This window comes from Desulfosporosinus metallidurans, assembly GCF_001936615.1.
GTDB lineage: Bacteria > Bacillota > Desulfitobacteriia > Desulfitobacteriales > Desulfitobacteriaceae > Desulfosporosinus > Desulfosporosinus metallidurans.
Genome location: NZ_MLBF01000017.1, coordinates 1 through 57,671, shown reverse-complemented (window position 1 = coordinate 57,671; position 57,671 = coordinate 1). Strand labels below are relative to the sequence as shown.

Genomic DNA, 57,671 nt, shown 5'->3' with positions numbered 1-57,671 from the left:
ATATTCCGATTCTTGCTCAAGGATTCCTGGAGAAACTGGCCCAAAAGAACCATCGAAACGTCCCTACTCTGAATCAGGAAGCGATCCAACTGTTGCTCTCTCATCATTACCAACAGGGAAATGTCTCGGAATTAATTCAAGTCATCGAAAGAGCCTTTTATATTGCAGAACAGGATGTCATTGGGTTAGAACAGATCTTTTTTGGTCCCACGTCGGAACAGAACGGACATACGATTAACCTTTTAGCGTGGCCAAAGTTAAAAAGTTTACTGAAAAATGGAACGTTTATTGGGTGGCTAAGGCGGGTAATTGCAATTCTGTTTATCACGTTGGTCTTATTATTGCTTTTTACTCCTGAGATTGCAGTTTCCACAAAGATCTTCGCTTTAGTTTGGGGTTTATGGTGGCCGGCACTCGCCCTTATTTCCCCTTTCTTAGGTAGATTGTGGTGCACGGTCTGCCCGTTTTCTACAATCATGGATTTTGTGCAAAAAAGGGTGCATAAGAACCGTGGGATTCCAGAGTCTATCATAAAATATGATTACCTGCTTGTCAGTTTTTTGTTTCTCATAATTTTCTGGATTGAAGTGATTACGGACATGCGTTTCCATCCTAGCTACACGGCTATCTTGTTAATATCAATCCAAGTTAGTGCGATTTTTATCGCGGTTCTCTATCCACGCCATACTTGGTGTCGGCACTTTTGTCCGTTGGGAGGATTTATCGGGACTGCTTCTGTAGGCTCAATGTTAGAGGTCCGAGCGGATGCCTCTGTTTGCCTGAATAAGTGCACTACGTTTGAATGCTACGTTGGCACAGGAAATGTTCCAGGCTGTCCAATGTCCCAACATCTTCCGTTCTTAGATAATAATTTAGATTGTAAACTGTGCTTCAACTGTGTGCGAAATTGTCCGAATGGTTCCGTGCAGGTTAATTTAAGGCTTGTGGGCCGTGAGGTTTGGCATTTAGTTCGAGTTAACCAGGGATTCGTCGTATTTATCGGGGTAATGTTGGGTATTTTAGTCCCTCTTAACTACTTTGCACCGCAACAAAAAATATGGACCTCCACTTCCTGGAAAGTGTGGTTTAGTCTGTACTATTGGGGAGCAGGTTTAACAGGTGGTATGTTCGCTTGGATGATCGCCAAACCCTTTAAAACAAAAGCAGCTTCCCTACGTGTCAAGCTGGTTTTTGCATTTACTCCTTTAGTCCTAGCTGGGCATATTATGTATCAAGTGGCTTTTATCCCAGGCATTCGTTCTCTTTTATTCGGGGTAGGCTATGAAACTCAGTCAGGCCTACTATCCTTTTATATTCCTGCCACAGTTCTAGCTCATGGAATTGCCACCACTTTTGGTTTAGTGTTAACAGGGATAACCATTGCTCTCGTTTTGTTGCACACTAAAGAAAAGCGAACAGCTCGCTTGAAATCTTAAAAAGACTATGCCAAGGCTAAAATCAATTTAAACGCATCGCTACAGTTCATATCTGAAGCTGGTTACGATAAATCCCTTCGTAAAAGGATGTCTTCCCAAGCTTATCAGCAGAGGAGAGGACGGGGAAATAGACGATGAGCATCTTACCTTATAAAGCCAATGGCGATGGATTTTACGTTTATGCACCGAAATAGAAAGGGAATGTAAAGGTGCAAATAGGATATATTGGTCGGTATATTCGTCGACCCGCAATAGAGTTGAGTCGGATTGAGGAGTATGACGGTCAATATGTAACGTTTCGGTATCATGACAAAACGGACGGACAAGAAAAGCGTGCTTGTAATCTCTTAACTTCTTCTTCAGAAAGACCGGTTGCATGGGCTACCTTTGAAATTTCAAATTCCATGTCCAAGAGGTTCTTCGCGACTTCAGTCTTTCCCTTAGTCTTAGCCTTTCCCTCAGCCTCCCCTTTGGCCCTTCCAATTCGTTCAGCTTCCCTAGCTTTCTGATCCCCTAAAAGGATTGCTTCTCTCAATCTGAGATCAGCCTCACTGACTGCCGCTAGTTCGTCAAATACAACTTTTCGTCTTGCCAGATATTCGTCTCGTACTTTTGGGTCGTCGCTTGATTTCTCCCACTCAACCATCGCCTTGTTTAAAACGGGATCTTGCATTGCAATCTCATCCAATGTCTCTAGAATTTCTTGATTCGCTGAACCAAACCGGTGCCTTTTTGTATTCCAGAAAGGATAAGATAGTTGAACCCTTTATGGGTATAGGCATTATTACTCATAATTCAAGCAAAAAGCCTTCTTCGGCAAGGACCTTGCAAGCTTTGTCCAACACTTCAGCTGACGAAGCTTCTATGGTGTGAATGTGAAGGCCATCGGTTAGAGAAGAGAGTAAATTGGCGTCTTTCTGCGTCATTTGTGAGATAAATTTTTTTATATCCAAGCGACTTTTTAACTTAAGTGGGCGAAAAATTTTTCCATAGACAGAATGCTCGACCCCGACATCAAGAACCTGAACCCCAAGGTCGACGAGGAGATTTAATTCCCGTTCCGTATCTTCGGCAGAGTGTCGGCTAAAAATGACCCGTTGCACCCCTTGAAGAGGGGAATCCTTAAAATAGATATAACCTTGAGGGGTTGCAATTACGGGTTCTACTTTGGCGCGAAGCAGCGCCATATCCTGAACAATGACTTGACGACTAACCCCGGTAAGTTCTGCGAGCTGAGCGGCCTTAAGAGGCTCTTTGCTCTTTTTTAACATTTCTAGTAAACATTCTCGACGTTCTGTTCCGGATTGACCTTTTTTTCTTGGCATTTGAATCACCTACTTTAATACGATTCTACGGTCTGTACGGAAAACTGTCAATATAAGTGTCTTGACAAATGTATTGTCATAATGGTAAAACTGACTTATATAAAATAGAGAGCTGGGCTGAGAAAATGCAAACTATTAAGACGGATTTTTTAATTATTGGCTGTGGGATTGCGGGCCTGTCGACAGCTTTGGGGGCATCCCCTTACGGAGAAGTTATTGTCATATCGAAAGATAGGCCAGATCTTTGTAATTCAACCTTAGCTCAAGGGGGGATTGCTGCAGCGGTAGGGAAAAATGATTCTCCTGAAGAGCATACCCGAGATACCTTAATAGCAGGGGTTGGGATTTGCGAGGAAAAGACGGTCGAAATCTTAACTGAGGAGGCGCCCAAGGTTATTGACCGTTTAATTGAGCTCGGAACAAGTTTTGACCGAACGAAATCGGGTGAACTTGCTTTAGGGAGAGAAGGTGCACATAGCCTGGCCCGAGTGATTCACCGGGGGGATGACACTGGAGCGGCGATCTGGGAAACTCTTTTTCGAAAGGTTCAGGAACAAAAGGTGCATTTTCAGACAGAAACCCGAGCTGAAGTGCTTCTGGTTGAGGAGGGTCACTGTTACGGAGTGCTTGTGAGAAACTTCGAGGGAGTTCAACGGATTCTTGCCCGAAGTGTTGTCCTCGCCACTGGAGGAATAGGTGAGATCTATGGGAGAACGACAAATTCTCTGCTCAGTACCGGAGAAGGCTTGGCTCTAGCCTGGAAGGCTGGGGCAGTCTTAAGCGATCTTGAATTCGTTCAATTTCATCCTACCGCTTTGGCTACAGAGGAGAATCCTCTTTTTCTTATTTCCGAAGCGGTTCGGGGTGAGGGCGCAGTACTCGTAACCGAAGAACGAGAGCGCTTTATGCCAAGCTATCATCCACGGGCTGATTTAGCTCCCAGGGATGTTGTCACACGAGCCATTGTCTCTGAACAGAAAAAAGGTCACCAGATCTATCTTGATGCTTCATCGCTGGGTCATCATTTTGAACTGCGTTTTCCGAACATCTACGCTAAAATCCAATCCTTGGGTCTTGACCCGAGGAAGGATTTACTTCCGATCACTCCAGCCGCCCATTTCTCAATGGGGGGAATTCGGACAGACAGCTTTGGACGGACGAATATTCAGGGCTTATATGCTTGTGGTGAGTGTGCCAACACAGGTGTGCATGGTGCGAATCGGTTAGCGAGTAATTCCCTATTAGAAGGGTTAGTTTTTGGCAAGCGAGTGGCTCAGACGCTGGTGGAATCCTTAAAAGAAAAGTCCTTGAGAACCTTTGATTTTCCTGATCAAGGCATAGCTCAAGACGCAATGACTCTGGATATTCCTGAGGTGACAAAGCCTTTGGACATAAATGATCCACGAGTTGACACGCTACAAAAGCTGATGTGGTCTTCTGTTGGGATTATCCGAGATGAACCTGGGCTGGAAAAGGCTTATCGAGAACTCTGTCAACTCGAAAAAGAAGTTAGCCCGAGTGAAGGCGAACTTCAGAATATGATCCTGGTCGCTAAAATGATTACATCTTCTGCACTTAACCGTATGGAGAGTAGGGGTAGTCATTATCGCTTGGATTACCCGGAGGTTGATCCGGCCTGGCAACTAAAACATTTGAGCTTAAGGAGGCATTCCGCATGAATCCCATATATTATGAGAGTCTCGTTAGAGAAGCTCTCAATGAGGATCTAGGGTTTCAGGACCTGACAACAGAGGCGATTATTTCAGAAACGCATTGTTCGGTGGCAGAGATTACAGCGAAAGCGGCAGGAATTATAGCGGGAATGGATATCGCAAAATGTGCGTTTAAGTTACTTGATGAGAAGGTGAGCTTCCAAACGAAAATTGCGGACGGCGCGAAGGTTTCTCCCGGGCAAGTGGTGGCGGTGATTGAGGGGAGAACCCGTACGTTGTTGGGGGGAGAAAGAGTTGCACTCAATTTCATGCAACGCCTTTCGGGTATCGCGACAGGGACGAATAAGGCCGTGGAGAGCGTTAAAGATTTTCCGTGTCACCTGGTTGATACGCGTAAAACGACCCCGGGATTAAGAGGAATGGAAAAATATGCTGTGCGCATGGGAGGCGGGTATAATCATCGCTTTGGACTTTTTGATGCGATCCTGATTAAAGATAATCATATTACAGCGGCTGGAGGGATTACTGAGGCAGTGAGTTTAGTTCGAGCAAAGGTCGGTCACATGGTTAAAGTTGAAGTGGAAACGGAAACCTTAGCTCAAGTCGAGGAGGCGCTTCGCACTTCAGTGGATATTATTATGTTAGATAACATGTCAGCGGATCAAATGAAAGAAGCGGTTCAACTCATCAATAAAGAAGTTCTTACTGAAGCTTCGGGTGGGATCAACTTAGATAACTTGGTTCGGGTAGCGGAGACAGGAGTGGATCTGATTTCGCTGGGTTGGTTGACTCATTCGGCGCAAGCTTTGGATCTGAGTTTAAATATTATTGAGTAATTGAGTAGGCATAATCATTAAAGTTGAACGTTCTAGTCAATTGGTCAAAGGATAGTGAGGAGAGAAAATGTTTAATAGTCAACAACCCATACCGGATGAATATATTTTGATGAGTGAAAAGGATAGAGATGAACGGATCCGCGCCATCAAAAGCAATCTAGGCTCAAGGTTGGTCATTCTAGGACACCACTACCAGCGTGACGAGGTTATCCGGTATGCTGATTACCGAGGGGATTCTCTTAAATTGGCGCAACTCGCGGCACAGGAGAAAGAGGCTGAATATATCGTGTTCTGTGGTGTTCACTTCATGGCCGAAACTGCGGATATGCTGACGTCATCCGAGCAAAAGGTTATCTTGCCAGATCTTGAAGCGGGCTGCCCGATGGCGGATATGGCGGAAATCGATGACGTGGAGGAGTGTTGGAACCTGCTCACGGCTCAATATTCCCAAGAAATTATTCCGGTGACGTATGTTAATTCTAGTGCTGAGGTCAAAGCGTTTTGTGGGCGAAATGGAGGAATGACCTGCACTTCTTCGAATGCCCCTAAGATCTTTGGAAAATTATTAGGTGAGAAAAAAAGCATTCTTTTTCTTCCGGATGAACATCTGGGACGTAATACCGGTCTGAAATGGGGGCTCCATGATCAGGATATCTTGCTCTGGACCCGTGAAAATCCAGAAGAGGTTGAACTTCCCGAGAAAGCTCCGAAACTGATTCTCTGGAATGGTTACTGTACTGTGCACCAAAAGTTCAAGACCCACCACGTGGATGAGGTTCGAAGAAAATATCCGGGTGTTACGGTTATCGTCCATCCGGAATGTAGCCACGCCGTAGTTGAGAGGGCAGATCTTAGTGGGTCTACAGACTATATCATTCGACAGATCTCGGCAGCTCCGGCAGGCAGTGTCTGGGCAGTCGGGACGGAGATCAATTTGGTGCACCGATTAGCTCAAGAAAATCCAGACAAAACGGTTGTCAGTCTCAATGAAAACGTATGCTTGTGCATTATGATGAGCCGAATTAGCCAACCCCATCTTCTAGCGGCCCTTGAAAACCTCAATCAAGGAAAGGTGGTTAATCAGATTTGCGTCGATCGTAAGATAACCGCTGATGCAATTTCTGCCTTAAACCGGATGTTAGAACTTAGTAAATAGTGTAATATGAACTGTTTTATTCGTGAAACCCTATAGTATTGTATACAGTGTTTTTTCCTAAAACGACTAGACAATTCATCATGATGTGAGTTGAATCAGAACCTCTCCATGAGATAAACTATAAGAAAACATGTGAGAGGATTGACAAATGAAAATGAGGGGAATATATTAATAGGGGGTATATACCCTTCCGGGGTATATGGGATAAACTGAATCAGCTAAACGACGCTTACGTTAAGAATGGGTACGAAATGATCAGCCGTACTTTTCAAGGGAAAATATGTTAAAACCCAATAATAAAGAAAGGGGATGAAATCATTGCGTCCAATCAGCAAAACATCTTCGATTTGCTGCACGAGCTTAGCCTTAAAGGTAGCTCAATGCTGCTCAAAATCATCTCAAATCGTCGCGGGCTGCCACGACTGATTTTAATTGTCGGCTGAACGAGTTCACTAAGTGGGCTAAAGATGAGAATTTTATAAATTAAAATACTGTAAAGAGAGAGGGTGTCGATTAATTTATGGAAAATCTATCGAAGATGAAAATTGAAGAATTAGAACGTAGGTTGGGAGTTTTAGAGGAAGAGTTAGATGAATTAGAAGAGGAGAAAAACTTTGTTCTCAAGCAAACAGGGCTTCACATCAGCGGCGGTAAGGTTAAACAATATGAAGCACAAACCCAATACTTGAATCAATCCATCTCCGAACTTCGTGAGGAACTTATGCAACGAAGTTCCCAATTGAAGGACAATAATTGGTAAATCAATTTGATGAGAGGTGTATTATGGAACCTAAGAACCTGAACTCCAAGGTCGACGAGGAGATTTAATTCCCGTTCCGTATCTTCGGCAGTGTGTCGGTTAAAAATGACCCGTTTCACCCGTTGAAGAGGAGAATCCTTAAAATAGATATAACCTTGAGGAGTTGCAATTACGGGTTCTTCTTTAGCGCTTAAACGTTTGGAGAGCAGGGGAAGTCATTATCGTCTGGATTACCCGGAGGTTGATCCGGCCTGGCAACCGAAACATTTGAGCGTAAGGAGGTATTCCGCATGAATCCCTTATATTATGAGAGTATCGTTAGAGAGGCTCTCAGTGAGGATCTAGGGTTTCAGGACCTGACAACAGAGGCAATTATTTCAGAAACGCATTGTTCGGCGGCTGAGATTACAGTTAAAGCAGAAGGAATTCTAGCGGGAATGGGATATTGCACAAATAGAAAATACTAGGGGACGAAGAACCAATTTTTCTGGTTATTAGCGAGGGTTGGGAAAATACGTCTAGAATATAGACACCGGTGTAGGAAGTATGAACTTCCTACACCGGTGTCTATATCGTTTGTTATTAACTTAGTCATCTATAACCGAAAGGAGGTAATTTGCTGCATGCCAAGAAGAGATGGAATGGGTTCAATGGGGTGTGTATCAATGAACGGAAGAGGCTTAGGATTTTGCACTGGAGCAAATGCTGTTGGCTTAGGGATAGGCCAAGGGATAGGCCAAGGGTCAGAAGAGGTCCTGGAAGAAATTTTGTAACAGATCCAACAGTATCAAAAACACAAAAAGAATTGCTGCAAGAGAAAAAAGAGCTGCTTGAAAGCAAGCTTGATATCATAAGCAAGCAATTAGAGAGATTATAAGAGGCTGCAAAAGTGGCAGATGGACGCTCCTGTTACTTTTGTCGCAAATAGAGGAGAACGGATTATGCCAAGACCAAGAAAATGGAGAAAAGTGTGTTGCTTGCCGGAAAGCAACCGATTTGGGCCACTTAACGTTCCGATTAATCAAGAGCATTTTGTTACTATGACGGTTGATGAGTATGAAACGATGCGACTAATCGACTTAGAAGGGTTTACGCAGGAAGAGTGTGCCAACCAAATGAATATCGCACGCACAACCGTTCAGCGTATTTATAATGATGCGAGAAAAAAACTTGCTGAGTCTTTAGTAAATGGAAAAGTGCTAAGGATTGAGGGCGGAGATTACAAGCTTTGTGACGGCCACGAAAAATCATGCGGTTGTGGCGGTTGCCACAAACATAGATGCGGCAGAGGTTTTATGGAAGATGATAACGGAGGTGAGTGATTATATATTCTGAGAAGGTGATGGAACACTTTATGAGTCCCCAGAATGCATACAGTATGCCGGATGCCAATGCTCAGGGAATCTATGGAGATCCTTCATGCGGAGATGCACTAATCATATTTTTAAAGGTACAGGATAATGTTATTCAAGAGATCAGTTATCTTGTGTTTGGTTGTTGTGCATCGATTGCGACATCCAGTATGACGTCTGTATTAGCTAAGGGAAAAAGCTTAGACGATGCCTTAAATATTACCGAAGAGGATGTTATCAGGGCTCTTGATGGTCTCCCTGAAACTAAAGCACATTGCTCTAAGCTTGGAGTGAGTGCGTTGCGTAATGCAATCAATAAGAAAGGCATAGAAGTAATAACAGGTGCAAAAGGACATGCAAAGGCTGCAGTAGAGCAATATTTGCAAGGCACACTTAAAACCACTGGCTCTGTTTGCCATGAGCATCAGCACCATGATGAATGCGGACATTAAAATAATATAAACACGTTATATTGAGGGAATAAAACTTAGTTATTTCCAAATTGAGATTAACATAAAACCCTTTTGTAGTAGACTGAGAATTATCTACTCCAGAAGGGTTTTTATTTAAGAGTCAAGATATAATTCGGCAAGTCGGTTAATCAAAAGTAACTCCTTCCGCTGGCCTAGCAATTTTAAAGAATGCACAGAACCTTGAAAACGCTAAAGCCTTTGTAGATTGGGCCTTGTCTGAAAAAGGTCAGAAGATCGTCTTCGAAGCGGATCAACGGATTATGGTGAGACCGGGTGCTCCTCATCCCAGGCGTCGAAATCCTGACCCATGAAGGCGACATAATTGTCTTTGGAGTCGACAATCTGCCGACAGAAAAGGTACACGCCGCTGAAATTGCTCGTCAATATACAGGCTAAGGATTAACATGAGCGTGAGGAGTTCCGAAGTACTGTATCCAGCCTCTTTTTGAAAGCCCACTTGGCGGCAAAGTGTTTTAAGCTTGAACGTCTTCATAACTTCACATATAATGTTGTTAATCGAATAACCATGATTTTGAAGCACGCTTTCAATTTCTTTGACATGATTCCGCATGATAACACCTCATTTTTGGTTGATTTGGATTAGCATCTTATTATACCAAAAACCCTGTGTTCATGCGGATTTTCATTGTTTTTCTGTCTCTTTCTAGGCTGAAATTTAGGCTGTTTTATGGGTGAAACTTCAAATAGATTTATAGTAATTATCATTAAATAATAAGAAGGATATTAACATATTGCGTGGAATAAATAGGAATAATAAATTATGAAGGGGGGACGAACTTGGACTTTAATATTTTGGTGGGTGGCGCCGCTGGTCAAGGGGTTGACACAGTCGCAAAAGTACTGGAGTTAATCATGAAAAAACAAGGTGTCGAGGTTTTCTCCCATAAAGATTATATGTCCCGTGTCCGAGGCGGGCACAACTTTCATCAGATACGTTTTGCGGATCGGCCGATTTATTCTCATCGCGAGACTCTCGATCTTATCTTAGCGCTTGATTCCACAACTGTGGAGGTGCATTCTTCCCGGTTGACTGCCAAGGTTGTGCTGGTCAGTGACGAGAGTTACCGTGCGGAGATCAGTGAGGGAATCGCTTTATGGCTTCCGTTGAAAGAAAAGGCCGTCGAGGCTGGGACGAAATTGACGGAAGGGACAGTGGCTGCGGGCGCTATTCTGCGTTTGTTTGATTTTGACCTTGAAAAAGTCTGGCCGGTGTTGCATAGTCTTTTTAAAATGGAAATTTTTGAGGTTAACCGACGGGCGTTAGAAATGGGTTATTCACTGGTTGAACCGCAATTCAAGCTTGAATTCCCCGAACGTCAACCGAGAATTATGGTAACCGGTAATCAAGCGATTGGCCTGGGGGCGTTGGCGGCAGGGGTTAGCTTTTATTCTGGATACCCTATGACTCCGTCTACTGGAATCATGACCTACTTAGCCAGCAAAATGGAAGAAGCAGGGATTGTAGTTGAACAGGCAGAAGACGAAATCGCGGCGATCAACATGGCTATTGGGGCTTCTTATGCTGGGGCTAGAGCCATGACTGCAACGTCCGGCGGTGGGTTTTGCCTGATGGTTGAAGGGCTTGGTCTAGCGGCAATGACGGAGACACCGCTTGTTATAGCTGAAATTCAGCGCCCGGGTCCCGTGACCGGATTTCCCACTCGTACGGAGCAGGCCGATCTGAGTTTCGTCCTAACGGCTTCCCAGGGGGAATTTCCTCGCATGGTCATCGCCTTGCGTGATCCAGAAGATGCTTTTTATCAAACAGTCCGAGCCTTTAATCTTGCAGACAAATTTCAGATCCCAGTGATTCTTCTTGGTGATCAATACCTTGGAGATTATTATCAGACGATACCGCCCTTTGATTTTTCCGGTTTGACGATTGAGCGCGCTTTAGCTGGAGAAGAGGTATGGAAGCAACAGGAACACTATCAACGCTACAAATTGACAGAAGATGGAATTTCACCACGGTTGCTACCCGGACGGTGCGGAACTCAGGTTGTTCTGGTGGATAGTGATGAGCATACTGAGGACGGTCATATTACGGAAGCAGCGGATGTGCGTATAGCCATGACGAAAAAACGGATGCAGCGCTTAGAGAAGATGAGGAAAGAGGTTCAGGAACCTTGGGTTTTCGGACAGACGGATCCTGAGATCTTGCTTTTAGCTTGGGGCTCAAGCGCTGGACCAGTTCGGGAAGCGATCGAACTTCTGGAAGAAGACTACTCCATTGGGGCTTTAATCTTCGGAGATATCTATCCGTTGCCAACAAAGCTTCTGATGGATTTGAAACCGAACGTAACGATGCTGATTAATGTGGAACAAAACGCCACTGGACAACTGGCAGCTCTGATCCGTCAGGAAGCCTTGATCGCCTGTACGCACAGCATCTTGCGTTATGATGGAAGACCAATGAGCGGGCAGTATATCTCGGACAGGCTGAAGGAGGTTATATCGAGTGACCAACGAACAACAGAGCAACGAACTATTTGAGTCTGATGACGAAATCACTTGGTGTCCGGGATGTGGAAATTTTGCTATTCTGACGGCGATCAAGACAGCCCTGTTAGAATTAAAGAAGCGACCGGAAGAAATCCTGATAGTATCAGGAATTGGACAGGCCGCAAAACTTCCTCATTATATACGGACCAACGTTTTTAACGGCTTGCACGGGCGTGCTTTGCCGCCAGCAGTGGCGGCGAAAATCGTCAATCCTGAACTAACTGTGATCGTTCATTCCGGTGATGGAGATACGTATGGAGAGGGCGGAAATCATTTCATTCACAATATCCGGCGTAATGTGGATATAGCTCATTTTGTCCATGACAATCAGATCTATGCTTTGACTAAGGGGCAGGCTTCACCGACGACAGCCCTTGGACAGGTGACTGGAATCCAGACGAATGGTAATATAGACCAACCGCTTAACCCGCTCATGTTGGCTTTGGCTGCTGGAGCGAGTTTTGTGGCTCGGGGTTTCACCGGACGTCAGGAACACCTCATTAACCTCATGAAAGAAGCGATTAACCATCCGGGCTATGCCTTGATTGATATTCTCCAGCCCTGCGTCAGTTTTAATAAAGTGAATACCCATCGGTGGTACGCGGATCGGGTTTATGAATTACCAGAGGAGTATGACACGGGTAATCTGAGCCGAGCGCTGGAAAAAGCCATGGAATGGGGAGACAAAATACCCGTCGGTATTTTCTACCGCGTGGAAAGACCAACCTTCAGTGATCGCCTCGTTTGGTTGGCTGATCGACCTTCGCTCGTTGACCGGGTCTGGAAACCGCAAGATGCTGAGAGGTATATGAAAGAACTTGAATAGACTTCTGTTTGCTCTAGGGGATCAATGATGATTCCCTAGAGACATTAAAATCACCATTTTCCCCATAAAGGTTGATATTCGTGGTTTGAAACAAAGTAAAAAGGTTGTGATTTTAATAGACAAGAAGTGCTTTCTTGATCAGGATGAAATATACCTTTTTAATCGTGGAGAACTGTACCGTAGTTACTTCAAATTTGGTGCACATATCATAGAACGCGATGGGATTCAGGGGACGCATTTTGCAGTTTGGGCGCCTAACGCGCTCCATGTTTGTCTTGTCGGAGAGTTTAATAATTGGTGTTCCACAAATAGCTCGATGGTTGAAATTGGGAGTAGCGGAGTGTGGACACTCTTTGTACCGGAGGTTCTCCAAGGGCAATTATACAAATATGAAATACAGACGAAGGACGGACGGGTGTTTCTGAAATCCGATCCCTATGCTTTTTTCTCAGAGTTAAGACCTGCTACAGCATCGATCATTTTTTCGCTCGAGGGTTTTAATTGGCAAGATCAAGTTTGGATGGAACAGAGAAAAGGGTTTAACGTACTGGAGAAGCCCCTTTTGATTTATGAAGTTCATTTAGGTTCCTGGAGAAGGAACGAGGACGGAAGCTATTATAATTGGCGAACTTTAGCCACAGAGTTGCTAGGCTATGTGCTAAAAATGGGATATACCCATCTTGAATTGATGCCCATTATGGAACATCCTTTTGATGGTTCCTGGGGCTATCAAGTGACTGGGTATTACTCATGTACGAGCAGATTCGGCGATCCAGATGATTTTATGTATTTTATGAATCAATGTCATCAAGCTGGGATCGGGGTTATTCTCGACTGGGTACCGGGTCATTTTTGTAAAGATGCTCATGGGTTAGGTCAATTTAATGGAAGGTCAGTTTTTGAAAGCGAAGAAAATCAACAATGGGGAACTTATAACTTTGATTTTGCAAAAACTGAGGTGTGGAGTTATCTCATTTCTAACGCGGTGTTTTGGTTTGACAAATTCCATGTCGATGGGCTGCGAGTGGATGGGGTAAGCAGTATGCTCTACTTGGATTTTGGTAAAACTGGACATTCATTGAGGCGTAACGTTAAGGGAGGGAGAGAGAATCTTCAAGCCGTAGCTTTTATGCAAAGATTGAATGAAGTGGTTTTGCAATGTTTTCCTGGGACATTAATGATTGCTGAGGAATCGACCGACTGGCCGCTGGTAACCTATCCACCGTATGTGGATGGACTTGGCTATAATTATAAATGGAATATGGGTTGGATGAATGATACTCTGAGGTATATGAGTCTCGATTTTCCTTTGCGTAAAGACAACCATCAATTATTGACGTTCTCTTTGACCTATGCCTTTTCCGAAAATTTCATTCTTCCTCTGTCACATGATGAGGTTGTTCATGGCAAAAAGTCCTTATTAGGTAGAATGCCGGGCGACTACTGGCAAAAATTTGCAGGACTCAGAAGTTTATACGGGTACTGGATGTGTCATCCAGGTAAAAAATTAGTGTTTATGGGCGGGGAGTTGGCCCAGTTTATCGAGTGGCGTGATGATGCGGAACTGGATTGGTTCCTATTGGAGTATGAGATGCATAAAAAGCATCAAAATTTCGTGAGTGCTTTGAATCAACTTTATCGGCAAGAAAAAGCCCTCTGGGAAAACGAACAGGATTGGTCCGGTTTTGAATGGATTGATGTCAATAATCATCAACAGAGCATTTTAGTATTTTCTCGGAAAGCACAAAGTCCTGACGATTTCCTCATCATCTTGATTAATTTCCAAGCCAATAGTTATGAAAATTTTCGTGTTGGAGTTCCAAACAAGGGAATTTATCAGGAACTCTTTAATTCTGATCAAGAGATTTATGGAGGGAAGGGTCAATTCAACCGGTCATTGCTCATCGCCGAGAAGGTTTCATGGCATAATCAACAATTTTCTCTAACACTTAACGTGGCTCCTTTAGCAATAATTATATTGAAACCAAAGACACCAAAGACACCAAAGACACCAAAGTTGAATGGTTAAGTATTGGAGGAAACAAACAGTATGTTTTCGGATAAAGACAGCTTTAAGCAGGCCTATCTGACGAAGTTGATTGAGGGGGAAGGGATAACCCCTGATGAAGCAAGCCTTTGGGATAAATTTAGTGCCTTGGTCGTATTGATGAAAGAAAAAATGAGTTTATATCGGGCCATCAACAGAAATTCTATATCGCCGGGAAAGCAAGTTTATTATTTTTCGATGGAGTTTCTGATTGGCAAGCTTCTCCATAATTATTTGGTCAATTTCCAAATAGAGGATCTCGTCAGAGAAGGTTTATCTGAGTTGGATATCAATCTTGATGATCTCTTGGAGCAAGAAGCGGATCCGGGCTTGGGTAATGGAGGTTTAGGAAGATTGGCAGCGTGTTTCCTCGACTCAATGGCCTTCTTAGGAATTGGGGGACATGGTAATGGGATTCGCTATCAGTATGGATTATTCGAACAAAAAATTGTGGCAGGAAATCAGGTTGAGGTGGCGGACAATTGGCTAAAGAATGGTTATCCTTGGGAAACGCGCAAGCCGGAAAAGGCCATTGTTGTAAAATTTAAAGGTAATGTAAGAACGGAGGTAAAAGAGGGGCGAGTAGCGTTTTATCATGAAAACTATGAAGCGGTACTGGCTGTTCCTTATGATGTCCCGATTGCGAGCTATGATAATCCTTTGTATATTAACAACTTAAGGTTATGGAGTGCTGAAACAACCTGTGGAGAACTGGATTTGGCCTGTTTCAATCGTGGGGAATTTGATCAGGCAACAAGCTATAAATCAGAGGTTGAATCGATTTCTTATATTCTTTATCCGGACGATAGTAGTCGCGCTGGAAGAGAGCTAAGGCTTAAACAGGAATATTTTTTTGTTGCCGCTGGGTTAGGGTCCATCGTGCGGAGTTACAAAAAAAGAAATAATTTAAGTTCATTGCAAGACTTCTCGCGACGGGTGGCCGTTCATATCAATGATACTCATCCCGTAATGTGTATCCCTGAGCTGATACGTATCCTGATTGATGAAGAAGGAATGGGATGGGATGAGGCTTGGAATATCACAGTCAACACCTTATCGTTTACCAATCATACCATTATGCCTGAAGCCATGGAAAAATGGCCGATTGATATGGTTAAAAGCCTTTTGCCTAGGATCTATCAGATTATAGAGGAAATCGATCGAAGATTTAAGGAAGATTTAAAGCGCAGATTTTTGGATAAGGAGGAGGTGATTAACAACACTCAAATTCTCAAAGATGGGTATGTTCGGATGGCTAATTTGGCAATTATCGGGAGCTCATCAGTAAATGGGGTTGCGCAATTACATACCGAAATCCTTAAGAAGGAGGTCTTTAAAGAGTTCTATCGGATTTTTAGTTATAAATTTAATAATAAAACAAATGGTGTTAATTACAGGAGATTTCTGTTAGCCGCGAATCCTAAATTGTCTAGCCTGATAACGGAGGCAATAGGTCCAACCTGGAAGGAAGATGCCGGAGAACTCCGGAAACTTCATGGGTTAAAGGATGATCCGAGTTTTTTAGAACAGCTCGCGAAAGTCAAGTACGAAAACAAATGCCGATTGGCCGAAAAGGTCAAGGCAAAACAGGGGATTGACCTTGACCCTATGTCAATTTTTGATGTTCAAGTGAAGAGAATTCATGCCTATAAACGACAATTGCTCAATGTGCTGAAGATCATGCACTTATACAATAAGGCTTTGAACGACCCGGAGTCATTAACGGGTTCGCAAACCTTTATTTTCGGTGGAAAAGCAGCACCAAGCTACCATTATGCAAAAACCGTAATTAAGCTTATTTATGCTCTGAGTCAGAAAATAGAGCATAATCCCAAAGTTAGCGAAAAACTAAAGGTCATATTTTTAGAGAATTTCAATGTGACGCAGGCAGAACTAATTTATCCTGCGGCAAACATTAGTGAACAGATTTCGACAGCGAGTAAAGAGGCTTCAGGGACCGGGAATATGAAATTTATGATGAATGGTGCCCTTACCTTGGGAACTTTGGATGGAGCCAATGTAGAAATTAAAGAGGCGGTGGGCGAGGAAAATAGCTTCATCTTTGGCCTTACTGCCGAACAGGTCTTGAATTACACCCGAAATGGCGGGTATAAGCCTTGGGATGAATACCACGCTAGCGCCGATATTCGAAGGTGTGTGGATCAATTAAGTAGAGGATTTTTCGATAATATGGGGGAAGAATTCAGGGTATTATACGATTCACTGATGATCTATAATGATGAATTTTTTGTCCTAAAAGATTTTCGTTCTTATCTTGAAATGCATGAAAAGCTCCAAACACTTTATTTAAATCAAGAAGAATGGAACCGAATTTCCTTGGTCAACATTGCAGAGTCTGGGATTTTCTCGAGTGATAGGACAATTAGAGAATATGCTGATAAGATATGGAAAATCAAATACCGTACCATTAATAACCTAACGTGTAGTTAAAGGTTTGTAAGGTAGGTTCAACATGAGAACAGTTATAAGGTTATACAGATTAAGAGGAAGGGGAAACAGGTATGCGCAAGCAGGAATGTGTAGCAATGCTGTTAGCAGGTGGACAAGGAAGCAGATTAGGTGGTCTAACTCGAAGGCGGGCTAAACCTGCTGTTTCCTTCTGTGGTAAGTATAGAATTATTGACTTTACCTTGAGTAACTGTACAAATTCAAACATTGATACAGTTGGTGTTCTTATCCAATATAAGCCATTACTGCTTAATTCCTATATCGGTTTGGGTTCAGCCTGGGACCTAGATAATCCTTTTGGCGGAGTGCATATTCTTCCCCCTTTTCTGGGTGAAAAAGAAGGAAGTTGGTATAACGGAACAGCGAATGCCGTTTACCAAAATTACGAATTTATTGATTTTTACGATCCTGAATATGTGATTATTCTTTCCGGGGATCATGTCTACAGAATGGATTATGCTCTAATGTTAAAGTTTCATAAAGAGAAGAATTCGGAAATAACCCTTGCAACGATTAAAGTTCCTTGGGAGGAAGCTTCACGGTTCGGAATCCTAACCGTTGATGGAGATGAACGGATCACAAAGTTTACAGAAAAGCCTACTCAACCAGATAGTAATCTTGCTTCGATGGGAGTTTATATTTTCAATTGGTCAACACTTAAGCAGGCGTTAATTGCAGATGCGAGCGACGATCAGTCTCAGCACGACTTTGGTCAAAACATCATCCCTCAGCAGCTAGAACAAGAGAAACGAGTCTATGCGTACAAGTTTCAGGGGTATTGGCGAGATGTTGGTACGATTGAAAGCTATTATAATGCCAATATGGAGTCCTTAAGAGAGGGCCACTTCCTTAATATTTTCGATCCGAAGTTTCGGATCTTTTCGAATGAAGATATCTTACCCCCGCACTTTGTTGGGTCTACAGCGAAAATAGAGAACAGTTTGGTTTGTAATGGGTGTATTATTCATGGCGAGGTGAACAATTCAATCCTAGCACCTGGGGTTTATGTGGGTAAAGGGGTACAAATTAAGGATTCAATATTATTACCGTATGCAAAAGTTCACACTGGATCGGTCATTCGAAAAACGATTGTTGGGGAAAATGCGGAAATTATGCGTCACTGTAATGTCGGCGCTGAGGGACGAAGCGCTTCAGATCAAGCAGGGATTACGGTTATTGAGGATCATCATATTATTCCTGAAGGTTCTGTGATTAAAGAGGGTGAGAATGTCTACAGGCCCCAGGTGATTTGAAAGGTGGTTAGCAATGATGTCGAACGCTATAGGGATTATTTATGCTAATAGCGCAACTGACAACTTACAAGGGCTTGCACTAAAAAGACCAATAGCTGCAGTTCCTTTTGGAGGACGATATCGAATACTCGATTTCGCGTTGTCTAGCATGGTTAACTCCGGAATAAGAACGATTGGAGTGGTTACGCCACACCATTATAGACCGCTTCTAGATCACTTGGGAGCAGGTAAAGCCTGGTTTTTGGATCGGAAAGATGGAGGGTTGTTTATTTTGCCCGGAGCCAACCATGGTTTGTCAGGGAACAATCATACGTTTTGTGTTAAGGATTTACAAACTAATCTAGAGTATTTGCAAAACGATTTTGCAGAAAATGTTATCATCTGTAGCGGTGAACAAATATTTAATGTGAATTTCAAGAATGTGCTGGAATTTCATAATGACAAGCAGGCCGACGTTACCTTGATTTATAAAGGAATCGCTAATTCGGGTGATCAGACGGATGGGATAGTTCTTGAGATGGATGAGGGACAGAAAGTGTCTAATATTCTAGACAAAAAAGCTCTCGAAAGGGGAATGCTTGTCCAATCTCATTTTGTCAATATGTTAATAATCCGACGCAAGATTTTGTTGGATATTGTTGAGAGGTATAGCACCATTGGGTGTATTAACTTAATCGATATTTTTGCTTCAAATTTGGAAGTCCTCAAAATCTATGGCAGTCCAACGTGTTCATTGATTGGGACGATTCGCACGCTTAAGGAATACTTTGATAGAAGTATGGATCTTCTGAACCTAGAAGTTCGAGGAAAATTATGGTTGGGAGCAGATCAGATCCATACAAAAATTAAGGATAACCCCCCTACTCAATACACTTCACAGGCAGAAGTCAGCAACTCATTGATTGCTAGTGGGTGCTCTATCTCAGGAGAAGTTGTAAACTCGATTATTTTCCGAGGTGTGATTGTTGAGCAAGGGTGTAAAATTAAAAACAGCATAATCCTTCCGAAATGTCATATTCATGCACAGGCTCAAACGGACTATGCAGTTCTCGATAAATCGGTAACGGTTAATGGAAAAAATGTCTTAAAAGGGAGTTTGAATAATCCTTTAGTTGTCCTCAAAAGAACAGTGATCTAGACTTTGAAAGGCGGGAGAGTATGAAACTGGTTTTTGTGACTGCAGAAGCGGATCCTTTTGTTAAAACCGGTGGTTTGGGGGAAGTAATGGGTTCATTACCTGCCTTCTTGCATAAACAAGGGGTAGATGTACGCGTTATTATGCCCAAGTACAGCACCATCCCAGAAAAGTTTCAAAGAGAGTTTATACATCTGGCCCATTTCGATGTCCAAGTTGCTTGGCGAAAACAATATTGTGGCTTGGATGAGTTGGTTTATCAAGGGGTTCATTATTATTTTATTGACAACGAGTATTATTTTTCACGCCCCCGTGTTTATGGGGAATATGATGATGCGGAACGATTTGCTTTTTTTTCCCGTGCCGCCCTAGAAAGCTTAATCCACATACCTGAGTTTAAACCGGATATCTTACATTGTCATGATTGGCATACGGCATTAATCCCGCTCATGCTTAGAGAGTTTTATAGCCGGGAGCCCCTATATTACCCGATAAAAACTATATTTACAATTCATAACCTTAACTATCAGGGGATTTTCCCTAAGGAAGTTCTGGGAGATATCGTGGGGCTCGGAATGGAGTATTTTACGGAAAATACCTTGGAATTTCATGGCGCGGTTAATTTTATGAAGGCGGCTCTACTTTATGCAGATCGGATTACGACGGTGAGTCCGACGTATGCAGAGGAGATCAAAAATCCTTATTACGGAGAAAAACTTGATGGACTTCTAAAAAAAAGAAGTGAAGTTCTAGTGGGCATCCTTAATGGCATTGACTATGAGGTCTATGATCCGATGAAGGATCCCTATCTTGTCATGCCGTATAGCAATTTTCCTCTTGCTAAAGAAGAAAACAAAAAGCACTTACAACGAATTTTTGGACTTCCGGTTCGAGGAGATAGGGCAGTACTGGGGATGGTATCTCGACTGGTAGACCAGAAAGGCGTGGATCTATTGGCCCACGTTATGGAAGAAATACTTGAGCTCGATGTTCAGATGGTTATCCTCGGAACAGGAGAAGACAGATATGAAGAAATGTTGCGTTATTTCGCCTCAAAATACTCCGAAAAACTGGCGATAAGATTAGAATTCTCTGATAAACTAGCACATGAAATTTATGGAGGGGCAGACATGTTATTGATGCCCTCTCGTTTTGAACCCTGCGGTATTTCTCAGATGATCGCCATGCGCTATGGGACGGTTCCGATCGTACGGGAAACAGGGGGGTTAAAGGATACAATCCTGCCCTATAATGAAATGACTGGTCAAGGTAATGGATTTAATTTTGTCAATTATAATGCTCATGAATTGTTGTTTGCGGTGCAACGGGCAGTGCGACTATACTATGAGGATAAGCTGGTCTGGGATAGTATTCGTCAGAATGCATTGAAGAGCGATTTTAGTTGGGACAGATCGGCAAATGCTTACATCGAAATCTATGAGTCTTTATTATGATGGGGTTTAATGCGTATCATAATTCTCACGATTTGTTTTACCGCGAACCGTTTGGCGCAGTCGCGTGTGGACAGCGGATAACCTTCCGTTTAAAAACAAGTTCGGCAGTTCCGGTTGAAGCTTGTGTTCTTCGTCTTTGGGAATCGGACCGGGAAATAATGATTTCCATGCCTCAAACTACCGAGACAAGATGTGAAAATTTTGCTACGGAATCGGTGCCTGAGCCCGTTGAAGATGAGAGATTATTCGAGGGGGACTATTTCGTACCCAATAGCCCTGGGCTTATTTGGTATTATTTTGAGATTCGGGTAGGATCACAAACTTATTATTATGGCAATAACCTTAAAAAGCTTGGTGGGGAGGGTGCGCTCTGGGAGCAAGAGCCTCCCTCCTTTCAAATTACAGTTCATAAGCAGGTCGTAGTACCTCAGTGGTATAAACAAGGGGTGATGTATCAAGTTTTTGTCGATCGGTTTTTCAATGATCACGAAAACGGGTTCACCTATTATCCAAGGAAAAATACTCTGTTGCATGCCAATTGGTCCGATCCACCGCTCTATATTAAGGACGAGAAGGGCAGAGTTACGGATTGGGACTTTTTTGGCGGAACTCTGCAAGGGGTCATTGAAAAATTACCCTACTTTAAAGAATTAGGTATCAGCATCCTTTATTTTAATCCTATTTTTGACGCCCCGAGTAATCACAAGTATGACACGGCGGATTATCATCGGATCGATCCTATGTATGGAGATGACGCGGTTTTTAAGCGATTGATCGACACTGCAAGACAATATAGGATCTCAATTATACTGGATGGAGTATTTAGCCATACCGGAAGTGACAGTATCTATTTTAATAAATATGGCAATTATCCGGGGGTGGGAGCCTACCAATCGGCTGATTCCCCTTATTTCAATTGGTATAAGTTTAAGTCCAACCACCAAGAGTATCAATCCTGGTGGGGGGTTGATTCCCTTCCTGAAGTGAACGAAATGAACCCTTCCTACCGACAGTTTATCTACGGTTCGGAAGATAGTGTCATTCGTAAGTGGCTAAACCTTGGGGTTGCAGGTTGGCGATTAGATGTTGCCGATGAACTTCCGGATGAGTTCATTCAGGAACTTCGGCAAGCTATGATGAGCATTCGCCCCGAAGTTGTTCTGATCGGAGAAGTCTGGGAAGATGCTTCGAATAAGGTAAGCTATAGTAAACAACGCGAATATTTCTTAGGGGATGAACTGGATGGGACGATGAACTATCCTTTCCGCGCTAGTTTCCTGCGTTTTATTCTGGGACAAAGTGATTCCAGTGTCCTTCATGATGAGGTCATGAGCTTATATGAAAATTATCCCCGGGAAAATTTCTATGCTGCCATGAACTTGATCGGGAGTCATGATACGATACGGATTTTGACGCTGTTAGGTGATGCCCCGCCAGAACAGAGTCTAACAAAAACAGAACAAAGGAGCTTTAGGCTTCCCCCGAATGCCCGACAACTGGCTGTACAAAGGCTAAAGTTATTAAGTTTGGTTCAGATGACATTTCCAGGAGTCCCTTGTATCTATTATGGAGATGAAGCAGGTGTGGAAGGGTATGCAGACCCTTATAACCGGGCGACCTATCCGTGGGGTAAGGAAGACGGAGAAATCAGGGATTGGTATCGACGAATTCTGCGCCTGCGTGCTGAATATGAGGTGCTGCAGGCGGGTGATTTTAAGTCCTTTTTCTTTGAACCGGATGTTTATGGTTTTGCGCGGGCAGAGGACGAAGAAGAAATAATTATCCTTATCAATCGTCATTCAGGGGAAACAAAAACGGTGAATCTCGCTACTAAGCTGCAGCCATCCTCTTTTGTAATTGACCTAATAAATGGAGAAAGGCTTGCCCCAGAAACGTTAAGTGCCTTACAACTAAACGCTCTGAGTGGAAGAGCTCTGTTAAGAAAAAAAACCTTGCCTAATAATTTGCAACTTGACCGTTCGTGCGGAGTGTTATTGCATATCAGTTCGTTGCCTTCTTCTTGGGGCCTTGGAGATTTAGGGAAAGAGGCTTATGAATTCGTTGATTTTTTGGCGGACTCTGGCCAATCTTTGTGGCAGGTGTTACCCTTGAACCCTGCTGGAGTGGGGGATTGTCCCTATCAAAGTGAGTCAGTTTTTGCCGGGAATCCGGTATTCATCAGTCTCGATCACCTGATCCGTGAGGGACTATTGAGTTTAGAGGAGACTCGTCAAAAATACGAACAGATAAAGAGCTTGGACCTTAGGCGGAGTTTCTTGTCTTTAGCTTTGAAAGAGTTGAAACGTGATTTGCTCCACGAAGCCTATCAGCGATTTATGACTCAACTTGAATCCACCCCAAACAGGTCGTCCGTTTCTGCTAAATCAACGTATCTTTCCAATGAAGAATTTTTCAAATTTAAAGCGAAAAATAAAGTATGGCTTGACGATTACGTGCTCTTTCGAGCGTTAAAGGCGCATTTCGGAGATGTTCCATGGTATGATTGGGAACCAGAAATTGCTTCCCGTGAGACGGAGAAGTTAGCCGAGTATAGGGTGCTTCTCCGAGAAGAGATGGGCTTTATTGAATTCTTACAATACACGTTTTTCTATGAATGGGATAAACTTAAAACTTACGCCAAGGCTAAAGGCGTTCAAGTGATTGGAGACTTGCCCCACTTTGTCGCCGCCGATAGCTGTGATGTATGGGTGAACCGTAGCTTGTTTGTGCTGGATGAGCATGGTAGACCTGCTAAAACGGCAGGAGTACCTCCCGACTATTTTAGCAAGACTGGCCAGTTATGGGGGAATCCAATCTATGACTGGGATGCTCTATCCGTTACTCAGTATGATTGGTGGAATAAGCGAATACAGTTGGGGTTAGAACTGTTTGACTATATTCGTCTGGATCATTTCCGGGGTTTTGAAGCCTATTGGGAGGTAGATGCTGGAGAAGAGACGGCAGAAAAGGGTCGCTGGGTAAAAGGACCAGGGAAACGATTCTTTGAAAGCCTAGTTGAGGCGTATGGGAAATGCCCCTTTATTGTTGAGGATTTGGGAGCCATAACAACGGAAGTCAATGTTTTAAAACAGATTTTTGGTTTTCCCGGAATAAAGGTACTACAGTTTACCTCTTTAAAAGAAATAGTAAGGGATTCTGAAACGAATTATGTTTATTATACTGGAACTCATGATAATAACACCTTGTTAGGCTGGTATGAAAAAAGTTATTTGGCAGAAGGGGGAAACCTAGTCAGTAGCGGTATAGACCAAAAAGTTATAAGCAAACAGGCATGCCGTGAGTTAATCGAAAAAGTATATTTGAGCCCAGCGGCGTGGGTTATCCTACCGATGCAAGACATTTTGGGTTTGGGTGAGGAAGCCAGAATGAATGTCCCAGGAACTATCCATGGAAATTGGCAATGGAAGCTGGATAAGATTCAAGATCTAGATGAAATAAAAATTTGGCTCCGTACCCAAGCAGATAAAACAAAGAGATAAATGGACGGGCAAATAGGACTTGCCAATAGATTTGGAATAAGCTTGATCTTAAAAATCATCATAGCAACCCATCAATTATTTATATTTTTTTCTATAATCGTTATTATTGTTATTCCCAAAGAAGTTACAGCTTTGAGAACAAAGAAAGAATCCGAGGGGGTCATGACATCCCCCTCTTGCTACTTTTACTGTGCTTAGAATAGAAAACTAGGGTGACCTTACGAAAAACGGTAGGTCCAGAAAGATTCGCTCTTGAGCATGTGACTGAACGGGTTCTTCGACGACTGTTCCTTGGACTGCCCTTTCGCGGTACGTGCGAACATCACTTGTGATTGTGACCTGTGTGCCCGGATCGCGGCCAGCTTCACTTCAGACATGGCTGAAATATCGTTGACGATATCCGGCGGGCCGAGCACATCCTGACAGTCTCGAGCAAAAGCATGTGCATATACTATAGGTCGTTCCGGAACGGAAAGACGAGAAATGGCACGGATCGTCACTTCACCAAGAGCATTGTGATCTGGGTGCACGGCATATCCGGGATAGTGGGTAAGGACTAGGGATGGCCGGACCTCACGAAGGATCCCCTCAATTCTATCGATCAATGTTTCTGGGTCTTCAAACTCAATGGTTTTGTCGCGTAACCCAAGTTTAATCAGATGTTGAATGCCGATAGCTTGGCAAGCTTCCTCCAACTCTGCTTCCCGAATGTTAGGCAACGACTCTCGGGTGGCAAAGAACGGTTTTCCCATGTTGCGCCCCATTTGGCCCAAAGTACCACAGATATAAGTGACAGGAACGCCCGATTTGGCGAATTGTGCTATGGTTCCGCCACATCCAAACGTTTCGTCGTCCGGATGGGGGAAAACTACGAGAACATGTTGTTCCAAGAATTATTCCTCCCACGTTAATTAAAATTTCACTGACTACTCTAAACACCCGTATACAGCGGGTTATGCGACGAGTTTATAGTTCAAACGGAGATAAACTAAGTTCCAATGCCACAGCCAGTCGTCCTTCTTGATCATGACCGGCGAGCAATAGCTGACCTTCTTGCGCCATTTCAAAGTCGGTCAGTCCTTCGGCGTAAACCCAGCCGATTTCCATCTTGAGTCCGACGCGGTACGGACCGTCACCCGTAATGGTTCCTCGTCCAAAACAGATGCGACCGTTGCGAATATACGCACCTACAGTCATGTTGCTCTCTTGGTTATGAACGGCATAGGCACCATTGGTCGTCTCCAGGTGGAGGTAAACTTCACGGTTGAGAAAACTGTCCAGCAAGGGTTGTACCATCGATTTATCAATTGGGTTCATGAACTATCCACCACCTTAAAACATAAAATTAAAGTCTTAACGTTACTTGATATTTATGACAACACACCCTCCCACTAAGGAAGGGCGATTAGGAAATCAGATTTATATATCGATTTCTCTTTTGCCCAATTTTCTCCACGAAGTAAGGGCGAGAAGTTGCTCCATGAAACCTTCCAAAGCCTCAGATGTTTCGTGATTTTCCGGTTCTATTAAGTAAAAAGGACGAGTAAGTGGCTTCCCTTTTATTCTGGTCGACTTTAATTCCTTCGCATTTAACTCTTTTCGCATGATCCATCGTGAGACAAGTGCAATTCCTAAACCCGCTGTAACTGCCTGCTTGACGGCCTGACCACTTCCAAAGACATAACTTTTTCTAACGTTTATGCCCCACTCTTCAAATAGCCTATCACTGAATGCACGAGTTCCGGAGCCACTTTCTCTGAGAACCCATACTTGGTCTTGAAGATGCTCTGAAGTAACAATAGGAATTCTTGCCAAGGGATGTTGGTTAGGTACTACTAAGATAATTTCATCCTCCATTAATTGGCGGACTTTTATGTCTGAATAATGGACTTCTCCTTCCACAAGGGCAATGTCTAAATAGTTATCTCGAACCGCTTGAATTATCTGTTGCGTATTGCCAATAGACGTTTCAATCTCCACTTTTGGATATTCGGCTGCAAATTCTGCCACTACAAAGGGTAAGATATATTCTCCGATCGTGTAGCTTGCTCCGACCTTCAAAGTCCCTGCAACCTCATTTGATAATTGCATAATTTCCTTTTCAGCCTTATCATGCAAACGTAAAATTTGTTTTGCATATCTATAATATATCTCGCCTGATTGCGTAAGTTCCAAATGGTTTGACGAACTATTAATGAGTTTTGTGCCGAGTTCCTCTTCCAAACGTTGGATATGTGAACTAACATCGGGATGGGATAGATAAAGTTCCTCAGCAGCACGAGAGAATTTTTTGTGCTCGACCACGGTAACGAAGGTCTTTAAGGGATCGTTGATCACAGCTTACACCTCTAGTTTCTTGATGTCATACTAAATAGATTACTTTAATGATACTTCTTTTCCTACAACTTCACAACGTCCTAGTCCTTACAGACTACCCCTTTTCTCAACGCTGCAAATAGCATAGATTTGCTTGAGGAAGATGTATGATCAGGCCAGAAAACCATGTTTAGTTTGTCACAAATGTTAGATTCATAAAGGATGAGGAGAGTTAGGTTTGACAAAGTTAGTTTCGTGGAATGTTAATGGTATTCGAGCATGTATCAATAAAGGCTTTCTGGATTATTTCAATGAAGTCGATGCAGATATTTTTTGTCTTCAGGAGATCAAACTATCCCCCAACCAGCTGGAGTTAAACCTAGACGGATATCAGCAATATTATAACTTTGCAGAGAAAAAGGGATACTCTGGAACGGCTGTGTTTACAAAGATACCACCCCTAAACTGTACCTTTGGCATGGGAATATCCTTGCATGACCATGAAGGAAGGATTATCACGCTAGAATTTGAAAATTTCTATCTGGTCAATGTTTATACGCCAAATTCTAGGCAAGACTTAGAAAGACTAGATTATCGCATGGAATGGGAAAATGATTTCAGGGACTATCTAAAATCGCTAGACGAAAAAAAGCCCGTGATTCTGTGTGGAGACTTAAATGTTGCGCACCAAGAAATCGACCTAAAAAACCCTAAAGCTAACAGACGCCATGCAGGCTTTACCGATGAAGAACGAACAAAAGTGTCCCAGCTTCTAGAGGCTGGATTTATTGACACCTACCGCTTTTTTTATCCGGACAGAGAGAGCTACTCCTGGTGGTCTTACCGCTTTAATGCCCGATCCAGAAATGTGGGATGGAGAATTGATTACTTCTGCACTTCGGAAAGGTTAAAAGGCCGGCTCATAGCATCTGAGATCCATACATCCGTGATGGGGTCTGACCATTGCCCTGTAGAACTTAAACTTCACTCATTTTAAATATCCCTCTGATAATTATTGTAGTATACTAACATGTAATCCATAAATCGGTTATGGCTTAGTTGGATGCAGGCAAATGCAAAAATGGTATTAAAAATAAATAAAAGGTGGAACTTATGAGAAATTTAAAAATGACGATTACTTACGACGGTTTCAAATATAAAGGATGGCAAAAACAAAAAGAGACTGATCTAACGATACAAGGTAAAATAGAAGCTGTATTATCTAAAATGACAGGAGAAGCTATTCAGCTAGTAGGTTGTGGAAGAACGGATTCAGGGGTGCATGCTGATAATTACATCGCAAATTTCCATACTAAGTGTGCTTTTAGTATCAACACGATGTTAGATTATTTATATGAGTTTTTACCAGAAGATATAGTAATAAAATCCATGGAAAATGTAGCGGAGAGATTTCATGCCCGATATAATGTAAAATCAAAAACTTATGTCTATAGAATAAATAACAACAAATTCAGAGATGTGTTTAACAGAAAGTATTCATATCACCTTGCGGAAAAACTTAATTTAACAGAAATGAGAAATGCTTCAGAGGTCCTAATTGGCAGTCATGATTTCCAGAGTTTTACTAACTCAAGAAATAGTGACAAATCGACGAGTAGAACGATCAATTATATTAATATAATTGAAAAGGATGGTCTTGTAGAAATAGAAGTTAATGGAAATGGATTCTTGCTGAATATGGTAAGAATCATTGTCGGAACGCTTATTGAAGTAGGTAAAGGGAATCTTAAACCAATAGATGTTAAAAAAATATTAATTGAAAAGAAGCGATGGGAAGCTGGACCCTTAGCTCAAGCTAAAGGCCTATTCTTAAGGGATGTTCAATATTAGGGATAAGTGGAGCAGAATAGAAAATTCTTGGGGACTAGGGAATGTTAACGCTCGCTCAGGAAGTCGGGGACTTTAGCGTCATTCCAAAATAATGCTGTCACTGGGCAACTTTTTGCCTCCGTTCAATTGCTCTTCCGCACCTGTCGCCACTTCGGTGTGACGATGCTACTAGGCAAAATGTAACCGAAAGGGCAGTTCCTTCTAAGAAGGAACCGCCCTTTCGGTTTTCTAAATTGATAAGATTAGACTAATGTTGTTCGGTAAGCGTCTTTTAAACTCTGGGACTTATCTAAGTAGTTTTAGGCTTGGGTTTTTTGATTTAAGCCGTTGTTTTCCGTTAAATATCCTAATCGACTATTTAACATCGCCACGTGTTTGTTCATATCCCCTGTCATTTCCTTAAACATCTGTTTAGCGGATTGGTCTTGTGTGGATTCTGAAAATGTAGCATAGGTCCCCAACGCAGATTGAGCAGCAGCAACCGCTTTCTGCAAATCTTGTTGAACGGTCATATTAACCCCTCCTTTGATGTGTACAAAAGTAGTATGAAAGAAAATGCTTATTCTTATGTAGGTAATATATTCCTGACTCACACACACCGGCCATAAGAAACCTATTCAGTAAACATGGCACCTGATATAATATATTAGAAAATCTTTGAGATACATTATTGGAATGGATGGGGGGCAGCGTTTTGGAAATTAGTATTAGAAAAATTGAAATCATGCAAACATCAACTGAACTTACAGTTCGTGACATTTTAGGGACTTGGAAGGCTCGTTGGGGAATTAACAGAATGAATTATAAAGTAGAGCCAGGTCTTTATAGTATTGGGAAACCAAATAGCAATTCACCGGTTCTGGTTACTGCTAATTATAAAATGAGTTTTGATATGTTAAGAAAAGAATTAAAGGGGATTGATGCATGGATTCTAGTGCTTGATACTAAGGGGATAAATGTATGGTGTGCTGCCGGGAAGGGCACATTCGGGACTAGAGAGCTATTAAACCGTATTGCTATAGTACAACTGGAGAAGGTCGTGTCTCACAGAAACGTTATATTACCACAATTGGGCGCACCGGGTATAAGTGCTCACGAGGTTTTAAAGTATTCTGGTTTTAAAGTGCTTTATGGGCCGGTGAAGGCTAAAGATGTAATAGAGTTTATTAATTCGGGAATGAAAGCCACTGCTGAAATGCGGACGGTAAGGTTCAGCGCTTATGATCGACTGGTTTTGACTCCGGTGGAATTGGTGGGTACTTTCAAAGTTTCCTTGATGATTTTTGGCATACTCTTTTTGTTAAATCTCCTTGGTTTTGGTCCTTTTGGGTTCGTTGATTTTTACGCCTATATGGGCGCGGTCTTAGTAGGATGTGTCTTAACTCCGGTCTTGTTGCCCTGGATTCCGGGCAGGGCTTTCGCATGGAAGGGATGGTTAATGGGATTTATTTGGGCTGTGTTAGTTAATGTACTTAATGGTTGGACGGCTGTTCCTCAATATAGTATATTGAGGGCTCTGGGGTATTTGCTCATTCTGCCTTCTGTATCAGCTTTTTTTGCGATGAACTTTACAGGTTCTTCGACGTTCACTTCTTTTTCAGGTGTTTTGAAAGAGATGAGAATTGCTGTTCCTGCGATAGCTCTCTCAATATTCTTGGGGATAGTTTTGATTTTGGTTAACAGCTTTATTAAGCTTTAAAGGAGTTGTTATTTATGAAGAATCGATACTTGAAAAATGTTTCTACTTTGAAACTGAAGTCAGATCAATGTACGGGCTGTGGAAGATGTATTGAGGTTTGCCCGCATAATGTATTTCTAATAGAAGACAGAAAATCAATCATTGTTGATATAGATCGTTGTATGGAGTGCGGTGCATGCGTCAAAAACTGTCCGTTTAACGCAATAGAAGTTAAACCGGGTGTGGGTTGTGCATACGCTATCATTATGGGCTGGCTGACTGGAACTGAACCGAGCTGCGACTGTTCGGATGGTGGCGGAGGCAGCTGTTGCTAGGAAATTACGGAAACAAGGGGACAGGTACATTGTTTCATTTATCTGTAGCCAAACTGATGCACAGTCGCGAATTATTGAATGTTTATCTGGGTAATTCGAATATTCCGGTTAAAGTTTTCAAAATTGATCTTAGCATCAAAAATAGTGTCTTAGGAAAAACTGGAAAGGACATCTTCAGGGTTTCTGAGCATAACCAGATCAATTTATCTGAGTAAGCACGATAATATTATGTAAGATTAAGTCGATAGGGTAGCTGGTATATAATGCACAGAAAGGCTCAGAGTCACTGTAAAAGACTCTGAACCCTGTTTATAAAGGAGAAAGTCTGAAATTGATAGTAAATGTGACCAGCAAAGTAAAAAGGCATAGCAAACAAGCCATCTTAATGATGACATTATGGAAAAATGTGGGTTGAGGAAGGGCGGTTAAGTAACAGACGGCATAATACGGTAACCTTGTGCCTTCGCCAATAAAATCGCTTGTTCTACCGTGATTTCACGGCTTACTAGAGGAATATCAGATTTTTTGTACAATTCGGCGTTATATGGCTCTTTCTTCTTCAAGATGTTATAGATGACCGTTAATAGCATTCGCGCAATAGCAATAATTGTCCGTTTGTGACCTCGACGTTTTTTAAGTTTTAAGTAGCGGTTTCGGATTTCAGGATGCTTTTCACTTTTGACTATAGCGGTAGCACATTGTACCAAAAGTGGCTTGATGTAACAGCCCGCTCTTGAAATCCTTACTGATTTTTTCTTGCCAGCACTCTCATTATTCGTGGGAGTAAGCCCCGCCCCAGGAACAACAATGCTTAGCTGTCGGAAACACGTCCATGTTCACACCGATTTCCGAAACCACGGCAATGGCGGAAAAGATGTTTTTAAAGGACGGAACAGTTAGGATCAAGTTGATTTCTTCTGAGTAAGGCTTGGCAAGGGAAAGAATGATATGTTCCAGATCCGCTTTGCGGGATTCCAGGTCTTCATAGTGCTGTTTGATCACCTTTAATTTAGCAGCCTGTTCGGGTGCAATAAACCCCTCAATGGCGAGTTCCAGTTCAGGAAGCTTATCCTTCATGGAGCCATGGATAAGAGGTTCGATGTCAAACGAAGTGTCCAAGGGATTGGCCAAGATCTTGTCAATGATGTTCATGGAGCTTTTGCCGAAGGTATCTGAAACCACATTTCCAAGTTGAATGTTAGTTACAGTTAAACAGTTTTGAAGACGGTTCTTTTCACTTGACCTAAAGTTGGTCAGTTTAAAACGATAACGCATCAGGTCACGAAGTTGTCTGATAGCAAGTGGGGGCATAAAGCTTCCAGCTACTAGGTCATGCTTGAATAAATCGGCAATCCATTGCGCATCCTTTTTGTCCGTCTTTTTACCGCGGATCGCTTTGACATATTTCGGATGTGCCAGCGTGATCTTGCAGGAATCCAGTATTTACCAGTAGATTCCATGCAGACATCTTTGCAGTCATGTTCACAAAGCCATTGTGACAGCTCTCTAAGACCTTTCGTATAGGTAGAAAAGCGATGGCATTTGTAGGTCGTCACCCCTTTGTTGGTAGAAGCAATGCAGGCAACAACAAAGGTTTTGTGGACATCGATTCCACAGCAGATGGGATAGACAATTTTTAAAGCCATAGAGATAACTCCTTTCACAGAATGATAGGGATAGACAACATTGACTGACTGCCCAGCAATAAACGAGTACTGTTTAAACAAAGATAAGTCTGCGTGCTTGAAGTCACACTTATTTGTGCTTGGAAAGGCAATCTACACATATAAAAATGCGGTTACTCCATCGTTGGAGCAGCCCACTCACCTCCACGTGATTTGTAGTTAACTGCTACCCCTATGGCTATAAGATTAAATAAAAAACCGCTCAAAGCCAACGTATTTCATTACGTTTTGTGCCTTGAGCGAAGCGAAAGGAATGGGTATAAAAATGAAAATAGCTAATGGAATTTATATGCTTGAAATATCGGCAAATATAATGGGTACGTCGAGTGTTATTAATCCAACGCTGATTTGGGATAATGATACAGTAATTTTGATTGATACAGGATTTCCGGGACAACTACCCCAAATTCGCGAGGCCATTGAGAATGTAGGCGTGTCATTTGATAAACTAAACCTGGTGATCCTTACTCACCAGGATATTGACCATGTTGGGAGCCTTTCGACTATTCTAAAAGAGTTGCCTAATAGCGTCAAAGTACTTTCCCATCAAGAAGAAAACGCATATATTCAGGGTGAGAAACTCCCGGTTAAGGTAGCTCAACTCGAAGCAAATCTGAACTCATTACCTAATGATTTGAAAGCACTGTATGAAAAACTCAAAGCCTTTTATGAAAACAATCAAGCCAAGGTGGATAAAACGTTAACTGATGGCGAAGAATTGCCGTATTGTGGCGGAATCACGGTCATTTACACGCCAGGCCACACGCCAGGGCATATTTGCCTGTATCATAAGCAGTGTAAGATACTTATTGCTGGAGATGCACTGCAGCTCGATGGCGGAGAACTTGTTCAAGCCCCACAATCTACAAATTTTGATAGGGACTTAAGTATAAATTCTTTAAAAATGTTGGCAAAATATGATATTGAAACAGTCATTTGCTATCATGGCGGTCTCTTTAAGGACAATGCCAATCAACGTATTGCAGAATTAGCAAACGGTCACTTGCACTGAGAGCAATAGAATGTGGTGATGGTTCCTTTAGGTATGATATAATGGACTAGGACAGATATTAATTCAGTATGCTGGATGCGGCATCAAGCTACTGAGTGAGGAGGACTTTCATGTCGAAATTCTATAAAGTTCTATGGTTCCTCGCAATTCTATTCGTCATTGTTACGACGATAACGTTTACTCTTGGGATTGTTTTAGTGGGAGCAGCGATAGCGAGCTTATTTGGAATTTACCGTTATTACTTGTCTAAAAAAAGAACAAGACACTTCAAGGTGTGGCCAAAAGGGTTTTCTTCATGCGAAGTTATTGATATACAACCTGAAAGGATTCGTCAGAAAGAAGGAAGGGTTTAAGGAAACAAGGGGACAGGTACGTTGTTTCCATGAACGGAAACAACGTACCTGTCCCTCTGTTTGCTGAGACTTACAAAGTGGGAGATTTATTTTGTTAAACGAGAAGGAATTTTTCGAAGAGATTAAAGCTAGAGGCTTTAATTTAACAGAACAGCAAAAAAGGGCCGTTATCCATGATCAGGGCCCACTTTTGCTGTTAGCTGTTCCAGGCGCTGGTAAGACGACAGTTCTAACTGTTCGCTTAGCTTACTTGATTCTTGTAAAGAAAGTAGACCCTCGAACGATTCTTTGTCTTACGTTCGGGCGGGCAGCGGCCAAGGAAATGCGGGAGCGATTAATTAAAAACTTTGGAGACAATGCAAGTGGGCTATCCAAAGCTAGTGGCGAAATCCAATTTTCAACCATCCACAGTTTTGCCTATGAGGTGGTTCGGTCCGCTTTTCGTCAAAGCGGTACTCGATTCGAGATTATTGAAGAACAAAGAGGCGCTGAAAGCAAGACGGGGGTTCTTCGCAAAATTTATGAAAAGTACAATCCTTCAACCATTACAGATGAGCAATTAGAGGGGTTGCAGAATACCATTTGCTATGTAAAAAATACATTAAGCAAGCCCGGAGAGGTTACTAATCTCGATATTAAGAACTTTCCTTTAATTTATTACGACTATGAGGACTATAAGCGAAACAGCCAACCGCGGCTTATTGATTACGACGATATGCTGTCCATCGCGTTTCAGGAGTTAAGAGAAAACCCTAAGTGTCTGGAGGCTTATCAAAAGCGCTTTGCCTATATTCTTACCGATGAGAGCCAAGACACGTCTCTTTTACAGCACAAAATCATAGAAATCGTTGTAAAACCCAAAGGCAATATTTTTGTGGTTGGGGATGATGACCAGAGTATTTTTGGGTTTCGAGCGGCTGAGCCAAAGTATCTCTTGGAGTTTGAGCAGACTTACCCTGGAGCGCAAATTCTTCGCATGGAGCAAAACTTTCGCTCGACTCCACAAATCGTTGAGGTGTCCTGTAGGTTCATCCGTTCCAATACGCTACGTTTTGATAAAGAGATGTTTACGAAGAATCCTAAAGGGGATGTGCTTCAGATCGGTCAATTCAAAGGAATGAGTGAGCAATATCAGTTTATAATCCAGAACCTTAAGAAGCAAAAGGATCTATCGAACGTTGGAGTGCTTTACCGGAATAATCTATCTGCAATTTGTTTAGCCGATGAGTTCAATAGAGCAGGGATTCCCTTTTATATGAGAGAGGTCGGAAAACAGAGGTTTTTCTCCCACTGGGCGATTAACGATATTCTAAATTTCCTACGCTTCTCTTTTAGTGATAAAAGCTTGCCTATCTTCGAGCGAATATGGTCCAAGCTAAGTTGTCATTTGAGAAAGCAACAGCTCGATGATCTCAAGCAAATGCCAATTGATCGTTCCATTTTTGAAATTCTAGCTGAACAGCCAGGGGTTACGTCCAAGCGCAGAAGTGAGTATTTAGAACTAAGAAAGCAATTTAAGGTCCTTAATACTCTTCCGCCTGCCCAAGCCATTCGTTTTATCCGAAACCAGTTAGAGTATGATAGAGCAGTGAAACGAATTTGTGAGGCGTTAGGTTTTTCTGAAGAGTATATCGGGGGCCTCTTAGATGTTTTAATATCCATTGCTCAGAAAGAACCTACGATCGTGGAGTTCGCTAATCGCTTAACGAAGCTGGAAGAGCAGATGAAGTCTTCTTATAAGAATAAGCAAAGTAATGCTGTGACCCTTACAACGATCCATTCGGCCAAGGGTTTAGAATGGGAAGAGGTCTTTTTAATTGATCTCGTCGAAGGGATTATTCCCGAGAGAGAGACGATCAAGGCCGAACAAAGTGGGCAGAAAGAATTACTCGAAGAGGAAAGACGTCTCTTCTATGTGGGGATGACCAGGGCCAAACGACATTTGATCCTCTGCTCTATGGATTATCATCATCATAAGCGCGTTAAAGCGTCTCGTTTTGTTCGCGAGGTTTCCCTTGTGTTGGCTGGAAAAGATCCTCAAGAAATTATCCTCAAGGAAGCGTCAACCCTCCAGAGCGATTTGGTCGCAGGGTTAGTAGTACAACATAAAGCCTTTGGAGAGGGAGTCATCGTCAAAGTAGATGGGAATGTGATTATGGTTCACTTCAAGAACGGTTCACAGCGTTCCTTCTTGAAAGACATCTGTGAAAAGCAGAAATTGATTTGGGCTGTTTAAGTATCAGGGAAACAGTGAAACAACGTACCTGTCCCACTGTTTCCCCACCCCTCTGTTTCTCTATTAGGCAGGGCAGGTGCACACCGCGGTAACGATTTGCCGGCCGGTCTTCACTGCCGCACCTAGGATTAAGAGTTCTTGGGGTAAAGCCATAAGTTTATCACCCGGCATAGATTACCACCTTTTCCTATTGCTTAATATATTACCAAGTTCCTTTGCTATTGCCTATTTAGTTCGAGTCTTTAGGACAAGGGGGCGCTGAACGAAGTTTAACGATAATATCTAGTAGTTCTTCCAGAAGATCTGGTGAGAGACCGGCTTTTTCCGCTTTTTGAGCCAGACGTAGGAAGGGTTGATTTTCTTCCTTAACCATAAATGGAAATAGGTCCTCATTATAGTGAGAGTTTTTGGAACATCCGTAGTTTGATGTCGGTGCTTGAATAGATTCGCTGCCAAGAAAGACGGTAGGGGAAACCTCAAGGGCCAGTGCTAAACGACAAATGGTATCAATGCCTGTGGATTGGCGCTTTCCGGTCTCTAATTGGCTGATAAGACTACGAGCTATCCCGGACCGATGAGATAATTCCTTAGCACTGAGACCTTTAGTTAGCCGAATTTCTTTAAGCCTTTTTCCGAGTTCTGGCATAGGCTTACCCTCCTTTCTTAGATACTTGCCATTTATTCCAAGGTTCATAATAACTTGCTAAAAAATGATTATAGAGTGTTGTTCTTTTTTTTAGAAATAAAACCCTTTATGGTTCACAAGATAGGACAATTGATGCTATAATGATTAATATTGTGAATTAGGTCAACTGGTAGGTAAAGGAGACAAGGGAAATGAATGAAAGTCATTTTGGTCGGAACTTTAAAAAATGGCGGTTACATCGGGGAATAACTCTGCAAGAATTGGAACAAAAAACAGGCTTGAAGAAGCATTATCTCTTTCGGATCGAGCGAGGATTATATAAAGGAACTCCAAACCAATGGATTAGGCTGTTAAAAGAATTAAATGTCTCTATTGAACAGTTTGCTTTAGATCCAAGATTATCAAATAATGAAGAGTTATCTCATAGTAAATCCCAGAGTTAAACAACAAAGACTCTAAAGATCAAAATCTGTTGACAAGGAACCTTGCTGTATTACAATTATTACAGGAGGTTGAAACTTTATGGAAAGATCAGGGAATACTTCTCGCCACAAATGTTTATGAGAAAGGTGCCGTGTGCGAGGGAAAATGGTTAGAGCGAGCAGCCAATACCCTCCCACCCTGATTTGGTCGTAGGAGGGCAGTTATATTTGTTGTGCAGTTATTATAAACGCGAAAGAGAGATAATAAGCATTTGTTCGAGTCAATAAAAAGCTATACCCCTTACAATGAGCAAGAAGAAAAAGATAAAGAAGTATTTTTGTATTGTACAAAGGTATTCGGGGATGTTTTAACTAGGAATAATGAGGTGGCTCATATCACAAGCTCGGCATTCGTAGTTAATAGGGCAAAAGATAAAGTGTTAATGATACATCATAATATTTATAATTCTTGGTCCTGGATAGGAGGCCATGCTGATGGAGAAGAAGACTTATTAGCGGTTGCCATGAAAGAATTGAAGGAGGAAACTGGGGTAATAAATAGTCACCCTATTACCCCGGATATTTTCTCATTGGACATACTAACAGTGTTAGGACATGCAAAAAAGGGAAAATACGTTTCCCCACATTTACATTTATCAGTTGCTTATTTAATTGAAGCTGATGATAACGACTTACTTATTGTAAAAGAGGATGAAAATAGTGGCGTTCAATGGATTCCCCTTGAGGAAATAAACGTTTATAGTACTGAACCTCATATGCATAAGTTATATAAGAAGTTAATTTCAAAAATCAAAGAACTAAGGGGTTAGGAGTTCATTGGGACATTAAGATGAAGATAAACTGATAGGAGCATTTTTGGACGACTATGTATAGTGAAACAGAGGGAGAAACATGGAACCTGTCCCTTTGTTTGCCTTTGTTTGAGGTAAAATGTAGTATCCAAAGAAATCATTGTATTTTTTAAAAACTAATTATATAATAGACAGGATTCTAAGTAATTTGAGCAATGAAGCTTTATGGAGATTTTTATCTCTATAAAGCTTTTTTGTTGCCGGAGGTGGGGGATTTAGATAAATCATATGTAACTTGTGATTGCAAAGCATGCTTTGCGAGGGGAAAATTAAGAAGATCATGGAGAAGGAAGAGGAGGAAAAGTTAGGAATGAGATTAAAACGGAGAAGTACAGTCCTGGTTACCTTGCTGGTTTCTTTACTACTGATTATATCTGGCTGTGGGACCAAAACAGCAGAGACCAAAGCGCCTGAAGCCAGTAAGGAAAAAATGAAGGTGGCTTTTGTTTACGTAGGACCTGTGGGTGACGGGGGCTGGACCTATACCCATGACGTTGGTCGCAAATACCTAGCTGAAAAAATGCCAGATGTGGAAACAAGCATTGTCGAGTCAGTTCCTGAGGGCGCCGATGCGGAGCGCGTATTTACTCAACTCGCTGAAAAAGGCAACAAAGTAATCTTTACGACCAGCTTTGGTTATATGGATCCGACCATTAATGTGGCGAAAAAATTCCCTAATGTAGTGTTTATGCACGCCACTGGTTATAAAACAGCAGACAACGTGGGTACTTATTTCGGCCGCGCTTACCAAGCTAGGTATCTGACGGGTATCGTTGCTGGTAAAACCACTAAGAGTAACCTCATTGGCTATGTTGCCGCGTTCCCGATTCCGGAAGTTATCCGAGGTATCAATGCATTTACCCAAGGGGTACGCTCTGTAAATCCTAACGCTAAAGTAAAAGTAGTATGGACTAATACCTGGTATGATCCTGCTGCAGAGAAAGATGCTGCTAAAAGCCTTCTGGCTGGCGGCGCTGACGTAATCACCCAGCATCAGGATACCCCTGGGCCTATGCAAGCTGCGGAAGAAGCAGGCAAATACGGTATCGGATACAATAGTGATATGTCCAAGATGGCACCCAAGGCGGTGCTTACCTCCGCGGTATTTAACTGGGGTCCATATTATGTGAAGACTATTCAAGCAGTTAAAAACGGTACTTGGAAAAACGAACAATACTGGGGCTCTTTGAGCGACGGTGTTGTTGACATTGCTCCTTTTGGCCCGATGGTATCTGAAGACACCAAGAAACTGGTGGCAGATGCTAAAGCGAAAATCATGGACAAAAAATGGGATGTCTTTACTGGACCAATCAAAGACCAAAAGGGAGAAGTCAAAGTCCCAGCTGGTCAGGTAATGGCTGATAAAGATATGCTCTCCTTTAACTGGTTTGTTGAGGGTGTTGACGGTACCATCCCTAAATAATACGGTTAGAATAAAATCCATTATCTAAACAAGAGATTATGCTTAGAGGACGCTTTAGGCATAATCTTCAACTATTTAAGAGTTTCCTCTAAATAGTTCGTCAGAAACTGTTTGTGAATTGAGGGGAACAGAGATGAACCAATCCCTAATCCAATTGCAGGGAATTGTGAAAAAATTCCCGGGCGTACTGGCTAATGACCATGTGGACCTTGATATTTACCCTGGAGAAATTCATGCTATATTGGGAGAAAACGGGTCAGGGAAAAGCACCCTAATGTCCATACTGGCCGGTCTTTACAGGCCGGATGAGGGAAAAATCCTGGTAAATGGGCTTGAGCAAAAATTGCGTTCCCCCAGAGATGCTATAGCCTGCGGTATCGGCATGATTCACCAACACTTCAAACTGGTGGAGCCCTTCACCGTTGCCGAAAATATTACGTTAGGTGAAAAACAGTCATCCTTTATCCTATCGGGCAAAAAACTTAAAGCCAGTATTCATGAGCTTGGAAAAAAATATGGTCTGGAGCTTAATCTGCACGCTAAAATATGGCAACTTTCGGTGGGAGAGAAACAGCGAGTAGAGATCGTCCGGATGCTTTATCGTGGTTCGAAGGTCTTGGTACTAGATGAACCTACGGCAGTGCTAACCCCTCAAGAAACTGGGGAACTGTTTGGGAATTTGCGTAGAATGGCCTCCGCAGGTTGTGCTGTGGTTCTCATAACCCATAAATTAAATGAGGTTGAGGCGGTTGCAGACCGGGTTACCGTGCTGCGACATGGCAAGGTAGCCGGTGTACTGGAGCAAAGCGACATCAATGCTAAAGAGATGGTCCGCTTAATGGTGGGAAGAGCTGTAACAATGCAGTATGACAAGGAATCTTCCCCTGTAGGCCAGGTCGTACTGCAGCTAGATAAGGTCAATGCCTTAAATGATATGGGTCTTCCGTGCTTACGTGAACTGTCTCTTTGTGTACGAGAAGGAGAAGTTCTTGGTTTGGCAGGCGTGTCTGGTAATGGCCAACGGGAAATGGCGGAAGTAATCTCCGGTTTGCGCAGGGTTGAGAGTGGGAAAGTCCTGTTAAACGATCGTAATATAGGCAATCTCTCCCCTCGCATGATCATTGACCTAGGGGTAGCTTATGTGCCTGAAGATCGCTTGGGGATGGGACTGGTCCCAGACCTTAATACGCTGGACAATCTTATTTTGAAAAACTATCATCAACCCAAGTACTCGGGGCGTTGGCTGTTGAAATCACGGGTTGTCCAACAAAATGCCGAAGATCTGGTTAAACAGTACCAAGTTAGACTAGCTAGCCTGCGTCAGCCTGTAAAAATGTTGTCGGGTGGCAATCTGCAAAAGCTTTTACTGGCCAGAGAAATATCAAGTTCCCCCAAATTAATGGTGGTAATCTACCCAGCGCGGGGACTGGATATTGGGGCCACCGAAGCGGTGCATAAATTGCTATTGGAGTTAAAGAAACGCCAAACAGCGATCCTGCTGATCTCAGAGGACCTTGATGAAATATTCAAATTGGCCGACCGGGTTGGGGTAGTGTTCAACGGTCAAATAACTGGAGAATTTCCCGTTGAACAAACTGACTTGGAAGAAGTGGGACTCTTAATGACAGGCTCCCGCTCAGCCAGAGAAAGGATAAATGACGATGAACCGGCTCACATTTAAACTGGAAAAACGTCTTACCCCTTCGCCGGTGATGGTTTTTATCATACCTTTAATATCGGTACTACTGGCCCTATTATTAGGGGCAGTCTTCTTGTCCTTTACCGGACAAAAACCACTGCACGTGTATTCGATCATGTTCGGGGAAAGTCTGGGTTCAAAATATGGACTCACAGAGACCATGGTCAAGGCTATCCCGTTGATGTTGACGTCACTGGGAGTTTCGTTGGCCTTCAAAATGCAATTATGGAATATCGGTGCAGAAGGTCAGCTTTATATGGGGGCATTTGGCGCATCCTTTTTGCCATTAACCTATCCCCACCTGCCTATCTACCTCATGTTGCCGGGAATGATCGTTCTCGGAATGATTGCAGGGGGGCTGTGGGCTCTTCTAACGGCTCTGCCTAGAGCAATATGGAAGGTCAACGAGATCATTACGAGTCTGATGCTAAACTATGTTGCCATCCTCTGGGTAGACTATCTCGTCTACGGTCCATGGAAGGATCCCAAAGGGTCTAACTTCCCAATAAGCGCACCCTTCCCAGATGCTGCTCGGTTACCTGGTTTGGGGGATTCCCGCATTCATGCTGGACTGTTCTTTGCTTTAGCTCTGGCAATGATTCTGGCAGTCGTTTTCAAATATTCCCGCTGGGGGTACAGCATTAAGGTCATAGGCTCAAGTGAACGTGCAGCGCGCTATGCTGGTATGAATATTAAACGCAATATTTATTTGGTCATGTTTATCAGCGGTGCGATTTCAGGGCTAGCAGGCATGACCGAAGTTAGTGGTATTATCGGCAGGCTCCAACATGGAATCAGCCCAGGATACGGGTATTCTGCCATTATCGTGGCCTGGCTCAGTAAACTTAACCCCTTAGCGATCCTCTTAGTCTCAGTGCTATTTGGGGCCTTGCAAGTGGGGGGATATGCAGTTCAGCTTGAGGGTGTGCCTGCAGCGGTAGCAACCATGATGCAGGGAGCGATTCTTTTCTTTGTCCTCGGAGGCGAAGTATTTACTAACTACCGGGTGAAACTGGTGAGCCGGAAAGGAGAGGAATTGGGAAATTGAGCATCCAAGAATTCTTGATACCTTTATTGGCAGCCGCAATTACCGCTGGTACTCCTATCCTCTATGCGGCCTTGGGAGAACTCATTACCGAACGCGCCGGGATCATCAATCTGGGCGTTGAGGGAATTATGTTGGTGGGCGCGGTCTCAGGGTTTATGGCGGCGGTGGCCACGGGCAATCCTTGGATTGGTTTACTGGTCTCCATGCTAGCAGGTGGAGCAGTGGCTCTCATCCATGCCTTTTTAACCATTACCTTACGGGCCAACCAGGTAGTCAGTGGTTTGAGTCTGACGATTTTTGGGACTGGACTTAGCGGCTACCTCGGAAAGGGATATATCGGAATACCCGTGCCTAAGCCATTCACTATTACGCCCCTTGGCCCCTTGGCAAATATACCGATCATCGGCCCCATTTTATTTCAACATGACATTCTGGTGTACATCAGTTACGCTCTGGTAATCCTCCTATGGTTTTACATGTATCGTACCAGACCGGGGTTAAACCTCAGGGCCTTGGGAGAAAATCCAGCGGCTATGGATGCACTTGGTTTAAATGTCTTTTTCTTAAGATATATCTATGTAATTGTCGGTGGCATGTTAGGTGGAGCCGGGGGAGCTTATCTATCTTTGGCCTATGCCCCCAGTTGGCTGGAAAATATGACGGCTGGACGGGGCTGGATCGCGGTGGCTCTGGTTATCTTTGCTCTGTGGAATCCATTGCGAGCTTTATTGGGTTCTTACCTGTTTGGGGGGATTGATGCCCTTGGTTTCCGCCTGCAGGTTTTAGGGGTTCACGTGTCGCCCTTTTTCTTAAAAATGCTACCCTACCTGTTTACGGTGTTGGTCCTGGTAGTGGTGGTCGCTCGACACAAAGGACGTTTATCAACTCCCGGAGCTTTGGGTCTGTCCTATGACCGAGAGGAGAGGTAGCGCGAAATTCGAATTGAACTATGCGTAAAATAAGTTAATACCCCCGACAAACTAGCTTTGTCGGGGGTATTTTTAAATTCATCGATACTTAACTGCAACTAACGCTCAGAGGCACTCTTTAGTTATATTTCAGTTTCATGTCCAACGCCCTTGGTATATTATTGCTCTTTGTTAGTTGTGTTTAGCGCGTTGCTGAGATAAAATTAACATCCCGGTTACAATGATTACAAGTAATGATGTTTCGAAGATCTCAAATAATGCTTTGGATTTTCCAAACCTCATGATTTTACCATATAACTCAGGCGCTTGTTCCTCGATCGCTTTAATTTTATCCGGCATAGTAGTCGATGTTTTCGTAATTTCTTGATACTTAATACATAATTGTTCATTTTTTCTTTGAATGAACCAATCTGTTGTTGGTGTCCGTGTAATCGGTTGTCGTGTATGGGGCACACCAAATTTGAAACTTACTGTAGTTCTATCCGTTTCTGTTGTAAATTCATCATCAGAGTATCCTGCATTTCTTAATCCGATCACAAACGCCTCACACATTGGCACATTTTTCAAGGTAATTTTAACGTCCATCATTAGTTCTGAGGGTTCGGAAAACTCTCCTAGTCTAAAACCTGTGAGCCACCAGTGGGTTCCTTCTCGTGTAAAGTATGGTTTGTTATTCTTGATTAAAGTATAGGACATTTGCAAAAGATCGTCATTGCTTGCACAATGATAAAAAGCACCCCTAAGAAAACCAGGAATCTTTAGATCAAGAGTCCCTGTATAGACGCCTATTTCGCAACCCGTTACCAGATCATACTGGCCTTTCCACAAGGCAATCATCCATTTTTTTCCACCATATTCAAAGTAAATCGGTTCACAATCTATAATCATTCCTAAAGGTGCTGCCGCTTCATCATACAAACGACAATATCCAATCCCTCTTTGCCATGGATCCATATTAGAATAAAAAATGTCTTGTTTTGGATCATATGAATAACCGGCAATTTCTACTATATTATCCAGTTCCTCATTACCCGTCTCTTGAGGTAAGAGGACCGTTTCATCGTTAGAGTTTATTACCCGAACGGACATTTAGATCACCCCCCTTTAGTACATAATATTTGGTTTGCGCATAGTATGGTGCATCGATTCATAAATTTTTTGATCGAAGTTTAAGGAGGGGAACTATGAAAAGAGATGCCCATTACTATGCTATTCTAGCGTTTTGTCGCGCATGTGGTTTTAAAAAAGACAGTGCTCAAGTCATTGCCTATGCTTCACAATTTGTGGATGATGCGAAAATAAATCTTATGTTTATTGATAGTTCGAGTCATATTCCTGAGCATGACCTTGTTGAAAATCGTTCTGCTTTTTTTAATATGGCGACTTGCCATTCTTACTTTCGCATTAATACATTTAATTACGAGGCTATGGTAAACAACACGATTGCCTTTCATTTTGTTCCAGGCTGTAAAGGTGAGAACTTTACGAAAAGGCTGCGTTGCAAGGAAGAAGCCCCAATAATTCTAGATATCATAAATGACGTATTTCTTGAGGATGACTTGATTAAGCTAGGTATCATTTTGCATGCGTATGCAGATTCCTACACTCACCAAGGGTTTAGTGGGATGTTGAGTAAAGTCAATGATATTAAGAATTGTAAAGCAATAACAAAAGAAGATTTAGGGTTGTTATACAAAATCCTACATTTTTTTGCGCAATTCGGTCGGGAAAACTATGAGAAATTATTTGATCGAATTATGCCTGCCTACGGACATGGTCAAGCACTGGAATTTCCAGATATCCCTTCCTTGGTCTGGTCGTATGAGTTTGACGAAAGTGGCGAATTTAATGGTTCTTATAAGAGCGTAGAGATCGACAATAAAGAAAGATTTAAACGAGCTTTCAATAACATTAGAAAACATTTGGAGGATTATCTAGCATTACATAATCAATACTTGGATTGTTATTTAGGATTTGAAAACTTTGATATCCTTATGGATACGCTGTTATCGGAAGGAGAGGATAAGAAAAGGGAAAAGAATTGGATACGACTTCTTATCGAGCAGGGACTATTTAATACGGATGACCTAGATTTAATAACCTACGATGACAATAAATGGTTGAAAGAAGCATTTCGTAATTTTGACCCAAAAATTTTTGATGATAGGCAAGTGGATGGAGTTCAATTAGCGGATAACTTTTCAAATTCTAATTGGTATGGTTTTTATCGAGCGGTTAAGTGGTATAAGAAGAAATTCTTCCAATACTGCACTAAGTATGAATTAAGCATTCCTCATTAACTTGGGGTCTCTATTGAAGTGACTATGGAATGCCCAAGACGGTACTTCCCGGCGAATTTTCTCAAGAAAGAGCTGGACTATTTGTGAAGTTAAATGCAGCTAATCTCTCCGTAAGGGTTAGCTGCATTTATGCTATAATAGTGAAAAAATGCTACTCATTTAACAAAAAGAATATTTTGATTAAACTTAAATCTGTTATAATATAGGGAAACATTTATGAACCTGTCGGTTCAGAGGTGAGCAGAAAGGGAGGGTCAATAATTTGAAGATGAGTGGAGCAGAAGCAATTATAGAATCCCTGAAGAACGAAAACGTTGACGTAGTTTTTGGCTATCCCGGAGGGGCGGTGTTGACGCTTTATGATGCTTTGTATACTGCAGAGTTTAGACATATTCTAACCAAACATGAACAGGGAGCGGTTCATGCAGCCGACGGTTATGCCAGGGCAACTGGTAAGGTCGGAGTGGTCATTGCTACTTCCGGGCCGGGGGCAACCAATTTAGTGACAGGTATTGCCACAGCTTACATGGATTCTATACCCTTAGTTGCGATTACGGGTCAAGTCGCCGTTCCTCTGATTGGAAGGGATTCCTTCCAAGAGGCAGACATTCGAGGGATCACGACTCCTGTTACGAAACACAACTATTTGGTGAAAAAGGTAGAGGATTTACCTGGAGTTCTTAAAGAAGCTTTCTATATTGCACGTACAGGTAGGCCCGGACCTGTGGTAGTAGATGTTGCTAAAGATGTCTTTGCTGCTTCTCTGGATTATCATTATGCGTCAGAAGTGAAGTTGCGGGGGTATCATCCTATATTCGAAGGGAATCTAGAGACGATCAATCAGGTTTTTGAGGAATTAAGATCCGCTCGCAAACCGCTTATTTTTATAGGTGGTGGGGTGAATCTATCGGGTTCGTCTGAAGCCTTGAGACAGCTCGTTGATCAGACAGGGTTTCCTGTCATTTCGACCTTGATGGGTTTGGGAAGTCTTCCGTATGATCATCCCCAGTTTTTTGGCATGGTTGGAATGCATGGAACGTATGCAGCCAATATGGCGACGACAGAATGTGACTTGTTGCTAGGTATCGGGGTTCGTTTTGATGATCGAGTGACTGGACTTTTGAGCGATTTTGCTTCAAAGGCCAAAGTGGTTCACTTTGACATCGATCCTGCGGAAATTAACAAAAATGTTTTGGCCCATTTGCGCGTGATTGGAGACCTGAAATGGTCTTTACCTGCTCTTGTGCAACGGGTTAAGGACGTTTCCAGCGAGTTAAAACAACAAGTTCGAGCCTGGACTGAGAATGTTCTTAGCTGGCAACGCGAAAACCCTTTAACTTACGAGCGCGACGCAGAGCTCGTGATGCCACAAACTGTGATAGAGAAAGTCAGCGAGTTGACCCAGGGTGATGCCGTGATTGTCACGGATGTTGGACAACATCAGATGTGGGTAGCTCAGTACTACGGATTTAAACATCCTCTTTCGTTTCTGACCTCTGGCGGGCTAGGTACGATGGGGTATGGTCTTCCAGCTGCTCTGGGAGCGCAATGTGGTTTGCCGGATAGTACGGTGATTTTATTTGCTGGCGATGGCGGAATCATGATGAACTGCCAGGAACTGGCGACTGCTGCGAATTATAATTTTCCAGTTAAGATCTTGATCTTAAATAATCAGACGCTAGGCATGGTAGCTCAGTGGCAAAGGATGTTTTACGGCGGACGCTATTCACATACTAGTCTTAAAGGAAACACTGATTTTGTGAAATTGGCTGAGGCTATGGGTGTGGCTGGATTAAGGGTGACTAAACCGGAGGAACTTGATAAAGTCCTAAAAGAAGCGTTAGCTACGCCTGGTCCTGTCGTCGTGGATATCCGGACGCCGGAAACGGTGGACGTCTTGCCTATGGTTCCGTCGGGTGCACGTTTGGACCAGATGATTATGGGAGGTTAGTTGCATGAAACACACACTCGCTGTTTTAGTAGAAAATAGACCAGGGGTTTTAACCCATATTTCCGGACTGATTAGCCGCCGAGCGTTTAATATTGAAAGTATTGCTGCAGGATATACGGAGGAACCGGATACCACGAGAATTACGATTGTGGTGGAAGGGGATGAGATCGAGCAGGAGCAGGTTGTTAACCAACTGTCTAAATTAGTGGATGTCATAAAAATTAGTGATCTTACGGCCGTCGAGTCGATTCAGCGCGAGTTAGCCTTAATTAAGGTCAAAGCGAGCCTAGAGACCCGTTCAGATATCATTAATATTGTGGATATTTTCCGGGCAAGCATTGTGGATGTTAACCGGGAGACGATGGTTATCGAACTTTCCGGGGATGAAACAAAGATCGATGCTTTATGCCAAGTCCTCGATGAGGATCATGGAATTATTGAAATTGCTCGGACAGGTAGGATTGCTCTTTCAAGGGGGCCAATTCCAGCTAAGGATCGGTAAGTTGAACAAAAAGCGATTGGGCAAAACCCAATCGCTTTTATAGAATTTATCATTTAACGTTTTCGTCCGATTATCCAGACTATTAAACTTAACAAAATCATAAGGCTTCCTACGAGACAAACACCATTCCATTGCCAGAGGCTCCAGGCGGTCATACCAGAGTATGACCCTAGTGCTCCCCCAATGAAGTAGGTGACCATGTATATTGTGTTAAGCCCACTCTTGGCTTCAGGGAGCAAACCGGAGGGGCAGCAGCTAATAACTTCCTCATGCAGTTTCAGGCCAATATGTTAGGAGTTCCGGTGGAACGCCCACGGGTCATTGAGACAACTGCCTTGGGAGCCGCCTATTGGCGGGCTTAGCGGTGGGATTTTGGCGGGATTTGGATAAACTGAAGACGTCATGGAGATTGGATCAACGATTTGAACCGGAAATGAGTGGAACGGCGGACTAAGCTATACCGTGGGTGGGAAAAAGCAGTTTTGCGTACCCTTGATTGGGATGAGGAGTAGGGCAAGAACAAAAGACAACCTTCAGTTTTTGTGGTTGCCTTATATAGGTTACGGGGCTTATAATAGCTATTAACTGACTGAATTCAATAAAAAATGTTCTTGATAGTGCTTTTATTTAACTTAATTGGTAACAATAAGTGACGCGAGATGAAAGGGAGATAAGCCCATGCAGCTTCAACCTCACAGTAATCGCCTGAAACCGGAAGATATTTTCGGACTCCTTCAGGAAATTTATCATGAGGAAAATTTAGAAGACGCACTTAAAATTTTAACCCAACGCGGGCTTGATCTTTTCAACTCTACGATGGCCGGTATTTGGTTATTTCAAGAAAAGAAATTTCATTCTCTGACCATCAGCGCCCGAAATGAAAAGCAAGAAAAGTTTCTAACCCATAATGATCTCCCGTCAGACTTACGGAACTTTGTAGAGGGAGGGATAGAAGGGAACGCTTTTGTCGCACTGAAAATGACGCTTCATGAGATTGATGAATCTGGGAACGAGCGCAATTTAGCCGACTCTTGTGACTGTTATTGTTTCTCGGCTTGGAGCGAAGCACTTCGGGAGTTCGGTGTGCGCCGAATTTTATGCGTGCCCCTCGTCCATTTTGGCCAATTATTTGGTTTGCTAACCCTATTCAGTGATGATCCCACCTCCTTTGACGAGGAGAGTGTCTATTGGTTGGAACAGCTTATGCCTTTGATTTCTTCCAATGTTTATGAGCAACAGTTGCGTCTGGCGGCCCTTGAGCGCGAACAGGCTCTGTCGTTGCTCCTGCGGGGAACAGAGATTTTGGTAAAGGCGGTGTCAGAAGTACAGTTGCTGGCAGAAGCTGGAGAAATGGCCATGGGAATTCTTTACCTGGAGGCCGGTTTTTTTCATATGGAAATGGATGGAGAATGGAAATTGCGTGCGCCCTTTGGTCGACTTAAACAGTTTGAAGCTGTTTGGCAAGAATGGATTCAAAAAGATAAACAGGTAAACTATCCGTTGGGTTATGTACCAAACTTAAAACCAGCCTTGAGAATTCTCGAAGAGAATGACCAAAAGGATAGTGCTTACCCAGTGAAAAAAATCCTGATTCAGCCGATCGAAACCTATCGAGGGGTCGTTGGGGAACTTTGGCTCATGGACTCCGGAACGAGTGACCTTGAACAGAGCCAGGAGATTCTCTCTGCGTTTGTACGCATGTTAAGTATGGCCTTAGAGACAATTCGACAAAGACGGGAACTTGAGGATTTGGCGATGACGGATCGGTTGACCGGCATTTTGAATCGCCAAGGGTTTGAACAACGGATTCGAGGGGAAATGGCGAGTACCCTTAGGCGCGGATCGACGTTTCTTTTTCTGATTCTTGATTTGGACGGATTTAAGAATCTAAACGATACACAAGGGCATCCGATTGGAGATTTGGCTTTGCGCCATGTGGCACAAAACCTTCAAAAGTCCGTCCGACAGGAAGATATCGTTGCTCGGACTGGTGGTGACGAGTTTACAGTCATTTTAACGGACCTAAAATCGGGCCCGGATGCACTAATAGTCATGGAGCGGTTAAAGAATAACTTGGGTTTAGAAAAGTATGGTTTAGGATTAAGTATTGGAGTAGCGGAGTTCCCCACAGAATCTAAGGATTATGAAACACTTTATAAGGTCTCGGATCATCGGCTTTACATAGGAAAGCAAAATGGCAAAGGGCATATTGTTATGGGAAATACGTATGCTGCAGAATAACATAGTTAATAAGGGAAACGGCATGCTTTATTTAGAAAGCATGCCGTTTACTATTTTGTTTGTTTTGATAGGTGGAGAGAAGTGCGTCGCTCAGAGGGTGGAAGTTCACGTTTGAATTTAAACCGAAATTCCTGGATCGATGCCATTTTATCAGCAACCATTACGAGAAAAGCCTCCCGGCTTCGGGGCATGCGCGGGGTGAGTGGCCACATGTGGCTCAAGATAATGTCTTTTTCCTTTTCACTTAGTAGGAAACAACGTTCTGCGTTCTGGCAAGCGATGCGGGGATGGCGAAAACCATGCCATCTCGATCCGTCCGGTCTAAGGTGATGCCAATCATACAAGAAAAAGTCATGGAGGAGGGCGCCACGGGTGATCGCATCCGTATCTAGATGGAGTGTTCTTTCGAGGCGTATGGACCAGTTATAAGCGATCTGAGCAACACGGATAGAGTGTTCCAGTGTCGTAAAGGGCCGATGATGAGTAAATGAGGCCAACTGTTTATACTCCTCGTGGTTTAAAATGTCGTTGACGTGATCTGCCAGATTCAAATGAATTCACCTTCCTAGTCATCTAAGTGAGGACCGTTTCCCCCTTCAGAGTTGTAGAATTTTTGTCTTTGAAGTCTTAAGAAGTTTTCCAGTGCTTCTTGTTTGGCATGAAGCAAAGACATTTTCTCGCTTAAAGTATGGCGCATTTTTGGATAGGTATGCAGAAGGCGACGAAACTGGGAAAAAGCCATTAGAAAAGGCGTGAATTCCAATCGTTCATAGCGTTCTTGGAACACGACCACAAAGTGTTCTAGGCGGCGAAGCAATAGGGAGGAATGGATAATATCCCAAATAACATAGGTTGTCAAGATAATAGCTAAGGTTGGACGAACGGAAATGGGGATACGCAGCATTTGGATTTGAACCGCTGGATGAATAATGAGGTGAAACACAAGGCCCAAAACTCCCCAGAGCAGGGAGTAGGGGAGAGCGATACGCCCATGGAGATTGAAGGGCGTTGAATGATAGTCCCAAAGTTGCAAATGAAAGAAACGTTCAAAAAACCAACCAGCTAGATATTCTAGCACGGTACTTAAAAAAACGAACCAAGCAAACTGCCCTTCCCAAGCTATGTGAGATAATAGCCCAGAAGAGAAAATCACCAGCGTTGTAAAAAACCCATAAATCGGAAGGAAGGGGCCGGATAAAAATCCTGGATTCACCATACGCCTTTGTTGGATTGAACGGTATATGGTTTCCATGATCCAGCCAGCAAAAGCGTAAAAAGAAAAAGTGAGGATAAAGATTGTCATAGTTTTCCCTTTCAGTACCCTACTAAACTAAAAAATTACGAGCATAGCTCTTCTTCTAGTGTACTCTAAAAGCTCATCGTTGTACATTGATATGGAAATGCAGTCGTTATTCATATTGGTAGGTAACTTCTTTTTTATAGAGCTCTCAAATCTTCTTTGTCTTATTTTATAGTATAAACATAAATTAGCAGGAATTTTATGTAATATTGGAGAATGGAATCCTAAGGAGGGAATCCATTATGCTAGAAAATCTAAAATGGGATCATTTAAAACGTGTTACCCCTTGGCGGTTGTCAAGTCTTTACGCGCTGATCGGTGGTTTGTGGATTGTCTTCTCGGATCGTGTCTTGGGTTTTTTTGTAGTGGATCACGATATATACATCCAGTTATCAACGGTTAAAGGGTGGCTGTATGTTGTCGTGACGTCGGTACTCCTGTATTTTTTATTTTACTGGGGAGTGAAGTCACAGCAAGAATCTGAGGTAGCCCTCCAAGAAAGTTATATACAATTACAGTTAAAGCATACCGAACTTCAGACAGCCCATGAAGAAATGGAAGCCACGCATGAAGAACTTGTGGCGGCAGAGGAAGAATTAAAGCAGCAGTTTTATGAAGTTCAGGAACAAGAGGCCTATTATCGACGGATTTATGAAGGGATTTCAAGCGGGATTTTGGTGCAGGACCGATTTGGTAAGCTGATTCACGCCAACGATGCAGCATCTCGTTTGTTAAAGCGTAGCCGCCTCCAGTTGTCTGGTCCTACGCTGTTCGATGGGACTTGGGAGGCCAAGTTCTCAGAAGGAACCCCGTTTCGTTGGGAAGAACTGCCTGGGGATGTACTTTCTGGAAATACTAGATCCTCAATGTATCGTGTAATAGAGGTCTCAGGGGAAACTATTCCGAAATCCTGGCTTTCAATTCATTCCGATCCTATCCAGAATGTAAATGCTGAACACGATCAGGAAATTGTCACGACCCTAGTAGATATTACAGAAGAAAAAACCTTGGAAACTTACGAACACCTTTTAAAGGAGATTGACCGTCTGGTGTTGCAAGAAAAACCCCTCGCTGAAATAGAGAAATATTTGTGTGAACAACTTGTTAAAGAAATGGATTTACCCTGGGTTTGGATAGGGATGAAAAAAGACGATGGGATGGTTGAATTTCGAGCGCAAGCAGGAATTAAGAACGTAGACTCTCTTATTGTCCGTTGGGACGAGTCTCCATATGGGCAGGGAGCTGTGGGGCGGACGATTCAAACAGGGGGAAAGCATGTCGATGTGTTAGAGGGTAACCCTCTCTTTGAAGCTTGGAAGGAGTTTGCAGAGCAAAACGGACTTCGTTCCGTGGCGGCTTTTCCCTTGACACATCAGGGGGAAACGTTTGGTGCGTTGACGTTGTATTCGAGAGAGGCTGATTTTTTTGACGTAAAGCGTATCGCGTTTCTGGAGCGTTTTTCACTTCAATTGGCCCTAACCTTTAACTCTGCTCAAGATCGGGAACACTTGGAACGCTACCGACTTTTAGCTGAGGATTCCTTGGAAATCATTCTCTTTATCCACCCGGACGGACGGATCATCGATGCCAATGAGGCAGCGGTGAATCGTTATGGTTATACCCGCGAGGAATTGACTCATCTGCATATACAAGATTTACGCCTGCTCGAGGATAAGAGTGCACTATTTAATCAACTCCAAAAGGCACGGTTAGGGATTCAGTTTGAAAGTCTGCATCGTTGCAAAGACGGAAGCGTATTCCCAGTCGATGTCAGTTCCAAGGGAACAATCTTTCATGGGAATCCGATTATTGTAAGCATTATCCGTGAAACCACAGAGCGTAAAAATGCAGAAGCCATGGTTTGGCTGGCGAAAGAACGGGCTCAAGTCACTCTGGATTCCATCGGAGACGCGGTGATCACAACGGATGTACTGGGGATCGTAGAGTACCTAAACCCGATAGCAGAGGCCCTAACCGGTTGGACAACTTCAGAAGCGGTTGGACACCCATTGGAACAAGTTTTTCGTATAGTCAATGAAAAAACTGGCAAATCGGTAGAAAGTCCGATAGTCCGGTGTCTAAGAGAGGGCCGTATCGTTGGGTTAGCCAACCATACCGTCTTGATTCATCGAGAAGGACAGAGGATTGCAATCGAAGACTCGGCTGCTCCTATTCGCGATCGCCAGGAAGCAGTCATCGGAGGGGTTCTGGTTTTTCATGATGTTAGTGATAAGCGAAACCTTATGAGAGAACTGGCTCATCAAGCCCATCATGATGCCCTGACCAGTCTTCCGAACCGGCTCCTATTCAATGAACTCTTAAATCAAGCACTGGCCCAGGCAAGGCGCAAGCGGAGTAGGCTGGCGGTCTTGTTCTTGGATTTGGACCGCTTTAAACTAATCAATGATACGATGGGGCATAATATGGGGGATCGTCTCCTTAAGGAGAGCTCAGAGCGCCTTAAGCAAGCTTTGCGCGAAGGAGATACAATTGCCCGTCAGGGTGGGGATGAGTTTTTGGTGCTCCTTCCGGAAATAGGGCAAGAAGAAGAAGCCGCCTCCATAACGGAAAGAATTTTGGCTGTATTTCTTAAACCATTTGTACTTGATTGGAATGAAGTCTTTATCAGCACGAGTGTCGGAATAAGCCTTTACCCAAACGATGGCAGTGACTTAGAGACGCTGGTCAAGCAAGCGGATACGGCTATGTATTATGCCAAGGAACAAGGCAGAAACAACTATCAATTTTTTACGCCTGAACTCAATTCTAGGGCACATGAACGTCTCTCTCTTGAAAACAGCCTGCGCAGAGCCTTAGAGAGGGAAGAATTTGTCCTCTATTATCAACCACAAGTGGATTTCGAAAGCGGGTGCATCGTAGGAGTGGAGGCCCTGATTCGTTGGAACTCAGTAGAGCGGGGAATCGTTTCGCCGGACGCGTTTATTTCTATTGCGGAGGAAACAGGCTTGATTGTCCCCATCGGGGAATGGGTATTGCGAAGGGCGTGCACTCAGAACCTAGCCTGGCAAGAACAAGGGTATCCGCCTTGGCGTATCGCGGTAAACATCTCAGCGCGGCAACTCCAAGAACCCCATTTTATCGAGTTAGTCGCGCGGATTTTGCAGGAAACTGAAATGGATCCTCAATGGCTGGAAATCGAGATCACGGAAAGCATTGCTATGGAAAAAGGTGAGTCTTCTGTTGAAATGCTGCGTAGTATTAAAGAATTGGGTGTGCGAATTTCCATCGATGACTTCGGAACAGGGTTCTCCTCACTTAATTATTTGAGGCAGTTGCCTGTTGATACCTTAAAAATCGATCAGTCGTTTGTTCGGGATATATGTCCGGACGCAAATGGGGAAGCAGTCATCACGGCGATCATTCTGTTGGCTCAAAACCTACGACTGAAAGTGATTGCCGAAGGAGTAGAAACTGAAACTCAATGGTCCTTCCTAAAGGATAAGCGCTGTGACGAAATGCAAGGATATTTCTTTAGTAAACCACTTCCGGCCGAGGACCTGGAAAAACGCTTCTTACACCCACAAGGGTAAATTTAAGAAATTCATTGGCTATGGGTTTTAGAAGCAGGAATTTATTTAGGAAAGCAGAAATATAAAGTAGCCAACTATATTGTCGGAAATAACTAAACGATTACGGTTAACATCTTATCTGCGTAACTAGTATTAGTGGATAGAAGTTATTCGCAACATAAGGACAAACTAGAGGAGGAGATCTAATGCAGTACGCGAGTTGGATGGAAACGTTAGGAGAAGGATTTATCGGAGAAATATTAAAAGCTGCTCAGAACCCTAGTATGATTTCGTTTGCTGGGGGATTACCTGCCCTGGAACTTTTCCCGGATCAGGAATTACAACGTTGTTTTCAACGAGTTTTTGAAGAGCAGGGAAAATCGGCTTTACAATATGCGCAAACGGCGGGACATCCGCAACTCAGGGAATGGATAGCCCAGCAGCATAAGAGAAACGGCAAACCGGTTTCCATGGAAGAAATTGTGGTGACAACGGGTAGCCAACAGGGACTGAGCTTATTAGCGCAAACGTTTCTCGATCCTGGGGATGTTGTTTTCGTAGAGACTCCCACTTATTTGGGTGCGATTCAAGCTTTTCAAGGGTTCCGAGCTCAGATGATCATGATACCGTGTGATGAGCAGGGGATTATCCCCGAAGAACTGGAAACACTGCTCAAAGAAGTGACGCCAAAGTTTTTATACATTATTCCCAACTATCAAAACCCTTCAGGCAAGGTCATGGGGCTGGAACGAAGAAGAGAATTACTACGTGTCGCTCAGGCCTACGATTTGCTGGTGGTTGAAGATAACCCTTATGGCGAGTTGCGTTTTGAGGGAGAGGGGTACCCTGATTTAATCGATTTGGGGGAAAACGTCATTTACTTAGGTACGTTTTCTAAGGTTCTTGCTCCCGGGCTGAGAGTGGGTTACGTGGTTGCCGACACCGATATCATTGACCATCTTTGCTTAACCAAAGAAGGTGTGGACTTGCATAGCAATAATCTCACGCAACGTGCCGTGTTTGAGTTTTTGAAGGAAGGGTTGCTTCCGGCTCATATCCAGAAATTGCGTGCACTTTACAAGGAACGCAGGGGGGCAATGGTTGAGGCTATCGAAAACTATCTAGGCGATGATGTGGACATGATCGTTCCCTCAGGGGGGCTTTTTCTCTGGGCCCGCTTCAAAAAGATTAATAATAGTTTTGACTATGTCCAAGAGACGATTCGGCAAAATGTACTCTATGTACCCGGTGCGTTGTTTTACCCGGATGGGCGCGTAACGTCAGAGGTGCGCTTGAATTATTCCTGTTCAACACCAGAAATGATTGAGGAGGGTGTTCAGCGTTTGGCTCGGGCGATGCAAGCGTAAACCATAAAGTATTCTTGAAACCTCCACTCTGCGCAGGGATTGCATGGGTGGAGGTTTGTTTAATTACGAAGGAGAAGGATTTTTCGATTAGGGAGTCGAATTGACTCAGAGAGAGGTGAGACTAGTGGAACCTATCTTTGCGTTAGATATTGGAACCCGTATGGTTATGGGCCTAGTGATGACGAAGAGTCAAGACCAAGGGTATGAAATCTTAGCGAGCGCTCGTACCGAACATCGGCAACGGGCCATGTATGACGGACAAGTTCATGATGTGGATGAAGTTGCTCGGGCTGTTATAAAGGTTAAAGAGATCCTGGAAAAGAAGCTAGAGATTACGTTAACCCGTGTTGCCGTGGCGGCAGCTGGTCGGGCGTTGAGAACGGAAGTTGCGTTTGCTGAACATAAGGAATTACTTCCGGTGCGCTGGGAGCGGGAAGATGTCTTAGCGCTAGAAATGGAAGCAGTTCATCAAGCCCTTCGTCAGCTGAAATCGTCAACTGACGATGATTCCCAAAGTTACCATTGTGTTGGATATAACCCTATTGCCCAGTGGAATGAGGGAGAGGAGATTTCCAATCTGATCGGGCAGCGTGGGAATATAGGCAAGGTATCTGTGATTGCAACTTTTTTACCTCGGACGGTCGTTGATGGTTTGGTGGCTGTATTGGCTCGAGTGGGCTTGGAAATGACAAGTTTGACCTTGGAACCGATTGCGGCAGGTATGGCCGCCATTCCGGCGACTATGAGGCGTCTTAATTTGGCTTTGGTCGATGTTGGGGCAGGTACTGCAGATATTGCCTTGACGCGGAAGGGAACCTTCTTTGCCTATGGGATGGTTCCTATGGCTGGAGATGAGGTTACCGAAGCAATTTGTGCTCATTATTTATTAGATTTCCAAGTGGGCGAAAAAGTGAAACGAGAAATTAATAAGAAAGCACGCCTGAGTTTTACGGATTTTCTCGGAGCTAAGGTCGTGGTCAATAAGGAAGACGTTCTCAACCTAATTCGGTCAGTCGTGGAAACGTTGACTGAGAGCATTGCCAAGGAGATTTTAAATCTCAATCAGGAGGTTCCGCAAGCTATTATTCTCATCGGCGGCGGAAGTTTAACCCCCATGCTTTCCGAAATGTTGGCAGAGACCCTAGGAATTCCTCAGAACCGAGTCGGCATTCAAGTCAGAGAACGGCTCGGAGAGATTTATGGGGAGAAAAGCTTAAAGGGGCCAGAGAGTGTTACTCCGATCGGGATTGGGATTGCCGCGCTTGAAGGAAATGGACTTCAGTATTATACCGTATCGGTTAACAATACCTCTGTTCCGATTTTCGAATTACAATTAACAACGGTTGCTGAGGCTTTACTTGCTGCGGGAATACAGCCACGTTCATTTTTTGGCCGGCCGGGAGCGGCTTTGACCTTTGAGTGGAATAACGAAATGCGGGTGATTAAGGGTACTATGGGAACCCCAGCCCTTTTAACGGTTAACGGTACACCTAGTAAATTGGATCAAGCCTTAAAAGCGGGGGATGAAATTACGTTTATCCCAGGCGAAGCGGGTAGGGATGCACAGGCGTGCTTTGCTGAGGTATTGCCTTCTCAAAACGCAAAATGGGTGTTCTGGAACGGCGAACGTGAGGAATTCTCACCTCAAGTTTATGTGAGTGATCGGTTAGTTAGTAAAACGGATCAAATTCTCGATGGGTATAAAATTACGTACCTTCCTAACGATGATCTCACCCATCTTTTTAAGCAAAAGGGTT

At 43.2% G+C, this 57,671-nt stretch carries 47 protein-coding genes and 7 pseudogenes (1 of these 54 running past the window's edge); 42 read left to right on the top strand and 12 right to left on the bottom strand.

Annotated features, from left to right (window positions below):
* Together DSOL_RS12440 and DSOL_RS28840 are read left to right on the top strand one after the other, a co-directional pair.
* Positions 1-1,436: the 3' portion of an AAA-type ATPase lid domain-containing protein gene (locus tag DSOL_RS12440; RefSeq protein WP_083642524.1), read on the top strand. 982 nt of this gene lie to the left of the window's left edge; the window shows 1,436 of its 2,418 coding nt (coding positions 983-2,418); its start codon lies off the left edge, out of view; the stop codon is at positions 1,434-1,436.
* Between the two features lie 209 nt (positions 1,437-1,645).
* Positions 1,646-1,711 (top strand): annotated as a pseudogene (locus DSOL_RS28840) (hypothetical protein); the annotation flags it as partial.
* Positions 1,712-1,740: 29 nt separating this feature from the next.
* Here the strand turns inward: DSOL_RS28840 and DSOL_RS28835 are convergent.
* The gene (locus DSOL_RS28835) at positions 1,741-2,109 is read right to left on the bottom strand and encodes a hypothetical protein (RefSeq protein ID WP_235838799.1); all 369 of its coding nucleotides are present in this window, start codon (positions 2,107-2,109) and stop codon (positions 1,741-1,743) included.
* Between the two features lie 115 nt (positions 2,110-2,224).
* Positions 2,225-2,761, bottom strand: a complete 537-nt coding sequence (locus DSOL_RS12425; protein ID WP_075365169.1) for a transcription repressor NadR — start codon at positions 2,759-2,761, stop codon at positions 2,225-2,227.
* Between the two features lie 125 nt (positions 2,762-2,886).
* Between DSOL_RS12425 and DSOL_RS12420 the strand changes: the two genes are divergently transcribed.
* From DSOL_RS12420 to DSOL_RS27270, 10 genes and pseudogenes are all read left to right on the top strand, one after another.
* Complete coding sequence (locus tag DSOL_RS12420) at positions 2,887-4,440, top strand: L-aspartate oxidase (protein WP_075365189.1); 1,554 nt, start codon at positions 2,887-2,889, stop codon at positions 4,438-4,440.
* Positions 4,437-5,270, top strand: a complete 834-nt coding sequence (gene nadC, locus DSOL_RS12415; protein ID WP_075365168.1) for a carboxylating nicotinate-nucleotide diphosphorylase — start codon at positions 4,437-4,439, stop codon at positions 5,268-5,270. Before DSOL_RS12420 ends, nadC begins: the two co-directional genes overlap by 4 nt.
* Positions 5,271-5,337: 67 nt before the next feature.
* Complete coding sequence (gene nadA, locus DSOL_RS12410; protein WP_075365167.1) at positions 5,338-6,426, top strand: quinolinate synthase NadA; 1,089 nt, start codon at positions 5,338-5,340, stop codon at positions 6,424-6,426.
* A gap of 520 nt (positions 6,427-6,946) precedes the next feature.
* A complete protein-coding gene (locus tag DSOL_RS12405; RefSeq protein WP_075365166.1) occupies positions 6,947-7,186 on the top strand; it encodes a hypothetical protein in 240 nt (79 codons plus the stop codon).
* A gap of 198 nt (positions 7,187-7,384) precedes the next feature.
* Positions 7,385-7,480, top strand: coding sequence for a hypothetical protein (locus tag DSOL_RS26740; protein ID WP_235838797.1), 96 nt, complete (start codon positions 7,385-7,387; stop codon positions 7,478-7,480).
* A complete protein-coding gene (locus DSOL_RS27275) occupies positions 7,477-7,653 on the top strand; it encodes a hypothetical protein (RefSeq protein WP_235838796.1) in 177 nt (58 codons plus the stop codon). The genes DSOL_RS26740 and DSOL_RS27275 overlap by 4 nt, the downstream gene beginning before the upstream one ends.
* A gap of 156 nt (positions 7,654-7,809) precedes the next feature.
* Positions 7,810-8,063 (top strand): annotated as a pseudogene (locus DSOL_RS30335) (DUF5320 domain-containing protein).
* Between the two features lie 64 nt (positions 8,064-8,127).
* Entirely contained in the window at positions 8,128-8,508 is a 381-nt protein-coding gene (locus DSOL_RS12395) for a DUF134 domain-containing protein (RefSeq protein WP_075365165.1), read from the top strand.
* Positions 8,505-8,852 (top strand): annotated as a pseudogene (locus DSOL_RS12390) (iron-sulfur cluster assembly scaffold protein); the annotation flags it as partial. The gene DSOL_RS12395 and the pseudogene DSOL_RS12390, both read left to right, overlap by 4 nt.
* Positions 8,853-9,166: 314 nt before the next feature.
* Positions 9,167-9,322: pseudogene (locus DSOL_RS27270) on the top strand (hypothetical protein); the annotation flags it as partial.
* Positions 9,323-9,393: 71 nt separating this feature from the next.
* Here the strand turns inward: DSOL_RS27270 and DSOL_RS30030 are convergent.
* Positions 9,394-9,582: pseudogene (locus DSOL_RS30030) on the bottom strand (IS4 family transposase); the annotation flags it as partial.
* A gap of 227 nt (positions 9,583-9,809) precedes the next feature.
* Between DSOL_RS30030 and DSOL_RS12380 the strand changes: the two are divergent.
* The 8 genes from DSOL_RS12380 to DSOL_RS12345 all read left to right on the top strand — a co-directional run bounded on the left by DSOL_RS12380 (position 9,810) and on the right by DSOL_RS12345 (position 24,218).
* A complete protein-coding gene (locus DSOL_RS12380) occupies positions 9,810-11,525 on the top strand; it encodes a 2-oxoacid:acceptor oxidoreductase subunit alpha (RefSeq protein WP_075365164.1) in 1,716 nt (571 codons plus the stop codon).
* Positions 11,491-12,360, top strand: a complete 870-nt coding sequence (locus DSOL_RS12375; protein WP_075365163.1) for a 2-oxoacid:ferredoxin oxidoreductase subunit beta — start codon at positions 11,491-11,493, stop codon at positions 12,358-12,360. Before DSOL_RS12380 ends, DSOL_RS12375 begins: the two co-directional genes overlap by 35 nt.
* 85 nt (positions 12,361-12,445) lie before the next feature.
* Positions 12,446-14,389 carry a 1,4-alpha-glucan branching protein GlgB gene (gene glgB, locus DSOL_RS12370; protein ID WP_235838794.1) on the top strand — a complete coding sequence of 648 codons (1,944 nt, stop codon included), beginning with the start codon at positions 12,446-12,448 and terminating at the stop codon, positions 14,387-14,389.
* Positions 14,390-14,410: 21 nt separating this feature from the next.
* On the top strand, positions 14,411-16,858 hold the full coding sequence (locus DSOL_RS12365) for a glycogen/starch/alpha-glucan phosphorylase (RefSeq protein ID WP_075365162.1): 2,448 nt from the start codon (positions 14,411-14,413) through the stop codon (positions 16,856-16,858).
* 71 nt (positions 16,859-16,929) lie between these two features.
* Positions 16,930-18,129 (top strand): glucose-1-phosphate adenylyltransferase, encoded by a 1,200-nt coding sequence (locus DSOL_RS12360; protein ID WP_075365161.1) that lies wholly within the window; start codon positions 16,930-16,932, stop codon positions 18,127-18,129.
* Between the two features lie 13 nt (positions 18,130-18,142).
* Complete coding sequence (glgD, locus tag DSOL_RS12355; protein ID WP_345788383.1) at positions 18,143-19,267, top strand: glucose-1-phosphate adenylyltransferase subunit GlgD; 1,125 nt, start codon at positions 18,143-18,145, stop codon at positions 19,265-19,267.
* 20 nt (positions 19,268-19,287) lie between these two features.
* Positions 19,288-20,718 carry a glycogen synthase GlgA gene (gene glgA, locus DSOL_RS12350; protein ID WP_075365159.1) on the top strand — a complete coding sequence of 477 codons (1,431 nt, stop codon included), beginning with the start codon at positions 19,288-19,290 and terminating at the stop codon, positions 20,716-20,718.
* On the top strand, positions 20,718-24,218 hold the full coding sequence (locus DSOL_RS12345) for a bifunctional glycogen debranching protein GlgX/4-alpha-glucanotransferase (protein WP_075365187.1): 3,501 nt from the start codon (positions 20,718-20,720) through the stop codon (positions 24,216-24,218). The genes glgA and DSOL_RS12345 overlap by 1 nt, the downstream gene beginning before the upstream one ends.
* Before the next feature lie 218 nt (positions 24,219-24,436).
* On the opposite strand, the gene bshB2 is transcribed toward DSOL_RS12345, so the two are convergent.
* The 3 genes from bshB2 to DSOL_RS12325 form a co-directional block, all read right to left on the bottom strand.
* Positions 24,437-25,108, bottom strand: a complete 672-nt coding sequence (gene bshB2, locus DSOL_RS12335; RefSeq protein ID WP_075365157.1) for a bacillithiol biosynthesis deacetylase BshB2 — start codon at positions 25,106-25,108, stop codon at positions 24,437-24,439.
* A gap of 76 nt (positions 25,109-25,184) precedes the next feature.
* Positions 25,185-25,535, bottom strand: a complete 351-nt coding sequence (locus DSOL_RS12330) for a YojF family protein (protein ID WP_075365156.1) — start codon at positions 25,533-25,535, stop codon at positions 25,185-25,187.
* 102 nt (positions 25,536-25,637) lie between these two features.
* Entirely contained in the window at positions 25,638-26,555 is a 918-nt protein-coding gene (locus DSOL_RS12325; protein ID WP_075365155.1) for a LysR substrate-binding domain-containing protein, read from the bottom strand.
* 217 nt (positions 26,556-26,772) lie between these two features.
* Between DSOL_RS12325 and DSOL_RS12320 the strand changes: the two genes are divergently transcribed.
* On the top strand, positions 26,773-27,531 hold the full coding sequence (locus tag DSOL_RS12320; protein WP_075365154.1) for an exodeoxyribonuclease III: 759 nt from the start codon (positions 26,773-26,775) through the stop codon (positions 27,529-27,531).
* A 116-nt stretch (positions 27,532-27,647) separates the two neighbouring features.
* Positions 27,648-28,385, top strand: a complete 738-nt coding sequence (truA, locus tag DSOL_RS12315) for a tRNA pseudouridine(38-40) synthase TruA (RefSeq protein ID WP_170871502.1) — start codon at positions 27,648-27,650, stop codon at positions 28,383-28,385.
* A gap of 299 nt (positions 28,386-28,684) precedes the next feature.
* Here truA and DSOL_RS12310 read toward each other — a convergent pair whose 3' ends face one another.
* Positions 28,685-28,897, bottom strand: coding sequence for a DUF1657 domain-containing protein (locus DSOL_RS12310; protein ID WP_075365153.1), 213 nt, complete (start codon positions 28,895-28,897; stop codon positions 28,685-28,687).
* Positions 28,898-29,064: 167 nt separating this feature from the next.
* Between DSOL_RS12310 and hgcA the strand changes: the two genes are divergently transcribed.
* From hgcA to DSOL_RS12295, 3 genes are read left to right on the top strand one after another with little or no spacing between them, the layout of a single operon-like run.
* The gene (gene hgcA / locus DSOL_RS12305) at positions 29,065-30,084 is read left to right on the top strand and encodes a mercury methylation corrinoid protein HgcA (protein ID WP_075365185.1); all 1,020 of its coding nucleotides are present in this window, start codon (positions 29,065-29,067) and stop codon (positions 30,082-30,084) included.
* Between the two features lie 14 nt (positions 30,085-30,098).
* Entirely contained in the window at positions 30,099-30,398 is a 300-nt protein-coding gene (hgcB, locus tag DSOL_RS12300; protein WP_075365152.1) for a mercury methylation ferredoxin HgcB, read from the top strand.
* Positions 30,392-30,613, top strand: a complete 222-nt coding sequence (locus DSOL_RS12295; protein ID WP_075365151.1) for a hypothetical protein — start codon at positions 30,392-30,394, stop codon at positions 30,611-30,613. Before hgcB ends, DSOL_RS12295 begins: the two co-directional genes overlap by 7 nt.
* 210 nt (positions 30,614-30,823) lie before the next feature.
* On the opposite strand, the pseudogene DSOL_RS12290 reads toward DSOL_RS12295, so the two are convergent.
* A pseudogene (locus DSOL_RS12290) lies at positions 30,824-32,044 on the bottom strand (IS110 family RNA-guided transposase).
* A 304-nt stretch (positions 32,045-32,348) separates the two neighbouring features.
* Between DSOL_RS12290 and DSOL_RS12285 the strand changes: the two are divergent.
* The 3 genes from DSOL_RS12285 to DSOL_RS12275 all read left to right on the top strand — a co-directional run bounded on the left by DSOL_RS12285 (position 32,349) and on the right by DSOL_RS12275 (position 35,684).
* Positions 32,349-33,095: an MBL fold metallo-hydrolase gene (locus DSOL_RS12285; protein ID WP_075365150.1), complete on the top strand. Its 747-nt coding sequence runs from the start codon at positions 32,349-32,351 to the stop codon at positions 33,093-33,095.
* Between the two features lie 110 nt (positions 33,096-33,205).
* Positions 33,206-33,448, top strand: coding sequence for a hypothetical protein (locus DSOL_RS12280; protein WP_075365149.1), 243 nt, complete (start codon positions 33,206-33,208; stop codon positions 33,446-33,448).
* 91 nt (positions 33,449-33,539) lie between these two features.
* The gene (locus DSOL_RS12275) at positions 33,540-35,684 is read left to right on the top strand and encodes an ATP-dependent helicase (protein ID WP_075365148.1); all 2,145 of its coding nucleotides are present in this window, start codon (positions 33,540-33,542) and stop codon (positions 35,682-35,684) included.
* Positions 35,685-35,913: 229 nt separating this feature from the next.
* On the opposite strand, the gene DSOL_RS12270 is transcribed toward DSOL_RS12275, so the two are convergent.
* Positions 35,914-36,330 carry a helix-turn-helix domain-containing protein gene (locus DSOL_RS12270; RefSeq protein ID WP_075365147.1) on the bottom strand — a complete coding sequence of 139 codons (417 nt, stop codon included), beginning with the start codon at positions 36,328-36,330 and terminating at the stop codon, positions 35,914-35,916.
* Between the two features lie 191 nt (positions 36,331-36,521).
* Between DSOL_RS12270 and DSOL_RS12265 the strand changes: the two genes are divergently transcribed.
* From DSOL_RS12265 to DSOL_RS12240, 6 genes are all read left to right on the top strand, one after another.
* A complete protein-coding gene (locus DSOL_RS12265; protein WP_075365146.1) occupies positions 36,522-36,773 on the top strand; it encodes a helix-turn-helix domain-containing protein in 252 nt (83 codons plus the stop codon).
* Between the two features lie 251 nt (positions 36,774-37,024).
* Complete coding sequence (locus DSOL_RS12260) at positions 37,025-37,582, top strand: NUDIX hydrolase (protein ID WP_075365145.1); 558 nt, start codon at positions 37,025-37,027, stop codon at positions 37,580-37,582.
* Positions 37,583-37,934: 352 nt separating this feature from the next.
* Positions 37,935-39,047, top strand: coding sequence for a BMP family ABC transporter substrate-binding protein (locus DSOL_RS12255; protein ID WP_075365184.1), 1,113 nt, complete (start codon positions 37,935-37,937; stop codon positions 39,045-39,047).
* A 133-nt stretch (positions 39,048-39,180) separates the two neighbouring features.
* On the top strand, positions 39,181-40,728 hold the full coding sequence (locus DSOL_RS12250) for an ABC transporter ATP-binding protein (RefSeq protein WP_075365144.1): 1,548 nt from the start codon (positions 39,181-39,183) through the stop codon (positions 40,726-40,728).
* Positions 40,709-41,794: an ABC transporter permease gene (locus DSOL_RS12245; RefSeq protein WP_075365143.1), complete on the top strand. Its 1,086-nt coding sequence runs from the start codon at positions 40,709-40,711 to the stop codon at positions 41,792-41,794. Before DSOL_RS12250 ends, DSOL_RS12245 begins: the two co-directional genes overlap by 20 nt.
* Positions 41,791-42,723 (top strand): ABC transporter permease, encoded by a 933-nt coding sequence (locus DSOL_RS12240; RefSeq protein ID WP_075365142.1) that lies wholly within the window; start codon positions 41,791-41,793, stop codon positions 42,721-42,723. Before DSOL_RS12245 ends, DSOL_RS12240 begins: the two co-directional genes overlap by 4 nt.
* Positions 42,724-42,894: 171 nt before the next feature.
* On the opposite strand, the gene DSOL_RS12235 is transcribed toward DSOL_RS12240, so the two are convergent.
* Complete coding sequence (locus DSOL_RS12235; protein ID WP_075365141.1) at positions 42,895-43,812, bottom strand: DUF4474 domain-containing protein; 918 nt, start codon at positions 43,810-43,812, stop codon at positions 42,895-42,897.
* Positions 43,813-43,907: 95 nt separating this feature from the next.
* Here DSOL_RS12235 and DSOL_RS12230 point away from each other — a divergent pair, with 95 nt between their 5' ends.
* From DSOL_RS12230 to DSOL_RS12205, 5 genes and pseudogenes are all read left to right on the top strand, one after another.
* A complete protein-coding gene (locus DSOL_RS12230; RefSeq protein ID WP_075365140.1) occupies positions 43,908-45,023 on the top strand; it encodes a DUF6765 family protein in 1,116 nt (371 codons plus the stop codon).
* Between the two features lie 262 nt (positions 45,024-45,285).
* The gene (ilvB, locus tag DSOL_RS12225) at positions 45,286-46,974 is read left to right on the top strand and encodes a biosynthetic-type acetolactate synthase large subunit (RefSeq protein WP_075365139.1); all 1,689 of its coding nucleotides are present in this window, start codon (positions 45,286-45,288) and stop codon (positions 46,972-46,974) included.
* Between the two features lie 4 nt (positions 46,975-46,978).
* Positions 46,979-47,476 (top strand): acetolactate synthase small subunit, encoded by a 498-nt coding sequence (gene ilvN / locus DSOL_RS12220; protein ID WP_075365138.1) that lies wholly within the window; start codon positions 46,979-46,981, stop codon positions 47,474-47,476.
* A gap of 242 nt (positions 47,477-47,718) precedes the next feature.
* A pseudogene (locus DSOL_RS26735) lies at positions 47,719-47,988 on the top strand (FGGY-family carbohydrate kinase); the annotation flags it as partial.
* Between the two features lie 166 nt (positions 47,989-48,154).
* Positions 48,155-49,717, top strand: a complete 1,563-nt coding sequence (locus DSOL_RS12205; RefSeq protein WP_075365137.1) for a sensor domain-containing diguanylate cyclase — start codon at positions 48,155-48,157, stop codon at positions 49,715-49,717.
* Positions 49,718-49,767: 50 nt separating this feature from the next.
* On the opposite strand, the gene DSOL_RS12200 is transcribed toward DSOL_RS12205, so the two are convergent.
* Both DSOL_RS12200 and DSOL_RS12195 read right to left on the bottom strand, forming a co-directional pair.
* Positions 49,768-50,268 (bottom strand): HD domain-containing protein, encoded by a 501-nt coding sequence (locus DSOL_RS12200; protein WP_075365136.1) that lies wholly within the window; start codon positions 50,266-50,268, stop codon positions 49,768-49,770.
* 14 nt (positions 50,269-50,282) lie between these two features.
* Entirely contained in the window at positions 50,283-51,020 is a 738-nt protein-coding gene (locus DSOL_RS12195) for a putative ABC transporter permease (protein ID WP_075365135.1), read from the bottom strand.
* A 239-nt stretch (positions 51,021-51,259) separates the two neighbouring features.
* Here DSOL_RS12195 and DSOL_RS12190 point away from each other — a divergent pair, with 239 nt between their 5' ends.
* The 3 genes from DSOL_RS12190 to DSOL_RS12180 form a co-directional block, all read left to right on the top strand.
* Complete coding sequence (locus DSOL_RS12190) at positions 51,260-54,568, top strand: bifunctional diguanylate cyclase/phosphodiesterase (protein WP_083642518.1); 3,309 nt, start codon at positions 51,260-51,262, stop codon at positions 54,566-54,568.
* A 185-nt stretch (positions 54,569-54,753) separates the two neighbouring features.
* Positions 54,754-55,914, top strand: a complete 1,161-nt coding sequence (locus DSOL_RS12185) for an aminotransferase-like domain-containing protein (protein WP_075365134.1) — start codon at positions 54,754-54,756, stop codon at positions 55,912-55,914.
* Positions 55,915-56,038: 124 nt separating this feature from the next.
* Positions 56,039-57,671, top strand: a 1,633-nt coding sequence (locus DSOL_RS12180; RefSeq protein WP_075365133.1) for a rod shape-determining protein, incomplete at its 3' end; no start/stop codon positions are given.

Excerpts from the sequence above, each read along its gene's own strand:
- DSOL_RS28835 (WP_235838799.1), bottom strand. The coding sequence starts at position 2,109 with ATGCAAGATCCCGTTTTAAACAAGGCGATGGTTGAGTGGGAGAAATCA.
- DSOL_RS12425 (WP_075365169.1), bottom strand. The coding sequence starts at position 2,761 with ATGCCAAGAAAAAAAGGTCAATCCGGAACAGAACGTCGAGAATGTTTA.
- DSOL_RS12420 (WP_075365189.1), top strand. The coding sequence starts at position 2,887 with ATGCAAACTATTAAGACGGATTTTTTAATTATTGGCTGTGGGATTGCG.
- nadC (WP_075365168.1), top strand. The coding sequence starts at position 4,437 with ATGAATCCCATATATTATGAGAGTCTCGTTAGAGAAGCTCTCAATGAG.
- nadA (WP_075365167.1), top strand. The coding sequence starts at position 5,338 with ATGTTTAATAGTCAACAACCCATACCGGATGAATATATTTTGATGAGT.
- DSOL_RS12405 (WP_075365166.1), top strand. The coding sequence starts at position 6,947 with ATGGAAAATCTATCGAAGATGAAAATTGAAGAATTAGAACGTAGGTTG.
- DSOL_RS27275 (WP_235838796.1), top strand. The coding sequence starts at position 7,477 with ATGAATCCCTTATATTATGAGAGTATCGTTAGAGAGGCTCTCAGTGAG.
- DSOL_RS12395 (WP_075365165.1), top strand. The coding sequence starts at position 8,128 with ATGCCAAGACCAAGAAAATGGAGAAAAGTGTGTTGCTTGCCGGAAAGC.
- DSOL_RS12365 (WP_075365162.1), top strand. The coding sequence starts at position 14,411 with ATGTTTTCGGATAAAGACAGCTTTAAGCAGGCCTATCTGACGAAGTTG.
- DSOL_RS12360 (WP_075365161.1), top strand. The coding sequence starts at position 16,930 with ATGCGCAAGCAGGAATGTGTAGCAATGCTGTTAGCAGGTGGACAAGGA.
- glgD (WP_345788383.1), top strand. The coding sequence starts at position 18,143 with ATGATGTCGAACGCTATAGGGATTATTTATGCTAATAGCGCAACTGAC.
- glgA (WP_075365159.1), top strand. The coding sequence starts at position 19,288 with ATGAAACTGGTTTTTGTGACTGCAGAAGCGGATCCTTTTGTTAAAACC.
- DSOL_RS12345 (WP_075365187.1), top strand. The coding sequence starts at position 20,718 with ATGGGGTTTAATGCGTATCATAATTCTCACGATTTGTTTTACCGCGAA.
- DSOL_RS12330 (WP_075365156.1), bottom strand. The coding sequence starts at position 25,535 with ATGAACCCAATTGATAAATCGATGGTACAACCCTTGCTGGACAGTTTT.
- truA (WP_170871502.1), top strand. The coding sequence starts at position 27,648 with ATGAGAAATTTAAAAATGACGATTACTTACGACGGTTTCAAATATAAA.
- DSOL_RS12310 (WP_075365153.1), bottom strand. The coding sequence starts at position 28,897 with ATGACCGTTCAACAAGATTTGCAGAAAGCGGTTGCTGCTGCTCAATCT.
- hgcA (WP_075365185.1), top strand. The coding sequence starts at position 29,065 with ATGGGGGGCAGCGTTTTGGAAATTAGTATTAGAAAAATTGAAATCATG.
- hgcB (WP_075365152.1), top strand. The coding sequence starts at position 30,099 with ATGAAGAATCGATACTTGAAAAATGTTTCTACTTTGAAACTGAAGTCA.
- DSOL_RS12285 (WP_075365150.1), top strand. The coding sequence starts at position 32,349 with ATGAAAATAGCTAATGGAATTTATATGCTTGAAATATCGGCAAATATA.
- DSOL_RS12280 (WP_075365149.1), top strand. The coding sequence starts at position 33,206 with ATGTCGAAATTCTATAAAGTTCTATGGTTCCTCGCAATTCTATTCGTC.
- DSOL_RS12270 (WP_075365147.1), bottom strand. The coding sequence starts at position 36,330 with ATGCCAGAACTCGGAAAAAGGCTTAAAGAAATTCGGCTAACTAAAGGT.
- DSOL_RS12265 (WP_075365146.1), top strand. The coding sequence starts at position 36,522 with ATGAATGAAAGTCATTTTGGTCGGAACTTTAAAAAATGGCGGTTACAT.
- DSOL_RS12255 (WP_075365184.1), top strand. The coding sequence starts at position 37,935 with ATGAGATTAAAACGGAGAAGTACAGTCCTGGTTACCTTGCTGGTTTCT.
- DSOL_RS12250 (WP_075365144.1), top strand. The coding sequence starts at position 39,181 with ATGAACCAATCCCTAATCCAATTGCAGGGAATTGTGAAAAAATTCCCG.
- DSOL_RS12245 (WP_075365143.1), top strand. The coding sequence starts at position 40,709 with ATGAACCGGCTCACATTTAAACTGGAAAAACGTCTTACCCCTTCGCCG.
- DSOL_RS12235 (WP_075365141.1), bottom strand. The coding sequence starts at position 43,812 with ATGTCCGTTCGGGTAATAAACTCTAACGATGAAACGGTCCTCTTACCT.
- DSOL_RS12230 (WP_075365140.1), top strand. The coding sequence starts at position 43,908 with ATGAAAAGAGATGCCCATTACTATGCTATTCTAGCGTTTTGTCGCGCA.
- ilvN (WP_075365138.1), top strand. The coding sequence starts at position 46,979 with ATGAAACACACACTCGCTGTTTTAGTAGAAAATAGACCAGGGGTTTTA.
- DSOL_RS12205 (WP_075365137.1), top strand. The coding sequence starts at position 48,155 with ATGCAGCTTCAACCTCACAGTAATCGCCTGAAACCGGAAGATATTTTC.
- DSOL_RS12195 (WP_075365135.1), bottom strand. The coding sequence starts at position 51,020 with ATGACAATCTTTATCCTCACTTTTTCTTTTTACGCTTTTGCTGGCTGG.
- DSOL_RS12190 (WP_083642518.1), top strand. The coding sequence starts at position 51,260 with ATGCTAGAAAATCTAAAATGGGATCATTTAAAACGTGTTACCCCTTGG.
- DSOL_RS12185 (WP_075365134.1), top strand. The coding sequence starts at position 54,754 with ATGCAGTACGCGAGTTGGATGGAAACGTTAGGAGAAGGATTTATCGGA.